This window comes from Variovorax sp. GW460-12-1-14-LB1 (assembly GCF_059423605.1).
Window position 1 is genome coordinate 57,272 of record NZ_JBWKYF010000010.1, and the last position, 55,509, is coordinate 112,780.

52 protein-coding genes (2 of these 52 only partly in view) are annotated in these 55,509 nt (G+C 70.2%); 25 read left to right on the forward strand and 27 right to left on the reverse strand.

Annotated elements, in window-relative coordinates; genetic code table 11:
• On the reverse strand, positions 1-708 hold the 5' portion of the coding sequence (locus AC07Y4_RS07590; protein WP_487847203.1) for a DODA-type extradiol aromatic ring-opening family dioxygenase. It extends 120 nt beyond the left edge of the window; 708 of the gene's 828 nt are visible here — the first part of the coding sequence; its start codon is at positions 706-708; its stop codon lies beyond the left edge, outside the window.
• A gap of 100 nt (positions 709-808) precedes the next feature.
• Here AC07Y4_RS07590 and AC07Y4_RS07595 point away from each other — a divergent pair, with 100 nt between their 5' ends.
• Together AC07Y4_RS07595 and AC07Y4_RS07600 are read left to right on the forward strand one after the other, a co-directional pair.
• Positions 809-1,744, forward strand: coding sequence for a LysR family transcriptional regulator (locus tag AC07Y4_RS07595; RefSeq protein WP_487847204.1), 936 nt, complete (start codon positions 809-811; stop codon positions 1,742-1,744).
• A 94-nt stretch (positions 1,745-1,838) separates the two neighbouring features.
• Complete coding sequence (locus AC07Y4_RS07600) at positions 1,839-3,695, forward strand: ABC transporter ATP-binding protein (RefSeq protein WP_487847205.1); 1,857 nt, start codon at positions 1,839-1,841, stop codon at positions 3,693-3,695.
• Positions 3,696-3,804: 109 nt separating this feature from the next.
• Here AC07Y4_RS07600 and AC07Y4_RS07605 read toward each other — a convergent pair whose 3' ends face one another.
• Entirely contained in the window at positions 3,805-4,233 is a 429-nt protein-coding gene (locus AC07Y4_RS07605) for a VOC family protein (protein WP_487847206.1), read from the reverse strand.
• An 85-nt stretch (positions 4,234-4,318) separates the two neighbouring features.
• Between AC07Y4_RS07605 and AC07Y4_RS07610 the strand changes: the two genes are divergently transcribed.
• Entirely contained in the window at positions 4,319-4,912 is a 594-nt protein-coding gene (locus AC07Y4_RS07610) for a TetR/AcrR family transcriptional regulator (protein WP_487847207.1), read from the forward strand.
• Here AC07Y4_RS07610 and tssF read toward each other — a convergent pair.
• Both tssF and tssE read right to left on the reverse strand, forming a co-directional pair.
• Positions 4,909-6,789: a type VI secretion system baseplate subunit TssF gene (tssF, locus tag AC07Y4_RS07615; protein ID WP_487847208.1), complete on the reverse strand. Its 1,881-nt coding sequence runs from the start codon at positions 6,787-6,789 to the stop codon at positions 4,909-4,911. The genes AC07Y4_RS07610 and tssF overlap by 4 nt on opposite strands.
• A gap of 58 nt (positions 6,790-6,847) precedes the next feature.
• Positions 6,848-7,438: a type VI secretion system baseplate subunit TssE gene (gene tssE / locus AC07Y4_RS07620; RefSeq protein ID WP_083258999.1), complete on the reverse strand. Its 591-nt coding sequence runs from the start codon at positions 7,436-7,438 to the stop codon at positions 6,848-6,850.
• Between tssE and AC07Y4_RS07625 the strand changes: the two genes are divergently transcribed.
• From AC07Y4_RS07625 to AC07Y4_RS07635, 3 genes are all read left to right on the forward strand, one after another.
• Positions 7,437-7,736: a hypothetical protein gene (locus AC07Y4_RS07625; RefSeq protein ID WP_487847209.1), complete on the forward strand. Its 300-nt coding sequence runs from the start codon at positions 7,437-7,439 to the stop codon at positions 7,734-7,736. The genes tssE and AC07Y4_RS07625 overlap by 2 nt on opposite strands.
• A 140-nt stretch (positions 7,737-7,876) precedes the next feature.
• Positions 7,877-9,265, forward strand: coding sequence for a DUF2868 domain-containing protein (locus AC07Y4_RS07630; protein WP_487847210.1), 1,389 nt, complete (start codon positions 7,877-7,879; stop codon positions 9,263-9,265).
• Positions 9,262-10,686 (forward strand): GTPase/DUF3482 domain-containing protein, encoded by a 1,425-nt coding sequence (locus AC07Y4_RS07635; protein ID WP_487847211.1) that lies wholly within the window; start codon positions 9,262-9,264, stop codon positions 10,684-10,686. The genes AC07Y4_RS07630 and AC07Y4_RS07635 overlap by 4 nt, the downstream gene beginning before the upstream one ends.
• Positions 10,687-10,695: 9 nt before the next feature.
• Here the strand turns inward: AC07Y4_RS07635 and AC07Y4_RS07640 are convergent, their stop codons facing one another.
• The gene (locus tag AC07Y4_RS07640) at positions 10,696-11,487 is read right to left on the reverse strand and encodes a crotonase/enoyl-CoA hydratase family protein (RefSeq protein ID WP_255221122.1); all 792 of its coding nucleotides are present in this window, start codon (positions 11,485-11,487) and stop codon (positions 10,696-10,698) included.
• A 140-nt stretch (positions 11,488-11,627) separates the two neighbouring features.
• Between AC07Y4_RS07640 and AC07Y4_RS07645 the strand changes: the two genes are divergently transcribed.
• A complete protein-coding gene (locus tag AC07Y4_RS07645; RefSeq protein ID WP_062475623.1) occupies positions 11,628-12,647 on the forward strand; it encodes an AraC family transcriptional regulator in 1,020 nt (339 codons plus the stop codon).
• On the opposite strand, the gene AC07Y4_RS07650 is transcribed toward AC07Y4_RS07645, so the two are convergent.
• A complete protein-coding gene (locus tag AC07Y4_RS07650; RefSeq protein WP_487847212.1) occupies positions 12,644-13,639 on the reverse strand; it encodes a sialic acid TRAP transporter substrate-binding protein SiaP in 996 nt (331 codons plus the stop codon). The genes AC07Y4_RS07645 and AC07Y4_RS07650 overlap by 4 nt on opposite strands.
• A gap of 205 nt (positions 13,640-13,844) precedes the next feature.
• Here AC07Y4_RS07650 and trhA point away from each other — a divergent pair, with 205 nt between their 5' ends.
• Positions 13,845-14,468 carry a PAQR family membrane homeostasis protein TrhA gene (gene trhA / locus AC07Y4_RS07655; RefSeq protein WP_070059305.1) on the forward strand — a complete coding sequence of 208 codons (624 nt, stop codon included), beginning with the start codon at positions 13,845-13,847 and terminating at the stop codon, positions 14,466-14,468.
• Between the two features lie 10 nt (positions 14,469-14,478).
• Here trhA and AC07Y4_RS07660 read toward each other — a convergent pair whose 3' ends face one another.
• The 5 genes from AC07Y4_RS07660 to bla form a co-directional block, all read right to left on the reverse strand.
• On the reverse strand, positions 14,479-15,474 hold the full coding sequence (locus AC07Y4_RS07660) for a tripartite tricarboxylate transporter substrate binding protein (protein ID WP_487847213.1): 996 nt from the start codon (positions 15,472-15,474) through the stop codon (positions 14,479-14,481).
• A gap of 34 nt (positions 15,475-15,508) precedes the next feature.
• On the reverse strand, positions 15,509-16,747 hold the full coding sequence (locus AC07Y4_RS07665) for an acyl-CoA dehydrogenase family protein (protein WP_487847214.1): 1,239 nt from the start codon (positions 16,745-16,747) through the stop codon (positions 15,509-15,511).
• Between the two features lie 20 nt (positions 16,748-16,767).
• Positions 16,768-18,339 carry an AMP-binding protein gene (locus AC07Y4_RS07670; RefSeq protein WP_487847215.1) on the reverse strand — a complete coding sequence of 524 codons (1,572 nt, stop codon included), beginning with the start codon at positions 18,337-18,339 and terminating at the stop codon, positions 16,768-16,770.
• Positions 18,340-18,480: 141 nt separating this feature from the next.
• Entirely contained in the window at positions 18,481-19,476 is a 996-nt protein-coding gene (locus AC07Y4_RS07675) for a LysR family transcriptional regulator (protein ID WP_487847216.1), read from the reverse strand.
• Positions 19,477-19,526: 50 nt separating this feature from the next.
• Complete coding sequence (gene bla / locus AC07Y4_RS07680) at positions 19,527-20,414, reverse strand: class A beta-lactamase (RefSeq protein WP_354347697.1); 888 nt, start codon at positions 20,412-20,414, stop codon at positions 19,527-19,529.
• Between the two features lie 175 nt (positions 20,415-20,589).
• Here bla and AC07Y4_RS07685 point away from each other — a divergent pair, with 175 nt between their 5' ends.
• Positions 20,590-20,940, forward strand: a complete 351-nt coding sequence (locus AC07Y4_RS07685; protein ID WP_139706362.1) for an ArsR/SmtB family transcription factor — start codon at positions 20,590-20,592, stop codon at positions 20,938-20,940.
• 40 nt (positions 20,941-20,980) lie between these two features.
• Positions 20,981-21,526, forward strand: coding sequence for an SRPBCC family protein (locus tag AC07Y4_RS07690; protein ID WP_095744932.1), 546 nt, complete (start codon positions 20,981-20,983; stop codon positions 21,524-21,526).
• Between the two features lie 6 nt (positions 21,527-21,532).
• Here AC07Y4_RS07690 and AC07Y4_RS07695 read toward each other — a convergent pair whose 3' ends face one another.
• The 4 genes from AC07Y4_RS07695 to AC07Y4_RS07710 form a co-directional block, all read right to left on the reverse strand.
• On the reverse strand, positions 21,533-22,156 hold the full coding sequence (locus tag AC07Y4_RS07695; RefSeq protein ID WP_487847217.1) for a hypothetical protein: 624 nt from the start codon (positions 22,154-22,156) through the stop codon (positions 21,533-21,535).
• 191 nt (positions 22,157-22,347) lie between these two features.
• Positions 22,348-24,156: an acyclic terpene utilization AtuA family protein gene (locus AC07Y4_RS07700; protein ID WP_487847218.1), complete on the reverse strand. Its 1,809-nt coding sequence runs from the start codon at positions 24,154-24,156 to the stop codon at positions 22,348-22,350.
• 8 nt (positions 24,157-24,164) lie between these two features.
• Positions 24,165-25,133, reverse strand: a complete 969-nt coding sequence (locus AC07Y4_RS07705; protein WP_487847219.1) for a Bug family tripartite tricarboxylate transporter substrate binding protein — start codon at positions 25,131-25,133, stop codon at positions 24,165-24,167.
• A gap of 53 nt (positions 25,134-25,186) precedes the next feature.
• Positions 25,187-26,341, reverse strand: coding sequence for a CaiB/BaiF CoA transferase family protein (locus AC07Y4_RS07710; RefSeq protein WP_487847220.1), 1,155 nt, complete (start codon positions 26,339-26,341; stop codon positions 25,187-25,189).
• Positions 26,342-26,485: 144 nt separating this feature from the next.
• Here AC07Y4_RS07710 and AC07Y4_RS07715 point away from each other — a divergent pair, with 144 nt between their 5' ends.
• From AC07Y4_RS07715 to AC07Y4_RS07765, 11 genes are all read left to right on the forward strand, one after another.
• Positions 26,486-27,388 (forward strand): LysR family transcriptional regulator, encoded by a 903-nt coding sequence (locus AC07Y4_RS07715; protein ID WP_487847221.1) that lies wholly within the window; start codon positions 26,486-26,488, stop codon positions 27,386-27,388.
• 33 nt (positions 27,389-27,421) lie between these two features.
• Complete coding sequence (locus tag AC07Y4_RS07720; protein ID WP_487847222.1) at positions 27,422-28,168, forward strand: glutamine amidotransferase; 747 nt, start codon at positions 27,422-27,424, stop codon at positions 28,166-28,168.
• 99 nt (positions 28,169-28,267) lie between these two features.
• On the forward strand, positions 28,268-28,906 hold the full coding sequence (locus AC07Y4_RS07725; protein ID WP_062475593.1) for a CDP-alcohol phosphatidyltransferase family protein: 639 nt from the start codon (positions 28,268-28,270) through the stop codon (positions 28,904-28,906).
• A gap of 40 nt (positions 28,907-28,946) precedes the next feature.
• Complete coding sequence (locus AC07Y4_RS07730; protein ID WP_095744927.1) at positions 28,947-29,528, forward strand: glutathione S-transferase family protein; 582 nt, start codon at positions 28,947-28,949, stop codon at positions 29,526-29,528.
• Between the two features lie 102 nt (positions 29,529-29,630).
• Positions 29,631-32,027: a penicillin acylase family protein gene (locus tag AC07Y4_RS07735; RefSeq protein ID WP_487847223.1), complete on the forward strand. Its 2,397-nt coding sequence runs from the start codon at positions 29,631-29,633 to the stop codon at positions 32,025-32,027.
• 3 nt (positions 32,028-32,030) lie between these two features.
• On the forward strand, positions 32,031-32,684 hold the full coding sequence (locus AC07Y4_RS07740) for a histidine phosphatase family protein (protein WP_487847224.1): 654 nt from the start codon (positions 32,031-32,033) through the stop codon (positions 32,682-32,684).
• Between the two features lie 50 nt (positions 32,685-32,734).
• Positions 32,735-33,697, forward strand: coding sequence for a DnaJ C-terminal domain-containing protein (locus AC07Y4_RS07745; RefSeq protein WP_487847225.1), 963 nt, complete (start codon positions 32,735-32,737; stop codon positions 33,695-33,697).
• A 2-nt stretch (positions 33,698-33,699) separates the two neighbouring features.
• On the forward strand, positions 33,700-34,020 hold the full coding sequence (locus AC07Y4_RS07750; protein WP_062481866.1) for a chaperone modulator CbpM: 321 nt from the start codon (positions 33,700-33,702) through the stop codon (positions 34,018-34,020).
• 194 nt (positions 34,021-34,214) lie between these two features.
• Positions 34,215-35,402, forward strand: coding sequence for a serine hydrolase domain-containing protein (locus tag AC07Y4_RS07755; RefSeq protein ID WP_487847226.1), 1,188 nt, complete (start codon positions 34,215-34,217; stop codon positions 35,400-35,402).
• A gap of 60 nt (positions 35,403-35,462) precedes the next feature.
• Positions 35,463-36,482, forward strand: a complete 1,020-nt coding sequence (locus tag AC07Y4_RS07760) for an AraC family transcriptional regulator (protein WP_487847227.1) — start codon at positions 35,463-35,465, stop codon at positions 36,480-36,482.
• Between the two features lie 181 nt (positions 36,483-36,663).
• Entirely contained in the window at positions 36,664-37,740 is a 1,077-nt protein-coding gene (locus tag AC07Y4_RS07765; RefSeq protein WP_487847228.1) for a M48 family metalloprotease, read from the forward strand.
• 24 nt (positions 37,741-37,764) lie between these two features.
• On the opposite strand, the gene AC07Y4_RS07770 is transcribed toward AC07Y4_RS07765, so the two are convergent.
• Positions 37,765-39,504: a dipeptidase gene (locus AC07Y4_RS07770; protein ID WP_487847229.1), complete on the reverse strand. Its 1,740-nt coding sequence runs from the start codon at positions 39,502-39,504 to the stop codon at positions 37,765-37,767.
• A 48-nt stretch (positions 39,505-39,552) separates the two neighbouring features.
• Between AC07Y4_RS07770 and AC07Y4_RS07775 the strand changes: the two genes are divergently transcribed.
• The gene (locus AC07Y4_RS07775; protein WP_487847230.1) at positions 39,553-40,137 is read left to right on the forward strand and encodes a DNA-3-methyladenine glycosylase I; all 585 of its coding nucleotides are present in this window, start codon (positions 39,553-39,555) and stop codon (positions 40,135-40,137) included.
• 91 nt (positions 40,138-40,228) lie between these two features.
• On the opposite strand, the gene AC07Y4_RS07780 is transcribed toward AC07Y4_RS07775, so the two are convergent.
• The 3 genes from AC07Y4_RS07780 to metE form a co-directional block, all read right to left on the reverse strand.
• Positions 40,229-40,573 carry a hypothetical protein gene (locus tag AC07Y4_RS07780; protein WP_062481853.1) on the reverse strand — a complete coding sequence of 115 codons (345 nt, stop codon included), beginning with the start codon at positions 40,571-40,573 and terminating at the stop codon, positions 40,229-40,231.
• Positions 40,574-40,770: 197 nt separating this feature from the next.
• Positions 40,771-41,625 carry a hypothetical protein gene (locus AC07Y4_RS07785; protein WP_487847231.1) on the reverse strand — a complete coding sequence of 285 codons (855 nt, stop codon included), beginning with the start codon at positions 41,623-41,625 and terminating at the stop codon, positions 40,771-40,773.
• A 37-nt stretch (positions 41,626-41,662) separates the two neighbouring features.
• On the reverse strand, positions 41,663-43,999 hold the full coding sequence (metE, locus tag AC07Y4_RS07790) for a 5-methyltetrahydropteroyltriglutamate--homocysteine S-methyltransferase (protein WP_487847232.1): 2,337 nt from the start codon (positions 43,997-43,999) through the stop codon (positions 41,663-41,665).
• 100 nt (positions 44,000-44,099) lie between these two features.
• Between metE and AC07Y4_RS07795 the strand changes: the two genes are divergently transcribed.
• Together AC07Y4_RS07795 and AC07Y4_RS07800 are read left to right on the forward strand one after the other, a co-directional pair.
• Positions 44,100-45,026: a LysR family transcriptional regulator gene (locus AC07Y4_RS07795; RefSeq protein ID WP_139706387.1), complete on the forward strand. Its 927-nt coding sequence runs from the start codon at positions 44,100-44,102 to the stop codon at positions 45,024-45,026.
• Between the two features lie 95 nt (positions 45,027-45,121).
• Positions 45,122-46,387 carry an MFS transporter gene (locus AC07Y4_RS07800; RefSeq protein ID WP_487847233.1) on the forward strand — a complete coding sequence of 422 codons (1,266 nt, stop codon included), beginning with the start codon at positions 45,122-45,124 and terminating at the stop codon, positions 46,385-46,387.
• On the opposite strand, the gene mmsB is transcribed toward AC07Y4_RS07800, so the two are convergent.
• From mmsB to AC07Y4_RS07825, 5 genes are read right to left on the reverse strand one after another with little or no spacing between them, the layout of a single operon-like run.
• Entirely contained in the window at positions 46,372-47,268 is an 897-nt protein-coding gene (gene mmsB / locus AC07Y4_RS07805) for a 3-hydroxyisobutyrate dehydrogenase (protein WP_487847234.1), read from the reverse strand. The genes AC07Y4_RS07800 and mmsB overlap by 16 nt on opposite strands.
• Before the next feature lie 40 nt (positions 47,269-47,308).
• A complete protein-coding gene (locus tag AC07Y4_RS07810; RefSeq protein ID WP_487847235.1) occupies positions 47,309-48,427 on the reverse strand; it encodes an enoyl-CoA hydratase/isomerase family protein in 1,119 nt (372 codons plus the stop codon).
• A 27-nt stretch (positions 48,428-48,454) separates the two neighbouring features.
• Positions 48,455-49,609 (reverse strand): acyl-CoA dehydrogenase family protein, encoded by a 1,155-nt coding sequence (locus AC07Y4_RS07815; protein WP_070059332.1) that lies wholly within the window; start codon positions 49,607-49,609, stop codon positions 48,455-48,457.
• Positions 49,606-50,004 (reverse strand): lysozyme inhibitor LprI family protein, encoded by a 399-nt coding sequence (locus AC07Y4_RS07820; protein ID WP_487847236.1) that lies wholly within the window; start codon positions 50,002-50,004, stop codon positions 49,606-49,608. Before AC07Y4_RS07820 ends, AC07Y4_RS07815 begins: the two co-directional genes overlap by 4 nt.
• A complete protein-coding gene (locus AC07Y4_RS07825) occupies positions 50,001-51,524 on the reverse strand; it encodes a CoA-acylating methylmalonate-semialdehyde dehydrogenase (RefSeq protein ID WP_070059334.1) in 1,524 nt (507 codons plus the stop codon). Before AC07Y4_RS07825 ends, AC07Y4_RS07820 begins: the two co-directional genes overlap by 4 nt.
• 152 nt (positions 51,525-51,676) lie before the next feature.
• Here AC07Y4_RS07825 and AC07Y4_RS07830 point away from each other — a divergent pair, with 152 nt between their 5' ends.
• Positions 51,677-52,585 (forward strand): LysR family transcriptional regulator, encoded by a 909-nt coding sequence (locus tag AC07Y4_RS07830; protein WP_487847237.1) that lies wholly within the window; start codon positions 51,677-51,679, stop codon positions 52,583-52,585.
• Positions 52,586-52,598: 13 nt separating this feature from the next.
• Here AC07Y4_RS07830 and AC07Y4_RS07835 read toward each other — a convergent pair whose 3' ends face one another.
• The 3 genes from AC07Y4_RS07835 to AC07Y4_RS07845 form a co-directional block, all read right to left on the reverse strand.
• Positions 52,599-53,666, reverse strand: a complete 1,068-nt coding sequence (locus AC07Y4_RS07835) for a DUF4241 domain-containing protein (RefSeq protein ID WP_487847238.1) — start codon at positions 53,664-53,666, stop codon at positions 52,599-52,601.
• Positions 53,667-53,678: 12 nt separating this feature from the next.
• Entirely contained in the window at positions 53,679-55,076 is a 1,398-nt protein-coding gene (locus tag AC07Y4_RS07840; RefSeq protein WP_487847239.1) for a CoA transferase, read from the reverse strand.
• Between the two features lie 105 nt (positions 55,077-55,181).
• Positions 55,182-55,509, reverse strand: partial view of a 3-oxoacid CoA-transferase subunit B gene (locus tag AC07Y4_RS07845; RefSeq protein WP_056573812.1) — the 3' portion only. It continues 311 nt past the right edge of the window; only the last 328 of its 639 coding nucleotides appear in the window; its start codon lies off the right edge, out of view; the stop codon is at positions 55,182-55,184.

The following is a 55,509-nucleotide window of genomic DNA, read 5'->3' on the forward strand; positions in this document are numbered from 1 at the left end:
GTGCTCCTCGCGCGGGTGCGCCATGCGCGCCGAAGGGGCCGAGGCCCAGTCCTGCAGGCGCTGCACGCGCGCTTGCGGCGTGGCCTGCACAGAGGTCTCGTCGAGCCAGTCGCCGAAGGCCTTCGACACGCCGTGCGCCTGCGGGCCGAAGTTGCGCAGGTTGTGATAGCTCAGGCCGCTGCCGACGATGAGCACGTTCTCGTCACGCAGCGGCGCGATCGCGCGGCCCAATGCCAGGTGCTCGGCCGGGTCGAGCCCGCGCCGCAGCGACAGCTGCACCACCGGCACCTCGGCGTTCGGGTACATCGCGGCCATCGGCGAGAACATGCCGTGGTCGTAGCCGCGCTCGGGGTCGATCTGCGCCGGCAGGCCGGCGGCGGCGATCAGCGATTGCACGCGCTGCGCGAGTTCGGGCGAACCGGGCGAGGCGTAGCGCACCTCGTAGGTGTGGGCCGGAAAGCCGCCGTAGTCGTAGATCATGGGCGGGCGCGGGTTGCCCTGCACCGTGAACACGGGCGACTCCCAGTGCGCCGAGACCATGAGGATGGCGGCCGGCGTGCGGCCGATCTGGCGCGGCATGTCGGCCAGCGAGGCGGCGAGCTGGTCGTAGGTGGCGCCCATCTCCTTCTTCATCCAGGGCCAGGGGCCGCCGCCGTGCGAGATGAAGTACGTGGGCAGGCGGGAAAGCGGGGTGTTGTCGTGGGTCAAGTCGATGCTCCTTGAAGGCGTTGGATCGACTGTAGACATTTCCTTTCAGGAAATCGACAGGCTACGATGCATCGAATCCTTTCTTCACAGGAAATCATCGATGGACCGCATGACTAGCCTGCGCGTGTTCCGCGAGGTCGTCGAGGCCGGCAGTTTCGTGGCCGCGGCAGAGCGCCTGGGCCTGTCGGCACCGATGGCCAGCAAGCACGTGGCACAGCTCGAGAAATCGCTGGGCGCGCGGCTGCTGCACCGCTCCAGCCGCCACCTGAGCCTGACCGAGGCCGGCACCGCCTGGTACGAGCAGAGCCGCCGCGCGCTCGACCTGCTCGACGCGGCCGAGGCCGCCATCGGCCAGACCAGCGACGCGCCGCGCGGCCAGCTCAAGGTGAGCGCGCCCGTGTGGTGCGCCACGCCGCGCTTTGCGCGCGTGCTGGCCGACTACCGTGCGGCGTACCCCGAGGTGCTGGTCGACATGCACCTGGAGAACCGCAAGGTCGATCTCGCGGCCGACGGCTACGACCTGGCCTTGCGCGCCACGCAGGAGCCCTCGCCCGCGCTCATCGCGCGGCCGCTGTGCCGCGTGCCCTTTCATCTTGCGGGCACGCCGGCCTACCTGAAGCGCCACGGCGCCCTGCCCGCGGTGCCGGCCGACCTCGCGAAACTGGGCGCGATCGTGCCCAGCTACGTGAACCTGGACAACCTCGCGCTCAAGGGGCCGGGCGGGCGCATGTTCCCGCTGCGGCTCACGCCCGCGATGCGCTCGGACGACACCACGCTCACGCTGCACGCGGTGCGCGCCGACATGGGCATTGCGTACCTGCCCGTATGGCTCATCGACGACGACCTGGCGCAGGGCCGGCTGGTGCGGCTGCTGCCCGCGTTCGAGGCCACGCCGGTCACGCTGTTCGCCGTGTACACGAGCCGGCAGTACATGTCGCCCAAGCTGCGAACTTTCATCGACTTCCTGAGCGCGCGGCTGGGGGGCATGGAAACAAAGGCAGCACGCACCGACGACAGCAAGGTGCGCCGCAGCTGAAGGGAAGCTGAAGACAGCGGAACAGAACGCACCTTTTCGGGGCAAGGTCATGCATGCAGGGCTACATTCGAAGGCTCTGCTGGAGACCGATTCCTTGTTCCGCTTTTTCGAAAAACTCCTTCCCCCGTATCCCGCCGCCGAACCGACGCTGCCGCCCCAGGGCTTCTTTGCCTTCCTGTGGGCCTGCACGCACGGCGTGCGCGGCAAGATCGCCGCGATGGCGGTGCTCACGGCGGTGATGTCGACCTTCGAGGCCGCGCTGTTCGCGATCCTCGGGCGCATCGTCGACTGGCTCGGCGGCCAGGTGCCGTCCAAGCTGTGGGCCGAGCGCGGCGACACGCTGCTGTGGCTGGCCGCGTTCCTGGTGATCAGCATCGGCGTGGTGGCGCTGCAGACCATCGTGAAGCACCAGACGCTGGCGGTGAACCTGCCGATGCGCCTGCGCTGGAACTTCCACCGCCTGATGCTGGGCCAGAGCATGGCCTTCTACCAGGACGAGTTCGCGGGCCGCATCACGGCCAAGGTGATGCAGACCGCGCTGGCCGTGCGCGAGACCGTGTTCGTGCTGGCCGACGTGCTGGTGGCCATGGGCGTGTACGTGGCCACCATGATCATCCTGGTGGGCGTGCTCGACGCGCAGCTGGTGTGGCCCTTCATCATCTGGCTGGCGCTGTACATCGCCTCGCTGGTGTACTTCGTGCCGCGCCTGGGCAAGGTCGGCAAGGCGCAGGCCGACGCGCGCGCGCTCATGACCGGGCGCGTGACCGACGCCTACACCAACATCGCGACCGTCAAGCTGTTCTCGCACACGCAGCGCGAAGCCGGCTTTGCGCGCGACGCGATGCGCGAGTTCATGAAGACGGGTTATGGCCAGATGCGGCTGGTGAGCGCCTTCGAGATCGTCAACCACACGCTGAGCATGGGCCTCACCGCCGGCATGGCGGGCATGGCGCTGTGGCTGTGGTCGCACGGCACGGTGGGCGTGGGCGCGGTGGCCGCCGCCACGGCGATGGCGCTGCGGCTGCAGGGCATGTCGCACTGGATCATGTGGGAGATGACCAGCCTGTTCGAGAACATCGGCACGGTGCAGGACGGCATGAAGACGCTGTCGCGCCCGCGCACGGTGCTCGACGCGCCCCATGCCACGGTGCTCGACGTGCCGCACGGCGAGGTGCGCTTCGAGCAGGCGAGCTTCCGCTACGGCGACGCGGGCCGCCGCGTGATCGACGACCTGAACCTCGTGGTCAGGCCCGGCGAGAAGATCGGCCTGGTCGGCCGTTCGGGCGCCGGCAAGTCGACGCTGGTGAACCTGCTGCTGCGCTTCCATGACCTGGAGAGCGGCCGCATCCTCATCGACGGACAGGACATCTCGAAGGTCACGCAGGATTCGCTGCGCATGCACATCGGCATGGTCACGCAGGACACCTCGCTCATGCACCGCTCGGTGGCCGACAACATCGCCTACGGCCGGCCCGACGCCACGCTGGCGCAGATCGAAGCCGCCGCCAGGCGTGCCGAGGCGCACGACTTCATCCAGACGCTGGGCGATGCGGGCGGACGGCGCGGCTACGAGGCGCACGTGGGCGAGCGCGGCGTGAAGCTGTCGGGCGGCCAGCGCCAGCGCGTCGCCATCGCGCGCGTGATGCTGAAAGATGCACCGATCCTTTTGCTCGACGAAGCCACGAGCGCGCTCGACTCCGAGGTCGAGGCCGCGATCCAGCAGAGCCTGTACACGCTGATGGAAGGCAAGACCGTGATCGCCATCGCGCACCGGCTCTCGACCATCGCCGCGATGGACCGGCTCATCGTGCTCGACGAAGGCCGCGTGGTCGAAGAAGGTGACCACCGCACGCTGATGGCCCAGGGCGGCCTGTATGCGCGGCTGTGGGCGCACCAGAGCGGCGGCTTCCTGGGCGACGGGCTCGAAGAAGACGAAGCCCTGCGCGCCTGATAAGGCTCCTTCGTGAAACACCGCGGAACCGGCTTTGCCGGGCCGCAGGTGTTGCCCCCGGAAGGGGGTTGGCGCAGCGACACGAAGTGCGCGAAGCCTGGGGGAGAGCCTAGCTTGGCGACGTGCCGGCCTCGTACAGCGCGACGTACTCACCCGACGGCGGGATCGGCTTGATGATGTCGATCAGCACGCCGTTCGGGTCGCGCGTGATGAAGTGGCGCTGGCCGAAAGCCTCGTCGCGCAGCGACAGCAGGATCGGCAGGCCCGCCGCCTTCAGGCGCTCGTGCACCGCGTCGGGGTCTTCCACCTCGAAGTTCAGCAGCAACCCGCCCGCCACCTGCCCGCGCGCTTCGGCGGGAATGGTCTTGTGCGTGCCGTCAAGCACGGCGAGGTTCACCGACGCATCGTCCGCCAGCTGCAGGTGCACGTACCAGTCGATCGTGAACAGCGACGCGAACCCGAAATGCGCCTGGTAGAAGGCCGCGGTGCCGGCCACGTCGTTGGTCATGATCACCGGGTAATAGCTCGTCACTTTCATGGGGTGGCTCCTTCATGGATTAAACATACAAACTGCATGTAAGTTAAATATTAATCCACAAACAGACTGCATGTAAATTAGGGTCATGGCCAAAACCCCGGCACGCACCAACCGCGAACGCACCGAAACCACCCGCCTCGCGCTGACCGAGGCGGCCCGCACGCTCTTCGTCAACAAGGGCTACGGCGACACCTCCACGCCCGAGATCGCCATGGCCGCCGGCATCACGCGCGGCGCGCTGTACCACCACTTCAACGACAAGCGCGACCTGTTCCGCCAGGTGTTGCTGCTCGAGGCGCAGGCGGTCGCGGCCGACATCGATGCCGCCACGCCCGACGAGCTCGGCCCGCGCGAGGCCCTGCTCGTGGGCAGCGAGGCCTACCTGAAGGCGATGACGGTGCCGGGTCGCACCCGGCTGCTGCTGATCGACGGGCCCGCCGTGCTGGGCCTGGCGGAAATGATGTCGATGGACGACGCCACGTCGGCGAACTCGTTGCGCCAGGGGCTGGCGCGCGCCGGCATGGGCCGCGGCGAGGTGTCGCTCGACGCCCTCGCCCGCCTGCTGTCGGCCGCCTTCGACCGCGCGGCGCTGGAGATCGATGCCGGCGGCGATGCCGCCAAGGTGCGGGCCGCCATGCTGTGGCTGCTGGAGCAGGCGCTCCCGCCCAAGAGGAACTAGACCGCGCCTCGACCGCCCATGCGCACGGGCCACTTGGCGACGGTGCCGCGCTGCATCGATTCGAGCGTGGTCTGCGTGAACACGTTGATGCTCACGTGCCGCGCGAGGTAGTGCTCCAGCACCAGTCCCAGCAGGTACGGGCTCGTGCCCGAGAAGCCTTCTTCATCGACGCTCAGCGTGCATTGCACGCCGCGCCCGTAGATCAGCGGCCCCGCGCCCGGCAGGCGCCGTGTCACGGGTTCGATGCGCGAGCCGACGAGGCAATCGATCTGCCGGCGCAGCACGTCGTTGTCGGCCGTGACGAACAGCCGCAGCATGTCGCGCAGCGCCTGCGCGCCCTCGCGGTGCGGCATGTCGGCCAGCGGCAGGTGGTTGAAGCCCAGTTGGCGAATCAGCCGCCACGCGATCTCGCGCTGCGCGAACGGCGACTTGGGCGTGCTCGGCGCACGGATGAGGCCCACGGCCGACACCGGGATCGAATCGGCCACCGCGAGGTCGGCCTGCCCGTTGCGCGGCACGAGGCACGGCAGGTCGCGGTTGGTGAGCATCGCCTTCACCGACAGGTAGCGCAGGCTCTCGGGGTACGGCGCCTCCTGCTGGTCGACCAGCGACAGGAACACCTCGGTGCCGATGTAGGGCGTGCGCGTGCCGTACTTGCGCGCCGTTTCGGACACCAGCCGCGGTTCGCGCCGCACCGAGAAGTAGCGGCCGTGGTTGCCTTCGTCTTCGTTGAGCGTCTGGTAGAGCGGGCGGAAGTCGATCTCGGCCGTGGTGCGCGCCTGCTGGCCGGCGATGCGCTGCACCGAATACACCTCGAAGTCCATTGGCCGCGAGCGGTCGGGCACGAGGTGGAACTCGGTCTGCGCGCTGTCGAGTTCGATGCGGTCGGTGCGCCGCTCGAACAGGTTGACCACCGGCGTGCTGAACAGCGCGAATTGCGCCGCATCGACCAGTGCACCCAGCGCACCGGGCGGCTTGCTCAGCAGCACGACGATCTCGACCTCCTTGCCGGGAATGCGCGCCAGCCCCGGCGCGAGCTGCGTGAGCGTGAAGAAGTAGAAGCGCTCGGGGCACGCAAAGTATTCGTGCAGCAGGTTGTGGCCGTGGAAGGTGTTCCACGCCAGCGGCAGCAGGCCTTCGCCCGGCGCCAGCCCTTCGTGCACCAGCGCGCCTTCGGTCACGACGTGCGGGCGGTCCATCAGCTGGCCGGGCTCGCCGACGAAGGTCGCGACCGCCGAGGTGTGCAGCAGCTCGAACAGGTGCGACGCCACCTGCTCGTTGCCGCGCAGGTAGATCGGCAACCGGTCGATCCCCGACAGTGCCGAGAACCCCATCTCGCCCACGATGCGCAGCCGCAGGCGCAGCGCGCCCGTCACCTGCACATGCGGCGGCACGTAGCGCTCCAGCGCCGGGATGTCGGGCGGCGCGCCGGTGAGCCGCGCCTCGGCGATCTCGAAGGGCCACAGCGTCACGTCCTGGCTGGAGCGGAACTCGCACGGCGTCTGCTCGCCCGCCGGCACGCGCGCATGGAAGGCCGTGCCGCGCGGCACCACGAAGCCGCGCGTGAAGTCGCCCTCCTTCACGCTGGGGTGCAGCTGCGCCACGGCCATCGACGGCGTGGGGCTCAGGTAGTTGGGGTACAGCACCTCGAGCAGGCGCTGCGTGAAGCGCGGAAATTCGGCATCGAGCTTGATCTGCATGCGCGCCGACATGAAGCTGAACGACTCGATGAGCCGCTCCACGTACGGGTCGGCCACCTCGATGCCGTGCATGCCCAGGCGGCGCGCGATCTTGGGGTGCGAGGCGGCGAACTCGCTCGCCGCCTCGCGCATGTAGACGAGTTCCCGGTTGTAGTACTCGAGGAGTTGCGGGTCCATGACGATGAGCCTTCCCTGGCGTGGTTGAAGTAAAGGAGAAATGAAAGACAGACAGGCTTCAGTCCGCCGCGCCGACGATGCGCATGCGGTTGGTCTCGAGATCGACCGCGCTTTGCACCGTGAACGCCAGCGGGTACGGCTTCAGGTGAATGAGCGCGCGGATCTCGAACAGCAGCACGTTGTAGGCCTCGGCCGCGCCGTCTTCCTTCATGAGCGGCACCACCTGCACGCTGTCGGGAATCAGGCGGGGCTCGTAGTCGCGGATGGCGCGGCGGATGATGCGTTCGATGTCCGCCCACTTGCGCTCCGACAGGTAACTGCCGGCCAGCGGCGGCACGCCGTAGTTGACGGTGGAAGACGCTGCGTCGGCATGGCGCGTGCGATCGATCAGGTCTTCGGCGTTGGTGGTGTTGAACAGCAGGGCCAGGTCGCGCTGGATGATCTCGCGCATCCGGGCCGGCGTGGCCGTGTACTCGGACGGCAGCTCGGCGCTGCGGCCGGGCGCCTCGTCGCGCAGGCGGTCGAACAGCGTGGGCAGCAGCTGCGCGTTGACGCGCGGCGCGGCGGGTGCATCGGGCCCGCGGGGCGCGCGGGCGCCGGGGTGCGCGGGGTGGGAACCTGTGAACGGGGATTGCTCGGTGAGCCGCATGACCTGGCCTTTTCTGGAAGGGGCAGAGTCTTGCGTGGATGCCCGCCGCTCATTGCAAACAATGGTCACACAGCAGGCCTGGCTCGAATGCGGACGCCCGCGCCGGGCATTTGTCGTCGCATCCGCGCTTCGCGAGTCCTACAGCACGCACCGCCCCCCGCCGACACCCGCACGCCGGCGGGCGCCCGATGCTGGGTCATCGCCAACCACAAGGAGCCTTCGCGTGAATTCCATCATCTACATCGTCGGCCTGGTCGTGGTCGTCGTCGCCGTGCTGTCGTTCTTCGGCCTGCGCTGAAACCGCAAGCGCAGCGCCACGGGGCCGTTCGCGGCCCCGTTTCTCTTGGGCAGGCCTTCTGCATGCGCCGGGCATAATTTGCGCGCCCCGCCGCCGCTTTGCTGCGCCGGGGCGTCATTGGCGAAGAAGAAGGGACCCTGTTGATCACCACCACCGCGCTGCGCGCACCTGCTTTTCCGGATGCGGTGATCACCGAGGCGGTCCGATGGACCGAACAGAACGGCCCGCTCGACGACGCGTCGGCCCTTCGCACCGCGGCCTCGCGCGCAGCCGACGGCCCCACCCGCATCGTTGAACGCGCCCGCCAGCTCGGCGAGCGCATGGGCCTGCAGGCCGAACTCGCGCGCGGCCGCCAATGGGCGCCGTGGGTGCTGCTGGCGCTGGTGGCGCTGGTCGTGATCGCGGGGCTGGGCCTGGCCGGTCAGGTGGTCGGCGGCAGCGACCGCCACATCAACGTGATCGTCGCGCTCGTCAGCTTGCTGGGCCTGCATGCGCTCACGCTGCTCTTGTGGCTGGCCGGCCTGTGGCTGCCGTCGGGCACCTTCGGCACGGCTTCGCTGGGCTGGCTGTGGCTGTCGCTCACGGCGCGCGTGGCGGGCGGCCAGCGCGGCCAGGCGCCGCAGCTGGTGCGCGCGGCCACAGGGCTGCTCACGCGTGCGCGCCTGCTGCCCTGGGCCTTCGGGCTCGTGAGCCACGGCATCTGGGCGCTGTCGTTCGCCGTGGTGCTGGCGGCGATGCTGTTCGCCCTCGCCTTTCGCAGCTACACGCTGAGCTGGGAAACCACCATCCTCGAACCCGACTTCTTCGTGCGCGTGGTGCAGGCGCTGGGCTGGCTGCCGGCGCAGTTCGGATTTCCCGTGCCCGATGCGGCCACCGTGCAATCGGCCACCCCCGTCGCTGCGGCCCAGCGCACCTGGGCGCTGTGGCTCACCGGCTGCATCGCGGTGTACGGCCTGCTGCCGCGCCTGGCGCTGGTGCTGCTGAGCGCCGCCGTCTGCCGCCAGCGTCGCCCCGCCTTGCAGCCCGACTGGCAGGCGCCCTACTACCGCAAGCTGCTGGCCCGCTTCGCCGCGCTGGCGCCACCCGCCATCGTCGATGCCGACCCGGGCCGTGCGCACCCCGCCGCACCCACGGGCCTGCCGGCCTCCGAGCAGCACGACGGCCTGTTCGTCGTCGGCTTCGAACTGCCGCCCGACCTGCCCTGGCCGCCCGCCGGCCTGCCGGCATCGGCAGTCCGCATCGACGGCAGCGCGCCGGCGCGCCGCGCCCTGCTCGACCAGCTCGCGCAGCTCCACCCGCGCACCGTGCTGCTGGTCTGCCACGCGGCCTCGAGCCCCGACCGCGGCACCGAGCGCTTCCTGCGCGAGGTGCTGGCGCATTGCGGCGAATGCCGCCTCTGGCTGGCCGACGCGCCCAACGCCGCCGCCACGCAGCGCTGGCGCGACTGGCTGCGCGACGCAGGGCTGGCCCACGTGGTCGCGAGCGACCGGCTCGATGCCGTCTTCACGGAAGGCACCGCCACCGCATGACCTCCCCGACCCCGATCCGCATTGCCGTCGTCGGCCACACCAACGCAGGCAAGACCTCGCTGCTGCGCACGCTCACGCGGCGCGTGAACTTCGGCGAGGTGTCGCAGCGCCCGGGCACCACACGCCATGTCGAGTCGGTCGATCTCGAGGTGAACGGCCAGCCGGCCGTGCGCTTCCTCGACACGCCGGGCCTGGAAGACGCGGTCGCGCTGCGCGAGCACCTGGCCGGCCTCGACGCCGCCCAGCAGGCCACGCCGCCCGAGCGCATCCGCCGCTTCCTGCAGGGCCCCGAGGCGCAGGGCGTGTTCGAGCAGGAGGCCAAGGTGCTGCGCGCGATGCTCGACATCGACGCCGCCTTTCTCGTGATCGACGTGCGCGAGCCGGTGCTGCCCAAGTTCCGCGACGAGATCGAGCTCCTGAACTCCTGCGCGCGTCCGGTGCTGCCGGTGCTCAACTTCGTGCGCGACGCCGCCAGCCGCGAGCCGGCCTGGAAAGAACTGCTCTCGGCCTACGGCCTGCACGTGCAGGTGCGCTTCGATGCGGCGGCGCCGTTCGTGGGCGCCGAGCACGACCTCTACAACGACCTGGCCACCCTGCTGCGCGACCGCCGCGACGCGCTGCGCGGCGTGGTCGACGCGCTCGACGCCGAGGCCGACGCGCGCCGCCAGTCGGCCTGCACGCGCATCGCGGACCTGCTGGTCGATGCCGCGGCCATCCGCCGCACCGTGCCGGCCGCCGAGTTCGCCGACGCCACGCGCCGCCAGGCGCTGGTCGCCGGCGTACAGAAGGACGTGTTCGACAAGGCCCAGCGCTGCACCGACGACCTGCTCACGCTCTACGGCTTTCGCCAGGGCGACGCCGACGAAGCGCCGCTGCCGATCATCGAAGGCCGCTGGACGCTCGACTTCTTCAACCCCGAGGCGATGAAGGACGCGGGCCTGCGCCTGGGCAAGGGCGCGGTCATCGGCGCCGCCGTAGGCGTGGTGGCCGACCTCGCGGTGGCCGGGCTGTCGCTGGGCGCGGGCGCGGCGCTGGGCGGCGCCATCGGCGGTGCGGTGTCGCAGGGCTGGGGGCCGCTCGGGCGCAAGCTGGCCAACAAGCTGCGCGACATGCACGAGCTCACGGTGGAAGACAGCGTGCTGTTCACGCTCGCGGCATGGCAACTGCAGCTCGCGCAGGCGCTGGAGCGGCGCGGCCATGCGGCCGTGGAGCGCATCCGGGCCGAAGCGCCTTCGGCGGACGAGGACGACACGCTGATGCGTGCAGCCGCCGGTGCCGTGCGCGCCGTGCAGCCCGCGCGCAGCCATCCCGAGTGGGAATCGACCGGCGCCCTCACGCGCAGCTTCTGGCGCCCCGCGCCGCAGCGCGAGGCGCTGGCGGGCACGCTGTCGAGCGAACTGCGGCGCGCCTTCGACGCCTGAAGCCGGGCTTCAACCCGCCACTTGCTCGGGCGTGACCTTGGCCAGCGACTTGTCGACGAACGCCCCCAGCCGCGTCTGCACTTCCCCGCCGGTCTGCACCACCGCCGCCATCAGCGACTCGGCGAACATGCCGTCGGTGGCCGACATGTCGGCGATGCGGCTGATCGAAGTGACCATCGCGTAGTTCGACAGCGCCGCGTTCTTCGCCACGCGCTTGGCCAGCACCATCGCGGCGCGCAGGCTCTCGCCGGGCGCGGCGATCTCGTGCGCCAGGCCCAGCGTCTTGCCAGCGCGGGCGTCGAGCACGCGGCCGGTGAGCATCATCTCGACCATGCGGCCCGGCGTGATGATGCGTGCCACGCGCACCGTCGCGCCGCCGCCGGTGAAGATGCCCTTCTGCCCCTCGGGCAGCGCGAAGTAGGTCGACGGGTCGGCCACGCGCACGTGCGTGGCCGCCGCCAGCTCCAGCCCGCCGCCGACCACCGCGCCGTGCAGCGCCGCGACCACCGGGATGCCGCCGTACTGGATCTTGTCGAAGGTGCTGTGCCAGCGCTGGCACACGCGCATGAAGTCGACCGCGGTGCGTTCCTTGTCGTGGTGCTCCTTGAGGTCGAGCCCGGCACAGAAATGCGGCCCCGCGCCGGTCAGCACCACGGCCTTGGCCTCGCGCGGCAGCGCACTGAACACGGCGTCCAGCGCGGCCAGCGTGGCCTCGTCGATGGCGTTGCGCTTGGCGGGACGGTTCAGGGTCACGACGGCGACCTCTTCGTCCATGTGCAGGGTGACGTTCCGTTCGATCACGGCAGGGCTCCTTGGGTTGTTGCGGGTTCCGCCACCGGAATGGGGCGCTTCAGGGCTACGATAGCCCTGCGCGCCGCGCCATTGCTTGCAGATCGCGCCCATTCATTTGCAGATTCCGCCAACCGTCGTTTGAACCCGTCATGCCGCCAGAGCGCGCCACCGTTGCCGTCAGCTTCCTGCAGCACCTGCTGAGCGGCGCGCGCCGCCAGCTCAGCCCGCGCGACATCGACCTGCTGGCCGCGCAGGCCGGCCTCTCGCCGCAGCTGCTGCGCCAGGACGGCGCGCGCGTCACGCGCGAGCAGTTCGTTCGCATGTACGAGTGCGTGTCGCTCTTCATGGGCGACGAGATGCTGGGGCTGTGGTCGCGCCCGATCCGCGCGGGCGCGCTCAAGTACCTCGGGCTCAGCCTGCTCGATGCGCCCTCGCTCATGGTCGCCATGTACCGCTTCACGCGCTTCTGGAACCTGCTGCTGGACGACCACCGCCTGCGCATGACGCGCGCCCACGGCGTGGCCACGATCGCCATCGCGCCGCACCCGGAAGCCGCCGCGCGCCCCACCACGCCCTTCGGCCATGCGCTGATGGTCAAGCTGATCCACGGCGTGGCCTCGTGGCTCATGGGGCGGCAGCTGCCGGTGCTGGGCGTCGGCTTTGCGTTCCCGCGCCCGGCGCGCTTCGACGAGTACGCGAACCTGTTCCCCGGCCCGCTGCAGTTCGAGCAAGACACATCTTCGGTGCGCTTTGCCGAACCGGTGCTGCGCCAGACCTTCCAGCGCACGCGCGCCGAGCTGCTCGACTTCGTGCGCCGCGCGCCCGACGACTGGATCTTCGTCACCTTCGACCACGACACCACCAGCGCCACGGTGCGCGAGTTCGTCGCCGCGCACCTTGCATCCGATGCCACGCTGGGCGCGGCGGCGCGCGCGGTGCACATGTCGGAGCGCGCGCTCTCGCGTCAGCTTGCGGCCGAGGGCACGAGCTTTCGTGCGTTGAAGGAAGAGGTGCGCCGCGACCTCGCGATCCAGCGCCTCGTGAAGACGCGCGAACCCATCGATCGCATCGCGGCCTCGGTCGGCTTTGACAACACGCCGGCCTTTCATCGTGCGTTTCGCACGTGGACCGGCAGCACGCCGCGCGGCTACCGACAGCGCGCTGGTTAGTTGGCCGCGCCTGCCAGCGCCTGCAACTTGGCGAAGTCGCCCGGCCGCGCGCCCATCTGCTCAGGCGTCGAACGCTTGGCCACGCGCTCCAGCAGCGGCAGGCGGTTGACTGGCTGCACCGTCATGCCCTTGCCGCGCAGGAACTGTTCGTCTTCGAGCTCGCTGGCGATCACGCCGACGTTGGTCCACTTGGCCGTGTCGGCCAGCGTCTTCTCCACCATCGCCTGCTGCGGCGGCGTGAGGCGGGCCCAGGCCGCCTTGCCGATGACGATGCCCAGCGTGTCGTAGATGTGGCCCGTGAGCTGCACGTACTTCTGCACTTCGTACAGCTGCTTGGCGCGCACCGTGCCCAGCGGATGCTCCTGCGCCTCGACCTCGTTCTTCTTGAGCGCGCCGTACAGGCTGTTGAACGGCAGCGACACGGGCTTGGCGTCGAGCGCGGTGGCAAAGAGCTGGTAGGCCGCGGCGTCGGGCACGTACAGGCGCAGGTCGCGAAAGTCCTCGGGGCGTTGCAGCGGCTTGCCCGAAGTCACCTGCCGCGCGCCGTAGTAGACCGACGCGACCATGCGGTTGCCGCTGCGCTCGTTGTAGCCCTTCATCAGGTCCGCGAGCAGCGGGCTCGCGAGGTACTTGCGCACGTGGTCCAGGTCCTTGAAGGCGAAGGGGTAGCTGCCCAGGCCCAGCGGCGGATAGCCCTCGGCCAGCGTGGCCTGGCCGACGTAGGCGATCTGCATGGAATCGTTGGCGAGCATCAGCGCGTAGTCGCGCTCCTGCCCCAGCTTCGAGGCGGGCACCACCTCGATCCTGATCTTGCCCTCGGACTGCTCGGCGATCTTGCGCGCCGCCAGCTCGGCCTGCTGGTGAAAGATGCTCGCGGGCTCGTAGATGTGGCCCCACTTGAACTGCTGCACTTGCGCACAAGCGACAGCGGCGCTCCCCATGGCGACGCACAGGACAGCAGCCCGGCGCCACGACATCAAACGTTTTTTCATCGGCAGTCCCTCACGGTGAGAAGGCCCGCCGGCGCGGGTGCGCCAAAGCACGCGGCGGGTGTCGGGAACGCATCCCGGCCGCTGAATGTAAACATTTGCAACCAAAATCCAGACAGGGTTTGCCCGGTCACGGGGCAGTCATGGCCCTTCCCTAGCATCCGCGTGCGCCCGACGCGCCCACTTCCTCACCGCACCTCAGCACCTCATGTACCCCGGCGAACGACTCAACGGCTACAGCCACCTGTTCGGCCTGCTGCTCGCACTGCCGGCGGCCGCGCTGCTGCTCGCCAAGACGCTGCCCACGGGCGACCCGGCGCGCATCGCGGGTGGGCTGGTGTTCTCGCTCTCGGCGGTGGCGCTGTACGCGGCCTCCACGCTCTTTCACAGCACGCGCGGCCGCAGCAAGCGCCTGTGGGAGCGCGCCGACCACTGCGCGATCTTTTTGCTCATCGCGGGCACCTACACGCCCTTCGCGCTCGTCACGCTGCAAGGCCCCTGGGGCTGGCTGCTGCTCGCGGCGATCTGGAGCGCCGCGTGCTTCGGCATCTGGCGCGAGCTGAAACCCGCGGCGGCCGACGCGGCGAAGAAGCCTTCGTTGCCGCTGTACATCGGCATGGGCTGGCTCGGCGTGCTGGCCGCCGCGCCGCTGGCGGCCAAGCTGCACGCCACGGGCCTGGCCTGGCTGGTCGCGGGCGGCGTGCTCTACACGGTGGGCACGGTGTTCTATCGCAACCGGCGGGGGTTGCGCCACGCGCACGGCGCCTGGCACCTGTTCGTGCTGGCCGGCACCACGAGCCACTACGTGGCCGTGGGGTGGTTCGTGCTCTGAAGCCTGCGTCTTACAGCGGCTGCAGCTTCGCGGTCTTCATCATCCGCTCGGTCAGTTCCATCTCGCTCGCGAAGCCCTGCACGTAGGCCTCGGTCGTCGACGGGCTCACCTCGCTGCCCAGCTCGGTCAGCGCAGCGATCACCGACGGCTGCTTCAGCGCCTGTCCGAACACCTCGTAGATGCGCGCCGCAATGGCATCGGGCGTGCCCGCCGGCACCGAGACGCCGCCCCACGACGTGAGCTCGACGCCGCGCAGCCCCAGCTCGGCCAGCGTCGGCACCTGCGGCAGGGCCGCGTTGCGCTTGGTGCCGGCCACGCCCAGGGCGCGCAGCTTGCCGCCCTGCACGTGCGGCAGCGCCACCGAGAAGATCGGCATGCCGAAGTTCACCTGGTTGCCCAGCACCGCATTGACGATTTCCGACGCGCCCTTGTACGGCACGTGCGTGGCCTGCACGCCCGCCGCCTGCAGGAACAGCTCCACGCCCAGGTGCGAGGGTGTGCCGACGCCGCCCGAGGCGTAGTCGAGCTTGCCGGGGTTGGCGCGCGCACGCGCCACCAGCTCCTGCAGGGTCTGGATGCCCGAGCCCGCATTCACCACCAGCAGCACGTCGGAGGTGGTCAGCCGCATGATGTGGCGGAAGTCCTTGAGCGCGTCGTAGCCCGGGTTCTGCTGCATGCGCATGTTGGCGGCCATGGGCGCGCTCGAGTAGATCCAGGTGTAGCCGTCGGGCGCGGCGCGCGCGACCTGGCGCGCGCCGATGTTGCCGGCCGCACCGCCCCGGTTCTCGATGACGACCGGCTGCCCCAGCAAGGGGCCAAGCGCTTCCGCGAGGATGCGCGCGCCGTTGTCCGGGCCGGTGCCCGCGAGGTACGGCACGACCCACTTGACCGGGCGGGTCGGCCGCCAGGGGGCAGCGGTTGCACCGGCCGCGCGCGCGATGGCCGGCAGCAGCGCCGAGGCCGCGATCGCGCCGCACAGCGCGCGGCGATTGGCATTGATAGTCATGGTTTGTCTTGTCTCCTGATTGTCTGGTTCGGCCTCAGGCCGCATCGCCGATCAGCTCTCGCGCGATGATGTTCTTCTGGATCTCGCTCGTGCCCGTGAGCACGCGGTACATGCGCAGCATGCGGAACAGGAACTCCACGCGCCGCCCCTGCACGATGCCTTCGCCGCCGTGGATCTGCACCGCCGCGTCGGCCACGCGGAACGCGGCCTCCGAGCAGAACAGCTTGGCCATCGAGGCCTCGGCGCGCGGGTCGCCGCCGGCGTCGATCTGCCGTGCGGTCGACAGCATCAGCGCACGCGCCGCGCACAGCTGCGTCGCCATGTCGGCCAGCGAATGCTGGATCGCCTGGAACTGCGCGATGGCGCGGCCGAACTGGCGGCGCGTGCGCGCGTAGTCGCGCGCGTCCTTCAGCGCCACGGTCGCCAGCCCCACCATGCCCGGGCAGTGCAGCAGCCGGTTGACCGTGATGCGCCCCAGCGCCAGCGCCAGCCCCTTGCCGGGTTCGCCGATGAGGTTCGCGGCCGGCACGCGGCAATCGGTGAGCACGATGTCGCCCGTGGTCGACTGGCCCGCCATGGTCTTGTAGCCCGCCTGCACCTGGACGCCCGGTTGCGTCAGGTCGACGAAGAACGCCGTCACCTCGCGGCGCGCCGGATCGTCCGAGGTGGACGCCATGAGCACCGCGAGATCGGCAAAGGGCGAGCCCGAGATGAAGCGCTTGCGCCCGTTGAGCACATACACGTCGCCCTCGCGCCGCGCCTGCGTCTGCACCGCGCCGGCATCGGAGCCGGCCTCGGCCTCGGTGAGCGCGAAGCAGATCGCCTTCTCGGCCTGCGCCACGGGACGGATGAACTGCGCCATCTGCTCCGGTGTCGCGAACTTGGCCAATGCGCCGACGCGCGGCGGCCCGCTGAGTTCGCCGAACACATGCGGCGCGAGCGGCGAGCCGCTGGCGTAGATCGATTCCTTCACCAGCACATGGTCGAGCAGCGACAGGCCCAGGCCGCCCATCGCCGGTGGCAGCGTCATGCCGTAGAAGCCCATCGCGTGCGAACGGCGCCAGACGTGGCGCAGCGTCTCCCTGTCGGGCCCGTGCTCGTGGTCGATGCCCTTCTCGCGCACCAGGTCGGCCAGTTCGCCGTTCAGGAAGTCGCCGATGCGGGCGATCAGCTCGGCCGCGCGCGGCGAGCCCTCGAAGGGACCGTCGAACAGCGGCGCGCGGATGGCCGAAGCCTCGGTGGGTGCTGCGGAAGGGGTCAGCGTGGTGTCCATGTCGTTCTCTTCGCTCTTGTTCAGTTGACGCGCCGCGCGTGGCCGGCCCAGTACGGCGTCTGGATCGCCTTGCGCGCGACCTTGCCGTTGGCGTTCTTCAGCAGCGACTCGACGAACTCGATGCGGCGCGGCCGCTTGAAGCCCGCCAGCCGCGCGGCGCAGAAGTCGTCGAGCCCGGCCGTGTCGGGCGAGACGCCCGGCTTCAGCACGATGTGCGCGGCCACCGCTTCGCCCCACTTGTCGTCGGGCACGCTGAACACGCAGGCCTCGGCCACCGCCGCGTGCTGGTACAGCACGGCCTCGACCTCCGAGGGGTACACGTTGAAGCCGCCGCTGATGACCATGTCCTTCTTGCGGTCGACGATGTAGATGTAGCCCTCGTCATCGGCGCGCGCGAGGTCGCCCGTGTGGTAACGGCCATCTTTCAGCACCTCGGCCGTGAGTTCGGGCGCGCGCCAGTAGCCGGCGAAGATGTCCTCGCCGCTCACCACGATCTCGCCCACCTCGCCGGGTGCGACCGGCTGGCCTTCGTCGTCGACGATCTCCACCAGCGACTCCAGGAAGGGCCGGCCGCACGAGGCCAGCCGCTCGGGCATGGCGGCGCGTGCGAACAGGTGGTCTTCCACCGAGAGGCCGCACACGCCCGAGGTGGTCTCGCCCGCGCCATAGCCCTGCGACAGCACGGGGCCGAACACGTCCATCGCCTGCATGATCCGCGCGGGCGCCATCGGCGCGGCGCCGTAGCCCAGGCGCTGCAGGTCGGGCAGCGGCCGGTAGCGGCCCTGCAGCTCGGCCAGCAGCATGTTGATCATGGTGGGCACCATGAAGGTGTGGGTCACGCGCTCCTTCTTCATGTCGTCCAGGAAGCGCGCGGGCTCGAAGCCGGTGAACAGGCGGATGGTCGCGCCGCTGCACAGCGCCGGCACGATCTGCATGCCCGAGGCGTGCGTGATCGGCCCCACCAGCCCCAGCAGGTCGCCGGGGCGCAGGCCTTCGCTGCGCGAGAGGAACTTGCGCAGCTGGGCCAGCCGGTTGCCGAAGGTCTGCATCGCAGCCTTGAGCACGCCGCTGGAGCCCGAGGTGTAGTGCAGCACCGCCAGCTCGTCGGCGCGCACGCGCTCGCAGGTGAAGGCGTCGCTCGCGAGTGCCAGCTGGCCTTCGTAGGAGGCAGGCGTGCCTTCGGCCGCGTCGAGCAGCAGCAGCTTCGGGGCCGCGCCCTTCAGGAGCGGCAGGAAGGTCTCGGCGCGCGCGGCGGTGGTGACGATCAGCGCGGCGTCGCTGTTCTCGATGACCTCGGCCACCTCGACCGGCGCGAGCCGCGCGTTCATCGGCGCCTTCACCAGCGCGGCCTTGTAGCAGGCCAGCTCCAGCTCGACGATCTCGACGCAGTTGGGCAGGTACACGCCCACGCGGTCGCCGCGCTGCAGGCCGAGGCCGCGCAGGGCATTGGCCAGGCGGTTGGCGCGCCGGTCGAGCTGTTCGTAGGTGCAGGCGCGCTGCGGGCTGGTCACGGCGATCTGCCGGGCATGCAGGCGGGCGGCACGGGATGCGAGTTCGCCGACGTTGGCGACCTCGGGCGAAAGTGAGGGCAAGTTGTCTCCTTGAGGCCGGTGCCTGTGCACCGTGGGGAGAACTTTCGCAAACAACGCCGTCGCACAACAAATACCGATTGCTGATGCGCAGCCATCACAAAAGATGATGGCCCCGGCGCACGGCACCGCCGTGCGCGATGGCTATGGCTTGCCGTCGCCCAGGAACTGCGCGTCCCAGCGGCCCGAGGCGATCATCGATCGCGCCTCGTCGGCCAGCGCTTGCCTCACGACCTGCGTGGCCGCGTCGGGCACCTTGCCGGCCGGCGTGGCCAGGTGGTAGGTGCGCGCCAGCTCGGGCTCGACGATGCGTGCGATCAACCAGTTCGGCTGATCGCCCGGCCCGTCCGCGAGCGCGCAGGCGGGCGTGACCGTGAAGCCCGCGCCCGCCAGGTAGAGCGAGCGCAGCACGCGCGCCGAGTCGTGCTCATGCACCACGTTGAGTTCCACGCCCACCGCCTCGGCCGCCGCCTCGACGCGCTGGCGGATGCTGAAGCGGCGCGACTGCAGCACCAGCGGCAGGTTCGCCGCGCGCGCGAAAGGCACCGTGGGACGCGCGGGCGCACCCTTCTTCCCGCGCCCGCCCTTCGCACTTTTTCCGAGCAGTGCCGCCACCTCGCCCTTCGCATCGAAGCCGCAGAGGAACATGCCTTCGCGCACGAAGGGGCGCACGTCCAGCCCTTCGACGCTCGGGGTGTCGACCAGCAGGCCGATGTCGGCGCGGCGATCGACCATGGCCTTGCGCACCATCAGGCTCAGGTCGTCGATCACGAACACGCGGATGCGCGGATGCGACTGCTTCAGCCGCGCCAGCACCGGCCCGAGCAGCAGCGAGGCCAGCAGGAACGGCACGGCCACCGTGACCGAGCCCTCGGGCCCGTCGGGCGCGCGCTGCAGCCGTTCGCGCATGGCGGCGGCATCCGACAGCAGGCGCCGCGCGTCCTGGTACAGCTGCAGCCCCGCGGCCGTGGGCGTGACGCCCACGTGCGAGCGGTCGAACAGCTGCGTACCGAGTTCGGCCTCGAGCTTCTTGATCTGCGCGGTCAGCGCGGGCTGCGCCACGTACAGCGACGCGGCCGCGCGCGACAGGCTGCCGGCTTCGAGCACCGCGATGAAATAGCGAAGAGACCTCAGGTCCATGGGGCGGGCAGGAGAAAGATGGGGCCGCCCATTGTGGCCCCGTCGCTGACTCAGCCTGCCAGGGCCTTGACGGCGATGCGCGTGGCCGAGGCGACCACATCGTTGCGGCCCTTCGCGTCCTTGTCGGGGAAGGTCAGGTAGACCGACAACACCAGCGGCGCGCCCGACGGCGGCCACAGCACGCCGACGTCGTTGGTGGAGCCGTACGAACCCGCGCCGGTCTTGTCGCCCACACGCCAGCCTTTGGGCACGCCGGCCAGGAAGCGCTCGGTGCTGGTGGTGTTGCCGAGCAGCCATTCGCGCATCTGCTCGCGCTGCGGCGCGCCGAGCGCATCACCCAGCGCCAGCCGCTGCACGGTGTCGGACATGGCCGCGGGCGTGGTCGTGTCGCGCGGATCGCCGGGGATGGCGGTGTTCAGCTCGGGCTCGGTGCGGTCGAGGCGGAAGGTCGTGTCGCCGATGCGCCGCGCAAAGGCCGTGACGGCGGCCGGCCCGCCCAGCACCTTCAGCAGCAGGTTGGCGGCGGCGTTGTCGCTGTACTGCATGGTGGCGGCGCACATCTCGTTCACGGTCATGCCGGTGGCGAGGTGCTTCTCGGCGACCGGCGAGTGCGACACCAGGTCGCCCTTGCCGACGCTGATGCGGCGCCCGAGCAGGCTGGCGTCGGTCGTGCTGCGTTCGAGCACGGCCGCGGCAAGCACCAGCTTGAAGGTGCTGCACAGCGGAAAGCGCTCATGCGCGCGGTGCTGCAGGCGCGCGCCGCTGCCGGTGTGGAAGCCCGACACGCCCAGGCGCCCGCCGCAGGCGCGCTCGAGTTCGGCGAGCTGCGTTTCGGCGTCCGACTGCGCGCCCTTCTTCGGCCATGCGCTGCAGGCGCCGGCGAGCGGGGTCACGGCGGCGGCGAGCAACAGGGTGCGGCGCTGGATCAGAGGGTTCATGTGCGTGTGTCTTTCTTTTCGCGAGTGGATGGAATGAAAGGCATCGTAGGAGCGCCGCTGCCGCGCTTCCAGCGCCCGGAGCGCGCACGGCGTCCCGGGTGTATCAGGTGTAACGCCATTTCATCATTCAACCTTCGGGTTGAATTTTCTTCGGGACCGATTTATATTCAACTTCATGGTTGAACTTGAAATCGAAGACGAACGGCTCGACGCCGTGTTCCACGCCCTGGCCGACAGCACGCGACGCACCATGCTGCAGCTGCTCGCGCAGGGCGAATGCAGCGTGGGCGAGCTGGGCGCGCCGTTTCGCATGTCTTTCGCGGGCGCCTCCAAGCACGTCAAGACGCTGGAGCGCGCGGGGCTGGTGTCGCGCACCGTGCAGGGCCGCGCGCACGTGTGCCGGCTGGAACCGGCGGCGCTCGCCACGGCCGATGCCTGGCTGCGGGCGTACGAAGTCTTCTGGAACCACCGCCTGGACGCGCTGGCGGATGCGCTGCGGCGCGATGCCGGCGACAGCCGCGTGTGAACGCCTTCTCTCTCTTCACCTACCCAAGGAGCACCGCCCCATGACCACGACCTTGAAGCACAGCCTGGGCACGCAGACCGAGCCCGGCACCCTGCGCATCGAGCGCACCCTGCCCGGCCCCATCGACCGCGTGTGGACCTACCTCGTCGACCCGGAAAAGCGCCGCAGCTGGCTGGCCGGCGGCACCATGGCGCAGGCGCCGGGCGCGGTGTTCGAGCTGCGCTTCCAGCACACCGAGCTGTCGGGCGAGGTCGCGCCCGAGCGCTTCGCGGCCTACCGCGAGACCCACGTGCAGCACTCGCGCGTGCTGCGCATCGAGCCGCCGACCCTGCTGGTCATCAGCTGGGGCAGCGAGCGCGAGGACGCGTCCGAGGTCAGCTTCGAACTGTCGCCGCAGGGTGCGCAAGCGACGCACCTGGTGCTCACGCACCGCCGCCTGCCCGACCGCAAGGAAACGCTGAGCGTGGCCAGCGGCTGGCACGCGCATCTGGGCGTGCTCGACGAGGTGCTGCACGGGCGCGCACCGCAAGGCTTCTGGACGCAGCTGGAGGCTGCCGAGGCAGCCTACGCGACGCACATCCGCTGAAGGGAGTCAGGCCCGGCGGGCGGGCTGCGAAGGCGCGCGGCAGGGCTGCACGCGGACGGCGCGGCTGATCACCTGCCGCTGCTCGCGCGCGCCCTTGAGCAGGCGCTCGGCCGCGACCCTGCCGTGGGGCACCGGCGCGCCCTCGCCCATTTCCGACACGGCCACGAACACCGTCTGCCCGCCTTCGAGCACGGCCTGCGTCTTCGGTTGCGACTTGCCCGCGTACAGCGGCGCATCGTCGATGTAGGCCTCCAGCGAGTGCGCACCCGGCGCCACGCACAGGCGCGTGAAGCCGTTGGGCATCAACGCGGCATGGAACTCGCCGTCGACATACACATGCGCCGCGCCCGTGCTGGGCGTGGACGTGGCGCGGCGGAAGAACACGACCTGCGCCAGCTCGGGCACCACCGCGGGCGCGGGCCGGTACACGGCCCCCTTGCGCGCGGTCGTGGCCGACACCGCGACGGGCACGGCCATGTTCATCGGCTCGGAAGGCGGCGGCATCGGCGGCAGCGGCACGTACGACGTGACCGCGACGGGGCCACAGCCCGCGACCAGCGTGGAGGCGGCAAGCACCCAGCGGCCCGCGCGCAGGCGGGGATGGAAGGAAAGGAATCTGGACAAGGACATGGCGTGCTTCGAGCGCCTTCAAGAAAAAAGGCGGCCATCTGACGAAGAGAAGGAAGAGCGGACCGGCCGGAAAACGGCCAGCGCTCAGGGAACGAAGCACTCTAGGAAAAACCGTCGCGGCAGGCCATCGGACGAATCCGAAAGCGATGCGCGATGGTGTGGGCCCGCGCTGAAAACGCGGGCGCGTCGGCTCAGGCCGCGCGCAGCCGGCGGGCCGCGATGCGCACCGGCATCGACAACAGGATCTGCGCCATGCTCTTGCCCAGCGGGTCGGTGCGCAGCGAGGCCATGCCGCCGCCGCCCAGCGCTGCTTCGCAGACGAAGTTGAAGGCGCCGATGCCAGGCAGCTCGTAACGCGTCACCTCGCCCTCGACCAGGTGCGCCATGTAGGCGCGCACGGCCTGCGCGCTGAGTTGCTCGCGCAGCACCGGCAGGTAGTGCGGTTCGCGCGCGAGGATGCCGATGTTCGAGACGTCGCCCTTGTCGCCGCTGCGGCCATAGGCCAGGCGGATCAGCGGCACTTCGAGCCATTCGTCGTCCGCGTCCGGGTCGGTGGCGTCCGCCTGCGGCGCCACCTCATCGGCCATGGCGACCTCCGCTGCCTGCGCCCTCACCGCCACGGGCCACGACTCGCCCGCCATCTCGACCACGGGCGTGAACAGCGCCTTGTCCACGAGCAGCGGAAACTGCCGGATCGACAACGCCACCGACGGCCGCCCGCCGCCCAGGCCGGTGGTGCCGGGCGCCCACGAGGTGCCGGCCGCCGAGATCTCGCGCGCGAAGAGTTCGAGCGGTGCCTTGTCCGCGTGCGTGACGGCCACGCGCAGCACCGCCTGGCGCGGCGGCTGGGCGGTGGCGTGCGGGCCGTAGCACTGCTCGGCGCCCAGCACGTCGATGTGGGTGGCCGAGAAGTCGGCCCAGCCGCGCTGCGCGAACAGGTCGCGCGTGCGGCGCAGCATCGCCTCGCCGCTGCGCTGCGCCTTGGCGGCGGCGTCGAAGCCGACGATCAGCAGTTCGGCGTTGCAGCGGTAGCCCGCGGCATAGGTCGCCGTGACCTTGTAGCGACCCGAGGGCGCACGTCCTTTCGCGCCCGAGACGCGCACCCGGTCCGCGCCCACGGCCTCGATCTGCGCGGTGCGAAAGTCGCAGGTCACGTCGGGCAGCAGGTAGGCCGCGGGGTCGCCGATCTCGTACAGCAGCTGTTCGCCCACGGTGGCCCGGCTCACCAGCCCGCCGGTGCCGGGCGGCTTGCCGACGACGAAGCTGCCGTCGGCCGCGCATTCGACCACCGGGTAGCCGATGTGGGCCCAGTCGGGCACCTGCTCCCAGTCGGTGTGCAGGCCGCCGGTGGCCTGCGCGCCGCATTCGATGATGTGGCCGGCCAGGCTGCCGCCCGCGAGGCGGTCCCAGTCGTCGTCCGCCCAGCCGAATTCGTGCATCAGCGCGCCGAGCGTGACGGCGCTGTCGACGCAGCGGCCGGTGATGACGATCTGCGCGCCGGCGTCGAGCGCTCGCGCGATCGGCACGGCGCCCAGGTAGGCGTTCGCGCTCACGAGGCGCTCGGGCAGCGGCGAGCCCGTGCCCATGTGGCCGATGCCCTGCGCACGCAGCGCCTCGGCATGCGGCAGCGCGTCGTCGCCGGTGACCACGGCGATGCGCGGCGCGAGCCCCATGCCGGCCGCCAGTTGCGTGAGCGCGGCGGCGCAGGCGCGCGGGTTCACGCCGCCGGCGTTGGCGATCACGCGGATGCCCTGGCGCATCACGTCGGGCAGCACGGCGGCCATGGCGGTGGTGACGAAGTCGGTGGCGTAGCCGGCGTCGGGGTTCTTCAGCTTCGCGCCGGCCAGCAGCGACATCGTGAGTTCGGCGAGGTAGTCGAACACGAGGTAGTCGATGCCGCCGTGCGCCACGAGCTGCGGTGCGCCGGTGCTGCTGTCGCCCCAGAAGCCCGAGGCGCCGCCGATGCGCACGGTCTTCTGCTGCGTGTGGGGCGTGTTCATCGCGCGGCTCATTCGGGCTCGATGCCGGCGGCGCGGATCACGCGGCCCCACTTCTGCGACTCGGCGGCCTGGAACTTCGCGAGCGCCTCGGGCGTGCCGGTGGCGGCCTCGCCGCTGGAGATGGCCTGGTAGGCGACGATGGCCGGCGAGGCCGACACCTTCACCAGCATCTCGTTGAGCTTGCGCGTGACGGCCGCGGGCGCGCCCGGCGGCAGGTAGACCGCCGTCCAGTACGACATGTCGTAGCCCTTCACGCCCGCCTCGGCCACGGTCGGCAGCGCGGGCACGGCGGCCAGGCGCTTGTCGCCGCTCACGGCCAGCGCGCGCAGCTTGCCGCTCTTGACGTGCGGCAGCGCCGTGGGCGCGTCGGCGAACATGAAGTCGACCTGCCCGCCCAGCAGGTCGGTGATGGCCATCGGGTTGCTCTTGTAGGGCACGTTCACCATGTCGATGCCCGCCATCTGCTTGAGCAGCTCGCTCGCCACGCGGCTGGACGAGCTGCCGCTGCCGAAGTTGAGCTTGCCCGGCGACTTCTTCGCCGCCGCCACGAGGTCGGCCACCGACTTGATCGGCGAATCGGCCCCCACCAGCAGCAGCATGTGGCCCTTGGACAGCAGCGCGACGGGCGTGAAGTCCTTCACCGGGTCGTAGGGCAGCTTCTTGTACAGGTGCTCGTTGGCGGCGTGCGTGGTGTTGGTGGTCATCAGCAACGTGTAGCCGTCGGGCGCGGCCTTGGCGACGTACTGCGCGGCCAGGAAGCCACTGGCGCCCGCGCGGTTCTCCACGATCACCGGCACCTTGTACTCGGTGGTCAGGGCCTGCGCGATGCTGCGCGCCTGCTGATCGGTGCCGCTGCCGGCCGCGAAGGGTACGACGACGGTGAGGGGCTTGGCGGGGTAGTCCTGCGCGTGGGCAGGTGCCGCCGCCGCGACCGCGAAGGCCAGGACCGCGCCGAGGCGGAAGATGGAAGTGCGCATGGGTGATGTCTCCGGTGGGATGTAGTTCTTGAAACGGGAAAGGATGCGGTCGCTCAAATGCTGTCGCGCGGCGGCACCGGCGGCGCACCGAGCGCCGCGTTGTGCTCGCCCAGCCGGGGTGCGACCGCGCGGTGCGCGGGTCGCACGCCATCGATGGACATCGGCAGCGCCGTGAGGCGGAAGTCCTCGCCCGGCACGGGCTGCAGCATGCCCAGCGCCTCGACCTGCGGATGCGCGACGGCCTCGGGCACGGTGTGTACCGGCGCGCAAGGCACGCCGGCGGCGGTGAAGCGCGCCATCCAGTCGGCGCGGGTGCGTGCGCGCAGCAGCGGGCCGATCTCGTCGAACAACGCCGCCTTGTGCTGCAACCGCTGGCGGTTGCCGGCAAAGCGCGCGTCGGTAGTCCAGTCGTCGCGCCCGAGTTCGTGCGCGAACTTGGCGAAGAGCCGGTCGTTGCCGCAGCAGATCAGGAGCGGCGCATCGGCGGTGTCGAAAGACTCGTAAGGCACGAAGCCCGGATGGCCCGAGCGGTGGCGCTCGGGCAGCCGGCCTTCGTTGACGTAGGCGTCGGCCTTCTGGCCGGTCCAGACCAGCGCGGTCTCCAGCAGCGAGGTGCTGACCACGCCGCCCCGCCCCGTGAGGTGGCGCCGCTGCAGCAGCGCCAGCGCGCCGATCACGGCCCACATGCCGGTGCCCTGGTCGCAGACCGAGGCGCCGGTGCGCATCGGCGGATCGTCGGGCCCGCCGTTGATGCTCGACAGCCCGCTGAAGGCCTGGATCAGCGGCTCGTAGCCCGGCTGCATGCGCAGCGGACCGGTGTGGCCGAAGGCCGAGATCTCGCAGTAGATGAGCCGCGGATGGCGCGCACACAGCGACGGGCCGTCGATGCCCATCGACTGCGTGACGCCCGGGCGCAGGTTGTGGATGAGGATGTCGGCGCCGGCCGCCAGGGTCTCGAAGGCGGCCATGCCCTCTTCGCTCTTCAGGTCGATGGCGACCGAGCGCTTGCCGCGGTTGAAGACGTGGAAGTTGAGCGCGTCGCCGTGGCGAAACGCCGGGCCCATGTGGCGCGCGTCGTCGCCGCCCTCGACGCGCTCGAGCTTCACGACGTCGGCGCCGAGGTCGGCCAGGATCGCGCCCGCGAAGGGCCCCGCCAGCACCTGTCCGAGCTCGAGCACCCGGATGCCTTCCAGAATTTTGGTGTCCATGTCACGGGGGCGCGTGGGCCCCTTGTCTCCGTGTATCGAATGCGCCAGTCTCGGCGTCGCGCATTGATCTGTGAAGAACAATATTCCTATATCTGTGATAACTTGGATGGATCAATCCACAGCCACCCCGAGGGAGCCGCGTCCGTGCGAGTCGACATCACGCTGCAGCAGCTCGAGGCCTTCGTCGAAGTCGCGAAGACCACCAACTTCCGCGCCGCCGCGCAGGCGCTGCATGTGTCGCAGCCGGCGCTGAGCCGCACGGTGCGCATCGTCGAAGACCTGGTGGGCGCGCGCCTGTTCGACCGCGACACGCGGCACGTCGAGCTCACGCCGGCGGGGCGCGAACTGCTGCCGATCGCGCTGCGCATCCTGGAGAACTTCAACAGCTCGTTCAGCGAGCTGTCGCAGTTCCTCGAAGGCCGCAGCGGCCACCTGACCATTGCGGCGCTGCCCTCGACCGGCGTGGCGCTGCTGCCCGGCGCCATTGCCGAGTTCCGCCAGCAGCATCCGCAGGTGCAGTTCTCGCTGATCGAAGGACCGGCCGATGCGGTGCGCGCCGCAGTGGACGAAGGCCGCGCCGACTTCGGCCTCAGCGTGCGCCCCGGCACGCACGAACCCCTGCTGTACCGCCACCTGCGCGACGACCCCTTCGTGCTGCTGTGCCGGCGTGACGACCCGCTGGCCGCGCGGGCCTCGGTGTCGTGGTCGGTGTTCGCGACGCGCCCCTTCATTGCGAGCAGCTTCCAGAGCAGCATCCGGCCGATCACCGACGCCGCCTTCCTGCAGCGCGGCCTGCAGGTGCAGCCCGCGCTCGAATACCCGAGCGTGGCCGTGGCGGGCGCGCTGGTGGCGGCCGGGCTGGGGCTCACCGCCCTGCCCCGGCTCGCGCTGCAGCTGTCGCAGAACGACGAGCTGGCCACCGTGCCGCTGCAGCGTCCGCTGATGTCACGGCCCATCGGGCTGGTCACGCGCGCGGGGCGCTCGCCCTCGCCCGTGGGCCGCGCCTTCATGGACCTGCTGCACCGTCGGGAATCGTCCCGCAGCTGACCGGCGCGCGGCGGCTGCGGCATGATCGACGCCATGCACAGCACGCCCCCGTATCCCCTGGTCATCGTCAAGGTCGGTGACACCCATGACGCGCTGCGCGAAGGCCGCGGCGACTTCGAGCACTGGATCGCCGACGGCCTCGGCACGCAGACCCTGCCCCTGGTGGTGGTCGACCCGCGCCGCGGCGACACGTTGCCCGCGCCCGGCCAGGTCGCGGGCGTGGTCGTCACCGGCTCGCACGCGATGGTGTCGCACCGCGAGCCCTGGAGCGAAACCACCGCCGCCTGGCTCGCCGAACTGGTCGCGCGCGACACGCCCGTGCTCGGCATCTGCTACGGCCACCAGCTGCTGGCGCACGCGCTCGGCGGCGAGGCCGGCCACCACCCGCAAGGCCCGGAGGTCGGCACGGTCACCGTCACGCTCGACGCGGCCGCCACCGGCGACGCGCTGCTGGGCGACCTGCCCGCGCAGTTCCCGGCGCAGGCGATCCACTGGCAGAGCGCGCTGCGCCTGCCCGAGGGCGCGGTGAAGCTGGCCTACAGCGCGCACGAGCCGGTCCACGCCTTCCGCGTGGGCGCGCAAGCCTGGGGCCTGCAGTTCCACCCCGAGTTCGACGCCCGGACCATGGGCGGCTACATCGACCTGCTGGCCCGCGACCTCGCCGCGGACGGGCTCGACGCCGCGGCGCTGCGCGAAGGCGTGCGCCCCACCGACGCGGCGGCGGGCCTGCTCGGGCGCTTCGCACGGATCGTCGAGGCCAAGGCGCAGCCAGCCGCCTGAGCGCGCCGACGGGGCGCCGACGGGGCGTCGGCGCGCGACTACAAAAAGCGGGCCCCGCTTGGGTTAAGGTGCGGTTCCTTTCGCAGCTTTCCCCGCCTCATGACCACGCCTTCGTCCCCGCCGGCCCGCAAGCACTTCTCGATGATCCGCGGCTTTCACCTGGCCGATGTGTTCACGCTCGGCAACGCGGCCTGCGGCGTCGGGGCGGTTTTCTTCGCGATGGCCTTCATGCGCAGCCAGTCGCTCGCCCACTTCTACTGGGCCGCGGCGCTCGCCCCGGCCGCCTTCATCTTCGACGTGCTCGACGGCCGCATCGCGCGCTGGCGCCAGACCCAGTCGGCGCTCGGGCGCGAACTCGACTCGCTGGCCGACGTGATCTCGTTCGGCGTGCTGCCCGCCGCGCTCGGCTTCGCCGCCGGCCTGGACGGCGGCTGGGACTGCGCGGTGCTGATCTATTTCGTGGGCTGCGGCGTGAGCCGGCTCGCGCGCTACAACGTGACGGCCGAGGCGCTCTCGGCCGGCGCCGACAAGGTGAAGTACTTCGAAGGCACGCCGATCCCGACGAGCGTGGTGCTGGTGGGCGTGCTGGCCTACGCGGCCTCGAAGGGCGCCCTCGGCGCCAACGTGTGGGGCGGCGCCTGGACGCTCGGCCCCTGGCAGCTGCACCCGCTGGTGCTGCTGTTCGCGCTCTCGGGCACGCTGATGATCAGCAAGACCCTGCGCATTCCCAAGTTCTGACAACCCGCCCATCTCACCCACCTGACAAAGGGGACCCCGCATGGCGATGAAGCTGTATTTCGACCCGCGCAGCCGTGCGCAGGTCGCCAAGTGGATGCTCGACGAGGCCGAGGTCGACTACGAGATCGTGCCCACCCTCATCCGGGAGGGCGCCCACAAGCGCCCCGAGTTCCTGAAGATCAACCCGGCCGGCAAGCTGCCCGCGCTGGTCGACGGCCGCACCCGCATCTTCGAGAACGCGGCCATCTGCATGTACATCGCCGAGAAGTACCCCGGCAAGCGCCTGGCGCCGGCGGTGGGCACGCCCGAGCGCGGGCGCTACCTGTCGCTCATGGTCTATTCGACCGCGCAGCTCGAGCCCTCGATGGGCGACAGCCTGCTGAAGATCAAGAGCAACAACAGCGCGCGCGGCTGGACCGATTTCGAGCAGGCCAAGGACGCCGTCGAACGCGAACTCGGCGACGGCCCCTACCTGTTCGGCGCCCAGTTCACGGCCGCCGACGTGATGATCGGCTCGATGCTCATCTGGCACCGCGCCTTCGGCGGGCGCACCAACCGCCCGAAGCTCGACGCCTACATCCACAGGCTGCAGGCACGGCCAAAAGGCATGAAGTTCGGTTGAAGCAAGCGGCAAGGCGTGCCGCGCTGGCGACAGTACGCGGCGGAGGTTCATCCTCTAATCGGTCCCTCTTTTTCGACCCTTTCCCCACCTCACGCCCGCCCCATGACTTCGAACACCTCGCGCTCCCGGTTCTCGTTGACGGCCCTCTCCCTGGGCCTGGTCGCCCTGCTCGGGGCCTGTGCCAGCACGCCGCCGCCCGGCAGCCGCAGCGTGAGCATCGAGCGCACCACCTTCGGCATCGCGCACATCACGGCGCCCGACTACGAAGGCCTGGCCTACGGCACCGCCTACGCGCACGCGCAGGACAACGTCTGCCAGACCGCCGAGCACCTGCTGACGCTGCGCGGCGACCGCGCGCAGTTCCTCGGGGCGCAGAACACCGGAGACTTCGGTCTGGGCCGCATGCCCAACGCACAGATCGACCTGTTCGTGCGCTACCACATGGACGACGCGGCGCTGGCCCGCGCGGCAGCCACCACCAACGACGAGGTGAAGGCCGCGCTGCGCGGCTACGTGGCGGGCTACAACCGCTACCTGCAGGATGCGGGCCCCAATGGCCTGCCCGAGGCCTGCCGCGGCAAGCCCTGGGTGCGCCCGATGACGGCCGCCGATCTGGCGCGCGCCACTGAGCAATCGATGATCCAGGGCGGCCTGGGCGCGCTGGCCGGCGCCGTGCTGGCCGCCGTGCCGCCGGCCCCGGGCGCCAAGACCGGCGCGGCGCCGGTCGCGCTCGAGCAGGCGGTGGCCGAGATCGGCCGCCACAGCTTCAACGCCAACCCCGAGGGCGGCGAGCTGGGCTCCAACGGCTGGGCCTTCGGGCGCAAGGCCACGCCCGACGGCAAGGGCCTGCTGCTGGGCAACCCGCATTTCCCCTGGAACGGCACCAACCGCTTCTGGCAGATGCACCTGACCATTCCCGGCCAGCTCGACGTGATGGGTGCCACCGGCGGCCTGAGCCCGGTGGTGTCGATCGGCTTCAACAAGGACGTGGCCTGGACCCACACCGTGTCGACCGGCAAGCGCTTCACGCTGTACGAACTCAAGCTCGACCCCAACGACCCGACCGTGTACTGGGTCGACGGCCAGCCGAAGAAGATGGTCGCGCGCACCGTCGCACTGCCAGCCGCCGCCACGGCCGGTGGGGCGCCCGTGCAGCACACCTTCTACGCCACCGACTGGGGCCCCGTGGTCTCGCTGCCACGTGCCGGCCTGGGCTGGACCGCCCAGAAGGCCTATGCGATCCGCGACGCCAACACGCTCAACGTGCGCTCGGCCGAGAGCTGGATGAAGATGGGCCGGGCCCGCAACGTCGCCGAGCTGCGCGCCGCCATGGGCAACCAGGGCATCCCGTGGATCAACACCCTGGCGGCCGACCGCGAAGGCAACGCGATGTACGCCGACCTGTCGGTGGTGCCCGACGTGTCGGCCGAGATGCTCAAGGCCTGCGCGCCCTCGCCGGCCGCCGCCGCGCTGCTCAACGCCGCCGGCCTGCCCGTGCTGGACGGCTCGCGCAGCGCCTGCGCCTGGCACCGCGACCCCGGCGCCGCCGCGCCGGGCATCATCGCGCCGGCCCGCATGCCCGTCGTCGTCACGCCGGACTGGGTGCAGAACAGCAACGACAGCTTCTGGCTCAGCAACCCGCGCGTGCCGCCGATGGCCGGCGTGTCGCCGCTGGTCGGCCCCGTCGGCGTGCCGCAGCGGCTGCGCACGCGCAGCGGCATCATGGAAATCGAAGGCCGCCTGGCCGGCACCGACGGCCTGCCGGGCAACCGCATGGGCGCGGCCGAGCTGCGCAGCGTGATCTTCCGCGACAGGAACCTCGCCGGCATGCTGGTGATGGACGACCTGAAGGCCGCGTGCACCGCCACCGGCACCGCGCTGAGCGCCGACCAGGCCCTGGGCTGCCGCGTGCTCTCCGCCTGGGACCGCACCAGCAACGCCGAGTCGAAGGGCGCGGCGCTGTTCCGCGAGTTCTGGCGCAAGGCCAAGGACCTGCCGAAGGTCTGGCGCGTGCCCTTCGACCCGGCGCAGCCCGTAACCACGCCCACCGGCCTGGACATGGCCACGCCCGCCACGCGCGAGGCGGTGTTCAAGGCGCTGGGCGATGCGGTCGGCACCGTGCGCACCGCGGGCTTCGCGGCCGACGTGGCGCTGGGCGTGCCGCAGTCGCGCACCGTGCGCGGCCAGAAGATCGCGCTGCCCGGCGGCGACGAGTTCGAAGGCGTGCTCAACAAGCTCGAATCGCAGGGCCAGCCGCTGATCGACCCGAAGGGCTACGCCATCAACTACGGCAGCAGCTACATGCAGGTCGTGACCTTCGACGCGCGCGGCCCCGTGGCGCAAGGCCTGCTCACCTACGGCCAGAGCAGCGACCCGGCCTCGCCCCGCGCCTACGACCAACTGCCGCTGTTCGCGGCCAAGCAGTGGCATCCGCTGCCCTTCCACCCGGCCGACGTGCAGGCGCAGCGCGAAGGCAAGCCGCTGCAGCTGGCGTACTGAACCATGTCCTCGACCACCGTTCCTTTTCCCGCCCACGCCGCCACAGGCATCGACCTGCTGAACCGCCTGGCCGCCGAGCAGCCGCTCGCCCCGGCCTGCGACCACTTCTACTTCCTGCGCCACGGCCAGACCGGGCGCAACGCGCTGCGCGTCTTCCAGGCGCCCGACGAGCCCCTGAGCGCGCTCGGCGAGCAGCAGGCGGTGCAGGCGGCCGGGCTGCTGGCCGGCGAGCCGATCGGCGCCATCGTGTGCAGCGACGCGCGCCGCGCCTTCGACACCGCCCACACCGTGGCGCGCGCCCTGGGCCTCGTGCCCAGCGCGCACGAGAACCTGCGCGAGCGCAACTTCGGCGCGCTCATCGGCACCTCGTCCGCCAACATCGACTGGGCCTGCGAGCCCGAGGGCGGCGAGACGCTGGCGCAGTTCGTCGACCGCAAGCGCCAGGCGCTGGCCGCCGCGCTCGCCGCGCAGCCCGCGCCGGTGCTGGTGGTGGCGCACGGCGGCACGCTCTACGCGCTGGCCGCGCTGCTGGGCGTGGCGGTCGATGCGAGCATCTTCGGCAACGCACAACCCTTGCGATTCACACGTGCCGGCCCCACATGGGCCGTGACGCCGCTGCAACAGCGGCAAGTCGACGGCGGAGCAGCCCTGGCCTGACCTGGCTCCCGGTTGATCTGTACGCCGTCCTGAAAGGAATCACCACCACCATGGAATTCAAGGACTACTACAGCGCACTGGGCGTCGAACGCACCGCGTCCGACGACGAGGTGCGCAAGGCCTATCGCAAGCTCGCCCGCAAGTACCACCCCGACGTCAGCAAGGAGCCCGACGCCGAGCAGCGCATGCGCGACATCAACGAGGCCAAGGACGTGCTCGGCGACAAGGACAAGCGCGCCGCCTACGACGCGCTGGCCGACCGTGTCGCGCGCGGCGGCCGCCCCGACGGCAGCTTCGAGCCGCCGCCCGGCTGGGACACCGGCTACGAGTTTCACCGCGGCCCGCGCCAGGGCCCGGCCGACCACGCCGACTTCAGCGAATTCTTCTCCTCGATGTTCGGCGACGCCGAGCGCCGTGGTGCCACGCGCCAGAACTACCGCGCGCGCGGCGAAGACCACCATGCGGCCATCGAGATCACGCTCGAAGACGCGCTGAACGGCGCCGAACGCGAGCTCACGCTGCGCGCCCAGTCGCTCGACGCGCAGGGCCGCCCGCAGTGGGAGAACCGCACGCTCAGCGTGAAGATCCCGCCCGGCGTGCACCCCGGCCAGTTCATCCGCCTCGCGGGCCAGGGCATGCCCGGCCACGGCGGCGAGCCGGCCGGCGACCTGTACCTCGAGGTGCGCATCGCGCCGCACAAGCTGTACCGCGTGGAAGAGCGCGACCTGTACATGACGCTGCCCGTCACCCCCGCCGAAGCCGCGCTGGGCGCGCAGGTGCAGGTGCCCACGCCCACCGGCGGCGTGGTCGAGGTCACCGTGCCGCCCAACGCGCGCGGCGGCATGAAGCTGCGGCTCAAGGGTCGCGGCTTCGCGGGCAAGACGCCCGGCGACCTGTACCTGCTGCTCGAGATTGCACTGCCGCCCGCCGACAGCGAGGCCGCGCGCAACGCCTACGCGCAACTCGCGCAGGCGACCTCCTCGTTCAACCCCCGCCAGCACCTGGGAGTCTGAGCATGGCGAACTTTTCTTCCGTGACCACCACCACGGCCATCGGCGTCTCGCACCCGCTGGCCGCGAACGAACTGGCGCACGCCTGCGGCGCCGACACCGCCTGGGTCGTGCAACTGGTCGAAGTGGGCATCGTGCAGGTCACCACGACCGACGCACCGCCCGAGCGCTGGGAGTTCTCCAGCACCGACCTGCAGCACGCCCTCGAAGCGCGCCGGCTCGAACGCGACTTCGGCGTGAACCTGGACGCCGCCGCGCTGATCCTCGACCTGCAGCACGAGGTGCGGCGGCTGAAGGCAGTGCTGCAGGCGCACGGCGTGGGCTGAATCACGCCACGCGCGCGTCGCGGGTCACGCGCGTGCAATGACTGCCAGATCCGCACAGCCGCCCGCTATTTGCGAACAGGATCGGTGAGCCCTCGGCCCTAGATTGCCGCTGCCTGCGGAATTTCGCATGGCAGGCCGGCGCGCAGGCAACCCTTCACACACGCCCGGCCTCCTCACACAGGAGACAAGAAGGCATGACCTCGCACAGGCTGAAGACCGCGCTCGACGCAACGCTGCACCAGACCGTTCACCGCCACGGCGGCGCCCCCGGCGTCGTCGCGATGGCGACCGACCGCACGGGCAATTTCTACGAAGGCGCCGCCGGCACGCGCGAACTCGGGCTCGACCGGCCGATGGCCACCGACAGCGTGTTCGCCATCTTCTCGACCACCAAGGCGATCACGGGCACCTGCGTGATGCAGCTGGTCGAGGAAGGCAAGATTTCGCACACCGACCCGGCCGGCGCCTACGTGCCCGAGATCGACGAACTGCAGGTGCTCGACGGCTTCGACGCCGACGGCCGGCCGCGCACACGCGCGCCGCGCCGGCGCATCACGGTCAACGACCTGATGCTGCACACCTCGGGCCTGGGCTACGAGTTCTTCAGCGAAGACGACCTGAAGTACCGCGCCGCACTGAACATTCCCACGGTGGTGTCGGGCAGCTTCGAATCGATTCGCACCGTGCTGCTGCACGAGCCGGGCGCGGCCTGGACCTACGGCGCCAACATCGACTGGCTGGGCCGCATCGTCGAACGGCAGCGCGGCAAGCGCCTGGGTGAGGTGATGAAGGAGCGCGTCTTCGAGCCGCTGGGCATGCAGGACATCGGCTTCGGCATGTCCGAGTCGATGAAGGCGCGCCGCGTCACCATCCACGACCGCGCAGCCGACGGCCGGCTCACGCCGCTGCCCGAGCTGGTGCTGCCCGAGCCGCCGCCGATGGACATGGGCGGCCACGGCCTGTACGCCACCGTGGGCGAGTACATGAAGTTCATCCGAATGGTGCTGAACGACGGCGCCGGGCCGCACGGCCGCGTGTTGAAGGCCGACACGGTGCAGCGCATGGCGCAGGACGGCCTGGCCGCCATGGACCTGTCGGTGGGCGGCTGGCGCACGTCGGTGCCCGCGCTGAGCAACACGGGCGAGTTCCTGCCCGGCACCGACAAGGGCTGGGCCTACACCTTCATGACCAACCGCGAGCGCGCGCCCACGGGCCGCCCGGCCAACTCGCTGATGTGGGCGGGCCTGGCCAACAGCTTCTTCTGGATCGACCGCGAGAACGGCATCGGCGGCTACTGGGCAACGCAGATCCTGCCGTTCCAGGACTGCGCGAGCTACCCGGGCTTCGTGGCTTTCGAGACCGCGGTTTACCATCACCGCTGAACCGTTGAGCGGTGCGCGCCCCCGGGCGTGCACCTTCTTCTTCCTGAACCGAGGTGCGCGATGGATGCGATCCGCAACGTGCTGGTCACCGACGCCCGCGGGCAGCCGAGCGAGCGCCACCGCCTGGTGGCCTCGCACGACTGGGACGACATCCGGCGCTGGTCGGACCGCATCTACATGCCCTACCGCGTCACGCCCATCGGGCGGGCGCGCACGCCCGATTCGGTGCTCGACGCCACGCGCATCGGGCACTTCACGCTGAGCCGCTTCCACTACGGCATTCCGGTGAACATCAAGGACTTCTCGCCCGACAGCGGCGTCGGCATGGTGCTGACGACCGTGCGCGGCGCGGGCCGCCATTGGTCCGAAGCCAACGCCTATGCCGACACCGGCGTGGGCGACGCCTTCGTGGTCGACACCTCGCGCACGCACTATTGGGTGGACTTCGATGCCAACCACCTGCAGGTGAACCTCAGCTTCTCGCACGACGCGCTGGCCGCGCTGCATGCGCGCTGGTTCGGCGCGCCCGCCGACGAGCGGCTGTGGACGCGCAAGTTCAAGTTCGGCGGCGCCCAGTCGAGCTGGATCGCGCTGCTGTCGTACGCGTGCCGCTGCGTCACCGAGCTGCCCGAGGCGGTCGACACCGGCCCGCTGGGGCGGCACCTCGAAGAGATGATCGGCGTGCACGTGCTGACCCAGTGGCGCGAGCAGCTGGAGCACCCGGCCGAGGCGGTGCAGCACCGCATGGCGCCGCGGCATGTGCTGGCGGCCGAACGCCACATCCGCGAACACGCCCAGCACGCGCCCACGCTCGGCGAACTGGCGAGCGTGGCGGGTGTCAGCGTGCGGACGCTGAACAGCGCCTTTCGCGAATACCGCCAGGCCACCCCGATGCGCGCGCTGCGCGAGCAGCGCCTGCAGGGCGTGCGCGCCGAACTGCTGATGGCCGACGCCGGCGCGACGGTGCGCTCGGTGGCGCAGGCGTGGGGCTACGCCAACTTCGGCCTGTTCGCCGCGGCCTACCAGCAGCGCTTCGGCGAGCTGCCCTCGGCCACGCTGCGTTCACGCAAGACGGGCTGAGCCTTCATCTGATCTTCAGCTTGGAGCGCGCTCGCGCTCCCACAATGCCAAGCGGGCGCGGCACCTCGCCTTGCCTGGAACGCCCGGTCGCCATCGCCACCGGGCAACTCCCCTTCCCTCGATGGCATCTGGCATCGCGTCTGCGCCTGGATGCGACCGATGCCGAGCACCTCTTGAGCGAATGAACAACCCTCGCCCGTCCTTCTTCCCGGCCTGCGCGTCGATCGCGGCCACCTTTGTCCTCACGGCCTGCGCCGCCTCCATCCGGCCGGCCAGCGACGACCCCGACGTCGTGCAGGAGCAGGCCCTGCAGCACTCGCTGTCGCTGAACCACCGCATGACGCTGCAGCGCCGGCTCGACGACGTGGCGATCCCGCTCCTGGAGCACAGCGCGCCGTTCTGCGGCGGCGACGTGCGAGCCAGCCTGGGCGCGCACATCGCCAGCCTGTGGAGCTTCGAGAAGGAAGAACGCGCGGCGGCGAAGCAGACCCTCCACCTGGACGACCGGCTGACCGTGCTGTGGACGCTCGACCGGAAGCAGGCGCCGGCCACGCCGCTGCGCGCCGGGGACGTGCTGCTGTCCGTCGGCGGCAAGCCGCTGCCCGCCGGCAAGAAAGGGATCGATCGGCTCAACGACGTGCTGATCGACGCGGCACGCGCCAAGCCCGCCCGGCGCGAGGGCTGGCTGGAGGCCGTGGTGCAGCGCGAGGGCCAGTCGACGGCGCTGCGCCTGCCCTACACCACGGCGTGCAACTACACCGCCGTCACGCGCATGAAGAACGAGGTCCATGCGGAGAACGATGGGCACGAGATCGTCGTCAACTCGGCGCTGATGCGCTTCTTTCCCGACAACCGCGACCTCGCGATCGTGCTGGGGCACGAGCTGGCCAACGGCGTGCTGTCGCATGGCGGCAAGACCCGCGCGGTGGGCATCGCGGCCGGCATCGTGGATGGCGCGCTGGGCGGCACCGGGCTGGCGCAAGAGGCGCTGTCGTCGCCGTTCTCGCAGCAGTTCGACGCCGAGGCCGACTACCTCGGCCTCTACATGGTGGCCGCGGCGGGCTACGACATCGACGGCGTCGAACGGATCTGGCGCGAGCTCGGGGTGCACACGGCCGGCGCGAAGAAGAAGGGCTTCATGAGCACCCCGCCGAGCTCCGCCAAACGCTTCGTCGCGATGCGGCGCACCATCGCGGAAATCCAGGCCAAGACGAAGAACGGGGCACCGCTGGTGCCCCTGGCGACATCGAAGTCCTGACGCGCCGCGCGTGGGCGCGGGCCGCTACTGCATCTGCTGCAGGTTGCCGATGCGCACCAGCATCTCGGTGAACATCTGCATGTCGGCGTCGAGGTCGGGCACTTCCTTGTATTCCTTGGCGTTGTGCGCCGTGTACTTCTTGCCGGGCATCGCGGGGCCGAAGTTGATGGCGTTGGGCATCAGCTTGGCCGTGGTGCTGCCGGCGGTGGGCACGGGCTTGGCCTCCAGGCCGGTGGTGTCGCCGAAGATGTTGAGCAGGGTCGAGAGCCATGCGCCCTTCGGGTCGCGCGCCATCCAGTTGCCCTGGTCGTAGGCCAGCTCGAGCTTCACCTGGCTGGCCGTGGCCCAGCCGTTGACCTTGGCCGCCACCTGCGCCTTCAGTTCGTCGGGCGTGCGGCCGCGCGGCATGCGCACGTTGGCCGTCACCTCGAGGCGGCCGTCGGCGCCCATGCGCACCAGCGTGGGCGACATCGTGAGCGGGCCCATGAAGTCGTCCTGGTAGCCCAGCCCCATCTTCTCGCCGAGGTAGCCGGTGCCGTAGAGCGCATCGATGTACTGCACGGCGCGCAGGTAGGGGTTGGCGGCCAGCGGCACGCCGGACTCCTTCAGGAACAGCGCCAGGCGCGGCACGGGGTTCACGCCCTCTTCGGGTCGCGAGCCGTGGGCCGAGGTGCCCGTGACTTTCAGCTCGACAGCCTCGGCGCCGCGCGCGATGTCGATCGCGAACTTGCCGCCCTGGCTTTCGTACTTGCGCACGAAGGCGGCCTTGGCGGCCTCGAGCTTCGCGGCCACGGCCGCGAGGTCGCCGCCCTTGAGCGTGGCGGTCGCGGTCTGCGGAATGGCGTTGGCCGAAGCGGCGCCGCTCATCGCGGTGATGGCCGTCGCGGCGGGGTCGGCCGCTTCCGCAGGGAAGAACACCTTGAGCGCGCCCGAGCCCTTCTCGGCCACGACCGCGGGGTACTTGCTGTCGAGCACGATGTTGTAGGCCGGCAGCGGCGTCTTGTCGCGGTAGTACTGCATCGCGTCGCCGCCGGTTTCCTCGGTGGTCTCGATCATCAGGCGCACGCCGCGCTCCACCGGCAGGCCGCTGTCCTTCACGGCCTTCATGGCGTAGAGCACCGCGGCGATGGAGCCCTTGTCGTCGATGGTGCCGCGCCCGTAGAGGAAGTCGCCCACGCGCGTCATCGCGAAGGGGTCCAGGCGCGTGCCGTCGTCGAGCACCCATTCGGACAGCACGGCCGGCACCACGTCGGCGTGCGTGAGGATGCCGAACTCCTCGCTGCCGCGGCCCTTGAGGCTCACCTCGAAGATGCGGCCGTCGACGTTGCGGTAGCCCAGCCCGAAGTCCTTCGCCATCTTCTCGACCAACTGGCCGAACGCGACCATCGGCGGGCTCTCGTGCGGCGGCACCTGCACGTTGCGCACGGTGGGCAAGGCCACCATGGTGCCGATGCTGGCAATCACGGCCTGCTGGTTCTGCAGCCGGTTGTACAGGCCGAGCAGGCGCGCGATGTTGACGAGGTCGTCGCCCGCCAGCGCCTTGCCGCCGGTGTAGGCCGCCACGCTGGGCTGCAGCGCGGGCTGGGCCTGCGCGGCCTGGGCCAGGAAGGCCCTGAAATCGGGCGCCGTGCGGCCGCCCTTCCAGGCGGCGGCGAGCTGGTCGAGCGCGGGCTTCTTGAGGGTCTCGGCACCGGCCGGGACAGCGACGGCGAGCGCCGCGAGGGCCAGCGAAAGCGCCGACAATGAAAAACGAGACTGCTGCATCAGGGTCACCCCCTCATTCCGAAAACATTCCCCGACGATAGCCGAGCCATGCCTCACGACGACAGCCTTTCCTCACTCCCGCGATGCGCCTGGGCCCGCACCGATCCGCTGCTGGCCAGCTACCACGACGCCGAATGGGGCGTGCCCGAACGCGACAGCCGCGCGCTGTGGGAAAAGCTGATGCTCGACGGCTTCCAGGCCGGCCTGTCGTGGCTCACCATCCTGCGCAAGCGCGACGCCTTCCGCGCGGCCTTCGAGGGCTTCGTGCCCGAGACCGTGGCGCGCTTCACGCCGGCCGACGTCGAACGCCTCATGCAGGACGCGGGCATCGTGCGCTCGCGCGCCAAGATCGAGGCCGCCATCGGCAACGCGAAGGCCTACCTCGCGATGCAGGCGGCGGGCGAAGATTTTTCCGATTTCGTCTGGGGCCTGGCGGGCGGCCAGCCGGTCGTCAACACGACGGGCACGGTGCCCACGCAGACGCCGCTGTCCGAAACGATGTCCAAGGCGCTGAAGCAGCGCGGCTTCAAGTTCGTCGGGCCGGTGATCGTCTATGCCTGGATGCAGGCCACGGGCATCGTCGACGACCACGCGCCCGACTGCCATTGCCACCGAGACCATCACCGCGCCTGAACAGGCATGAAAAAACCGGACGGTGCTATTGCACGGTCCGGTTCTTTCGGGTGGTGGTCTTGCTAACCGAGGCGGCTTGCGCCGCCGTCGATCACAGGCCAGCCTGGCGCGTGAAGCTGCGTGCCTGCGAGGGGATCACGCTGCCGGCAAAGGATTCGCGGCGCAGGTTCTGGCCGGGAGCGTGGGCAGCTGCCACGGCTTCGGCGCGGACCGAAGCGCGGTCCACCGACGAGGCCAGCACGGGGGCCACGCTGGCCGACACGGCGTCGCTGTATTCGTTGCCGGCACGGGCGGCGGCCACGGCTTGCGGTGCCACGTCGGCACGGCTGTAGCCGGAGGTCACGGCGTGAACGCCTTCGTAGGTCTCTGCGTGGGCGGCGCCAGCGGCGGCGAGCAGGGAGAGAGCGGCGGCGGCGAGGATGTTCGAGGTCTTCATTTCAATTCCTTCTTGATCGGGCTTTGGATGCCCTGAAGTGTGCGCCAAATTCCTAGGGTAAACCCCAGTCAATCTGAATCGCAGTGTTCACGAAATTGAAACAATCACGGGGAACTTTCCGACATGCGGGGTTCGCGTGAAACTTTTTCGTACAAATGCCCCAGAGTTTGCAAACTTTGGCGCGCTTTCGTCAAGTCTCAGGGCCGCCCCCAGCTGCGCACCAGCGTGCGGATCGCGACCGCGCCACTGCCCTTGACCTCGGCACGGTAGCTGCCCAGCAGCGCCTCGCGCTCGGCGGCGGCCTGCGGTTCGTTGCGCCAGGCGAGCAAGGCGGCCACGTCGGCGTCGGGCAGCGCCAGCAGCAGCGCCTGCGTGACCAGCTTTTCGAACTCGCGCGCCACGGTCATCAGGTTGCGCGGTCGCGGCGAGGTGACGCCGCGCGACCACAGCGAATCGAGCGCGGTGTCGAGCGTGCGGTCGGGCAGCGAACTGAACTGCCCGGCATTGCCGCGCGCCAGCTGCTTGACCACCGCACTCATGAGCAGCTGGCTCGAGAAATCGATCTCGCGCGCCTCGGCCACCGTCATGCGCGCCAGCAGTTCGACGCGCGCCGGATCGGCCGGCCGCGCGTGCTGTTGATGGAAGAAGGTCACCTTGCCGGGCTCATCCATCGCGGCGTAGTCGGCACGCAGCTTCGCCAGCCGCGCCACGGCTTCCAGCACCGGAGGCGTCGGCGCAGCGGCGCCCTGCCCGGCCGCCGCCACGTCCTGCCGGATCGCTGCCACCGAGGCGTTCACGTCGAAGGCGCGACCGGCCGCCACGTCGAGCGACTGCAAAGCCTTGTCGGCAATGGCGAGGTCGGGCGGCTCCAGCAGCTCGCGCGCGCCGCGCGACACAGCGCCGGGGCCGTAGGCGTTCTGATAGCGCGCCTGCACGCCCTCGAACTGGAGCAAGGCCTGCGCGCGGTCCTGCGTCCACCCCGTCAAGGGGGCAAGGAGCAACGACAGCAACAAGAGGCAACGGGGCGACGACAGGCGGGACAGCAAGGACATCCCGCATTATTGGCACGCCGCGATCCCGCGCCCTTCCTCAGGCCTGCGCCAGCTCCTCGCGCAGCAGCTTCGCAGCCGCCACCATGTTCGACAGCGCCGCCTCGGTCTCGGGCCAGCCGCGGGTCTTGAGGCCGCAGTCGGGGTTGATCCAGAGGTTCTCGCCCGGCACCACCTGCGCGGCCTTGCGCATGAGGCGCACCATCTCGTCGACCGAGGGCACGCGTGGCGAGTGGATGTCGTACACGCCGGGGCCGATCTCGTTCGGGTAGCGAAAGCCGCCCTCGCCGCCGAAGCCGCGCAGCAGCTCCATGTCCGAGCGGCTGGTCTCGATGGTGATCACGTCGGCGTCCATCGCGGCGATCTCCGGCAGGATGTCGTTGAACTCCGAATAGCACATGTGGGTGTGGATCTGCGTCTGGTCGCGCACGCCCGAGGCGCTGATCCGGAAGGCGCGCGTGGCCGCCTTCAGGTAGGCCGGCCAGCCCGTGCGGCGCAGCGGCAGGCCTTCGCGGATGGCGGGCTCGTCGATCTGGATGATGCCGATGCCCGCGCCCTCGAGGTCGTTCACCTCGTCGCGGATCGCCCACGCGATCTGCTCGCAGGTGGTGGCGCGCGGCTGGTCGTCGCGCACGAAGGACCACTGCAGGATGGTCACGGGGCCGGTCAGCATGCCCTTCATCGGCAGCGTCGTGAGGCTCTGCGCGTAGGCGGTCCATTCGACCGTCATCGGCGCCGGGCGCGCCACGTCGCCGAAGATCACCGGCGGCTTCACGCAGCGCGAGCCGTACGACTGCACCCAGCCGTTGGCCGTGAAGGCGAAGCCGTCGAGCTGTTCGCCGAAGTACTCGACCATGTCGTTGCGCTCGGCCTCACCGTGCACCAGCACATCGATGCCCAGGGCTTCCTGCTTGCGCACGGCCAGTGCGATCTCGGCGCGCATCTTCTCGCGGTAGCCGGGGGCATCGAGCTCGCCGCGCTTGAAGGCGGCGCGGGCCGCGCGGATCTCGGCGGTCTGCGGGAACGAGCCGATGGTGGTGGTCGGCAGCGCGGGCAGCGCGAAGCGCGTGCGCTGCAGCTGCTGGCGCTGCGGGAAAGCGGACACGCGGCGGTCGTCGCCGGCCACGCTGCGTGCCAGGCGCAGCGCCACGTCGGCACGGTGCACGCGCGGGCTGGCGCGGCGCGCGGCCACGGCGGCACGGGCGGCCGTGAGATCGGCGGCCACCGAGGCTTCGTCGCCATCGACAGCCGCACGCAGCACGCGCAGCTCATCGAGCTTCTCGATGGCGAAGGCGAGCCACGATTTCAGTTCGGTGTCGAGCTTCGTCTCGGCCGCGAGGCTGAACGGCACATGCAGCAGCGAGCACGACGGCGCGATCCACAGCTCGCCTTGGTGCTTCTCCGCCACCGGCCTGAGCTTGCCCAGCGCCACATCGACATCGGTGCGCCAGATGTTGCGGCCGTCGACCACGCCGACCGACAGCACCTTGTGCGCAGGCAGCCAGTCGGCTACGCCGGTCAGCTCCTGCGGCGCGCGCACGGCATCGACGTGCAGGCCGGCCACGGGCAGCTGGCAGGCCAGGCGCAGGTTCTCGGACAGCGGCGAGAAGTAGCTCGCCAACAGCAGCTTCGGCGCATTGCGCGCGATCTGCCAGTACACGCGTTCGAAGGCGTTGCGCCAGGCCTCGGGCAGGTCGAGGCCCAGGATCGGCTCATCGATCTGCACCCATTCCACGCCCTGCTGCTTGAGCCTACCGAGCACCTGCTCGTACACGGGCAGCAGCGATTCGAGCAGCGAGAAGCGGTCGAAGCCCGCCGCCTTTTCCTTGCCCAGGTACAGGAAGCTCAGCGGCCCGAGCAGCACGGCCTTGACCTCGTGGCCGGCCTGCTGCGCCTGCGCGACCTCGTCGAACAGGCGCGTCGATGCGAGCCTGAACTGCGTGGCCGCATCGAACTCGGGCACGAGGTAGTGGTAGTTGGTGTCGAACCACTTGGTCATCTCGAGCGCAAAGGTGCCTTCGGCGCCGTGGGTGCAGCTGTCGTCGTGCACATGGCCCGCTTCGTCTTCCACGCCGCGCGCCATCTTGAAGTAGCGCGACAGCTCGGGCTCGTCGCCGCTGAAACCGAAGCGCGCCGGCTCGCAGCCCAGCAGCTGGATGTGGTTGGCCACGTGGTCGTAGAAGGCGAAGTCGCCCACGGTCACGAAGTCGAGCCCCGCGTCGCGCTGCGCCTGCCAGTGGCGCGCGCGCAGCGCCTCGCCGACGGCTTCGAGCGCGGCATGGCCGGTTTCGCCGCGCCAGTGCTTCTCGAGGGCGAACTTGAGTTCCCGGTGGGCGCCCATGCGCGGAAAGCCGAGGATGTGGGTACGGGTGGTCATTGCAGGTAATCCGGTCGCTGGTCTTGGAAACCGGTGATGGTCGGCGTTTGGCGCATATGATTCAAACGAAACCTTTTGCCCGTTCGCTTGAATCATTTTCATGATGCAGTCCATCCTCGAGATCCGCCACCTGCGCACGCTGGCCGCGTTGCGCGACACCGGCAGCCTGGTGCGCGCGGCGCAGCTGCTCAACCTCACGCAGTCGGCGCTGTCGCACCAGATCAAGCTGCTCGAAGAGCGCTACGGCGCGCAGCTGTTCGAGCGCAAGTCGGTGCCGCCGCAGTTCAGCACCACGGGGCTGCGGCTGCTGCAGCTGGCCGACACCGCGCTGCCGCTCGTCGAAGAGGCCGAGCGCGACGTGGCGCGGCTGGCGCTGGGGCGCAGCGGGCAGCTGCGCATCGTGGTCGAGTGCCACACCTGCTTCGACTGGCTGATGCCCGCGATGGACGCCTTTCGCCAGCGCTGGCCCGAGATCGAGCTGGACATCGTCTCGGGCTTCCACCCCGACCCGATCGCGCTCGTGATGCAGAACCGCGCCGAGGTGGCGATCGTCTCCGAGCAGGACCCCGATGAAACGGTCGACTACCACGCGCTGTTCCGCTTCGAGATCGTCGCGCTGCTGGCCAACGACCATGCGCTGACGGCCAAGGCGCACCTCACGGCCCGGCACTTCGCCGACCAGACGCTCATCACCTACCCCGTGCCCGACGAGATGCTCGACATCGTGCGCCAGGTGCTGGCGCCCGCCGGCGTCGAGCCCGCGCACCGGCGCACCACCGAGCTCACGGTGGCGATGCTGCAGCTGGTGGCCAGCGGGCGCGGCGTGGCCACGCTGCCGCTGTGGGCGGTGCAGAATTACCTCGACCGCGGCTACGTCACGGCGCGCCGCGTGGGCGCCCGGGGCCTGACGGGGCGGCTGTACATGGCCTGCACGCAGGCCACGTCGGCGCGGCCCTGGCTCGACGACTTCGTGCGCGTCACGCGCGAGAGCTGCTTCAAGAGCCTGCCGGGGATCGAGTTGCTGTGAACCCTGTAAGCCCGATGGCGGGAGGATCACGTCCGAATCCGGCCAGTGCGTGGTGGTGCACGGCCTGAAGATCGACCACCACCACGGATCGCCCCATGACCTCTCCGAAGACACTCGACACCCCTGCCATTCCACGCCCCCGCTTCTTCCACGGCTGGCTCGTGGTCGCCGGCGCCTTCGCCGTGATGTTCGTGGGCTTCGGCTGCGCCTACACCTTCAGCGCCTTCCTCGATGCGCTGCAGCGCGACTTCGGCGCCTCGCGCGGCGAGGTGTCGCTGGTGTTCTCGCTCGCGGGCTTCCTGTACTTCGGGCTCGGCGTGTTCAGCGGCCCGCTGGCCGACCGCTGGGGCGCGCGGCGGCTGGCGGTCGCGGGCATGGTGCTGGTCGGCCTCGGGCTGGTGCTCGCGGGGCAGGCGCGCAGCCTGACGCAGATCTTCTGGGCCTACGGGCTTGGTGTCGGCCTCGGCGTGGGCGCCTCGTACGTGCCGGTGTTGGGCGCGGTGCAGCGCTGGTTCGTGCGCCAGCGCGGCTTCGCTTCCGGGCTCGCCGTGAGCGGCATCGGCGTGGGCACGCTGGCCATGCCGCCGCTGGCCTCGTGGTTCATCGACACGCTGGGCTGGCGCGACGCCTACCTGGCGCTCGGCGTGCTCGCGGCCGTGGTGGGCGTGGGCATGGCACTGCTGGTGGAGAACGACCCGCGCGCACGCGGCCTCGGGCCTGATGGCGATCCGCCGCAGGCGCAGGCCGCCACCGCGCTGCCGCCCGGCGCCTCGGTGCGCGAGGCCGTGGGCTCCGGCCGTTTCGCGGGGCTGTACGCGGCCTGCCTGATCAGTTCGTTCGGTTTGTTCGTGCCCTTCGTGCACCTGCTGCCCTACGCGCTTGACCACGGCGTGGCCGCGTCGTCGGCGGTGCTGCTGCTCGGCGCGATCGGCGTGGGCAGCACGGCGGGCCGCTTCTTCCTGGGCGGGCTGGCCGACCGCATGGGCCGGGACCATGCGCTGCCGCTGATGTCGGCGGGCATGGCGTTGTCGCTGGTGGTGTGGGCCGTGTCGGGCGGGTTCTGGGGGCTGGCCCTGTTCGCCTTCGCCTACGGCGTGTTCTACGGCGGCTTCGTGGCGCTGCTGCCCGCGCTGGTGATGGACTGGTTCGGCGGGCGCCACATCGGCGCGATCATCGGCATCCTGTACACCAGCGTGGCCATCGGCACGCTGATCGGGCCGAGCGCCGCGGGCTTCGCCTTCGACCTCACGCGCAGCTACCTGCTGCCGATCCTCGTGGCGATCGGCGCCAACCTCGTGGCGGCCGGCCTGCTGCTCGCGATGGCGCGGCGCGGCCGGCGCGCCGTTCAGCCGGCCTTCTGAACCAGCTTCAGCACGCTCGAGAAATCGAGTGCGCCGTGGCCCGCGAGGCTGTGCGCCGCGTACAGGCTGCGCGCCAGGCCGCCCAGCGGCGTGGCCGCGCGCACGGCGGTGGCGTTCTCCTGCGCCAGGCCCAGGTCCTTGAGCATCAGGTCGGTGCCGAAGCCGCCGGCGTAGTTCTTCGAGGCCGGCGCCGCTTCCATCACGCCGGGCACGGGGTTGTACTTCTCGAGCGCCCAGTTGCCGCCCGAGCTGCGGCGCATGATTTCGGACAGCACCTTCGGGTCGAGCCCGTTGGCCACGCCCAGCGCGAGCGCTTCCGAGGTGCCGATCATCAAGATGCCGAGCAGCATGTTGTTGCAGATCTTGGCGGTCTGGCCCGCACCGGCCGCGCCGGCGTGGAAGATGTTGGCGCCCATCTTCTCGAGCACCGGGCGCGCGCGCTCCAGGTCCTTGGTCTCGCCGCCGACCATGAAGGTCAGCGTGCCGGCAATGGCGCCGCCGGTGCCGCCCGACACGGGCGCATCGATCATCGCGACGCCCTTGGCGGCAGCGGCCTCGGCCACCTTGCGCGAGGTGGCGGCGGCGATGGTGCTGCTGTCGATCACGAGCGTGCCGGCCTGGATGCTCTCAAGCAGGCCGGGCTTGCCAGCGCCGCCAAGGAACAGGCCCTCGACGTGCGCGCTGGCGGGCAGCATGCTGATGACCACCTCGGCGCCGGCCACGGTCTCGGCCGCCGACTTGGCGATGGGCAGGCCTTCGGCAGCGAACTTCTTGCAGGCTTCGGCCGAGAGGTCGAAGGCGCTGAGCGTGTGGCCTGCCTTGTGCAGGTTCAGGGCCATCGGGCCGCCCATGTTGCCCAGGCCGATGAATGCGATCTTCATGTGTCTTGTCTCCGTTGTTCTGTGCAGGGAATGGGGCCGGTCAGGTCAGCGATGCCAGCTCCGCCGGCATCTCGCCGCGCGGACGCAGGTGGTCTTCGACGAAGGCCGGCGTGATCTCTTCGAGCGTGGCGGGGTTCCAGCGCGGGTTGCGGTCCTTGTCGACCAGCACGGCGCGGATGCCTTCGGCGAAATCCTTGTTCGCGCAAAAGCCCAGCGAAGCCCAGTACTCGAGGCGGAACACCTCGGCCAGCGACATGCGCGGCACGCGCTGCCAGAGCTCGAAGCTCAGCGCGATGGAGCTCGGCGCGCCCTTGGTGAAGGTCTTCGATGCGGTCTGCAGCCAGGCGTCGTCGCTTTGCACCTCGCGCAGGCGCTTGGCGATGTCGAGCAGGTCGTCGCCGGCCATCAGCGCGTTGATGGTGTCGTAGTGCTCGCGCACCTTCGACGCGGGCATCTCGGCGCCCTCGCCCGCCTGGGCCAGGATGCGCGACAGCGTGGCACGGTCGGCCTTGGCGTCGCCGCCGGCCCACTGCGTGGACGCGATGGCCTCGATCACCGCGCCCTTGCGCTCCTGCGGCACCAGCACGTCGGCCAGGCCGCAGAAGATGGTGTCGTGCGCGTTGATGTTGGCGGCCGTGAGCGCCAGGAACAGGCCCGTGCGGCCCGGCGTGCGGCGCAGGAACCAGCTGCCGCCCACGTCGGGGTACAGGCCGATGTTGATCTCGGGCATGGCGATGCGGCTTTGCAGCGTCATCACGCGGTGCGAGGCGCCCGCCAGCAGGCCCACGCCGCCGCCCATCACGATGCCGTGGCCCCAGCACAGGAAGGGCTTGGGGAAGGTGTGGATCAGGTGGTCGAGTTCGTACTCTTCGCGGAAGAAGTCTTCGGCGTAGGTGTTGCGCGCGGGGCCGCAGTCGAGCAGCGTCTGGTACAGCTGGCGCAGGTCGCCGCCGGCGCAGAAGGCCTTCTCGCCCGCCGCGTCGAGCAGCACGCCGACGATGCCGGCGTCGGCCGCCCATTCGCGCAGCTTGGGCGTGAGCAGGCGCACCATGTCCACGGACAGCGCGTTGAGCGAAGCCGGCGCATTGAGCGTGGCCACGGCAAAACGCTGGCCGCCGGCGGTCTTGATTTCGTTGAAGAGAACTACGTTGTCGGTCATTGTTTTCAGGTCCTGGGTGCGGCGGGGTCAGCGGATGTCGCTGTCGCCTTCCAGCAATTTTCGCGCAACGATGACGCGCATGATTTCGTTGGTGCCTTCGAGGATCTGGTGCACGCGCGTGTCGCGCACCAGGCGCTCGAGCGGGAACTCGCTCAGGTAGCCGTAGCCGCCGTGCAGCTGCAGCGCGTCGTTGCAGACGTTGAAGCCCGCATCGGTCGCGAAGCGCTTGGCCATCGCGCAATAGGTGCTCGCGTCCGCATGGCCCGCGTCGAGCTTGCTGGCGGCCAGCCGCACCATCTGCCGCGCGGCGACCAGCTCGGTCGCCATGTCGGCCAGCTTGAACTGCAGCGCCTGGAAGCTCGCGATCGGCTTGCCGAACTGCTGGCGCTCGTGCAGGTAACGGCGCGCCGCGTCGAGCGCGCCCTGCGCCGCGCCCACCGAGCAGGTCGCGATGTTGATGCGCCCGCCATCCAGGCCCTTCATGGCGATGCGAAAGCCCTCGCCTTCCTTGCCCAGCAGGTTCTGCGCGGGCACGCGCACGTTGTCGAAGTTGATGGTGCGCGTGGGCTGGCTGTTCCAGCCCATCTTGTGCTCCTTCTTGCCGTAGCTCACGCCCGGCGCGTCGGCCGGCACCGCGAAGGCCGAGATGCCGCTGGCGCCCGCACCGCCCGTGCGTGCCATGAGCACCAGCACGTCGGTCGAGCCGGCGCCGGAGATGAAGGCCTTGTTGCCGTTGATCACGTATTCGGCACCCTGCAGCTCGGCGCGCGTCTTGAGCGAGCCTGCGTCGGAGCCCGCGCCGGGTTCGGTCAGGCAGTACGACGCCAGCTTGCGCCCGCTCGTGAGGTCTTCGCCCCACTGCTGCGCCACCGCGTCGGTCGCCCAGGTGCCGAGCATCCACGTCGCCATGTTGTGGATCGTGATGAAGGCCGTGGTCGACGGGTCGACCGCGGCCATTTCCTCGAACACCAGCGCCGAGTCGAGCCGCGGCAGGCCGAGGCCGCCGATGCGCTCGGGTGCGTACAGGCCGCAAAAGCCCAGTTCGCCGGCCTTGGCGATGGCTTCGCGCGGAAAGACCGCCTCGGCGTCCCACTGCGCGGCGTGCGGTGCGAACTCGGCCTGCGCGAAATCGCGCGCGGTCTGTGCAAAGGCGTTCTGTTCTTCGGACAGTTCAAAATTCATGATTGACGACCCTTCCAGAGGTCCAGTTCGGCGGTGCGTTTGCGGGTCGATTTTTCCAGGCACGCATTGAACACCAGCGGCCAGATCGAGCCGCCTTCGTTCGCCTTCGCGGCCCGCTTGCACCCGGGGTCGCGGCCCTTGAGCCAGGTCCGCTGCTCGGTGCGCAGCGCGACGCGCATCTGCGGCGAGAGCGTCTTCATCACCTCGCCGTAGCGGATGTTGAGCTCGGCGTCGGCTGCGCGGAAATCGCGCAGCGCGCAGTCGTTCATCTGCTGCTGGTTGCCGTTGGGATTGCAGTCGACCGGCTCGTCGGAGCCGGCCGCCTGCGCCCCGCCGGCCAGCAGGGCAAGCGCCGCCGCGGCGGCCCAGGCTGCGACGCGAAGCCCCTGCCTCACTTGAGGCTGATGGTGGTGTTGACGCCCTGGCTCACGGTGCTGTCGTCGAACCAGCGTGCCGTCACGGTCTTGGTCTGCGTGTAGAACATGATGACCTGCTTGCCGTACGGGCCCAGGTCGCCGAGCTTCGAAGCGCGCGAACCGGTGAACGAGAACATCGGAACCGGCACCGGGATCGGCACGTTGATGCCGACCTGGCCCACGTCGATGTCTTCCTGGAAACGGCGCGCCGCGGCACCCGACTGCGTGAAGATCGCCGTGCCGTTGCCGTTCGGGTTGCTGTTGATCAGGTCGATGGCCTCGTCGATGGTCTCGGCGTCGGCGATGCACAGCACGGGGCCGAACACTTCCTGTTCGTAGATCGTCATGCCGGGCTTCACGCCGGTGAAGATCGTCGGGCCGACGAAGTTGCCCTTCTCGTAGCCGGGCACGGTCGGCTTGCGGCCGTCGAGCACCAGCTTGGCGCCGTCGGCTTCGCCGCGTTCGATGAGGCTGTTCACGCGGTCGTAGGCGGCGCACGAGACCAGCGGGCCCACGTCCACGCCCTTTTCAGTGCCCGCGCCGATCTTCAGCGTCTTGGCCTTCTCGATGAGCTCGGGCACCCAGTTGCGTGCCTCGCCCACCAGCACCGCGACCGACACGGCCATGCAGCGCTGGCCCGCCGCGCCGAAGCTCGCGCCGGCCAGTGCGTTGAGCGTCTGCTCCTTGTTGGCGTCGGGCATCACGATGGCGTGGTTCTTCGCGCCCATCATGCATTGCGCGCGCTTGCCGGCCAGCGTGGCGCGGTTGTAGACGTGCGTGCCGACCTTGGTCGAGCCGACGAAGCTGATCGCCTTGATGTCCTTGTGGTCGCAGATGCCGTTGACGACCGCTTCGCCACCGTGCACCACGTTCAGCACGCCGGGCGGCACGCCGGCTTCGAGCGCCAGTTCGCACAGGCGCATCGTGACCATCGGGTCTTGTTCGGAGGGCTTGAGCACGAAGGTGTTGCCGGTGACGATGGCCATCGGGAACATCCACAGCGGGATCATGGCCGGGAAGTTGAACGGCGTGATGCCGGCGCACACGCCCAGCGGCTGCAGCAGCGTGTAGGTGTCGACGCCGTTGGCCACGTTGTTGGCCAGCTCGCCCAGTTGCAGGTTGCCGATGTTCGAGGCGTGCTCGACCACTTCGAGGCCGCGGAACACATCGCCCTCGGCGTCCGGCAGCGTCTTGCCCTGCTCGGCCGTGAGGATCGCGGCCAGCTCGCCCATGTTTTCGCGGATGAGCTGCTGCAGCTTCAGGAAGATGCGGGCGCGCGCGCCCAGGGGCGTCTTGCGCCAGGTCTTGAAGGCTTCCTTGGCGGAGGCCACGGCGGCGTCGAGTTCGGCTTGCGTGGCGAAGGGCACGCGGGCCAGCACCTGCTGCGTGGCCGGGTTGACGACGTCGCGCCATTCGGTGGTCTTCGATTCGACGAACTTGCCGCCGATGAGCAGCTTGACGGTGGCGACCTGGGTCGAGGGGGTGGTGGTGGCGTCCATGGGGGTTTGTCTCCTGTGAATACGGTGCCGGTATGAGCCGGTGCAGCCTGCATCCTAGCTTTGCAGATTTGCCATGACAATAGACAAATATGCGTCATCGCTTTGCAAAAATGCAAAGCACCGCACGCCACACCGCACGAGGCCGCACGCACATGGACTGGGACAACCTGCGCTACTTTCTCGAACTCGCCCGCTCGGGCACGCTGATGAGCGCGGCGCGCCGGCTGGAGGTCGACCACACCACTGTCGCGCGGCGCATCCAGGCGCTCGAAAAGGAGGTGGGCGCGCCCCTCTTTTCGCGCGAGGCCGGCGGCCACCGGCTCACCGAGGCAGGCCGCCGGCTGCAGCCCCAGGTCGAGGCGATGGAGAGCGCGTTCCAGGCCGTGGAGAGCACCGCGCCGGCCTCGCAGGAAGGCTTGTCGGGGCTGGTGCGCATCGGTGCCACCGAGGGCTTCGGCACCGTGGTGCTGGCGCCGCAGCTGGCGCTGTTCGCGGTGCAGCACCCGAAGCTCACGATCGACCTGCTCGCGATGCCGCGGCTGGTGCACCTGTCGCGGCGCGAGGCCGACATCGTGATCTCGCTCGAGCGGCCGGCGCGCGGGCCGGTGGTGGTGACCAAGCTCACCGACTACACGCTGCGGCTTTACGCATCCAAGCAGTACCTGGCCGCGCACAAGCCCATCAAGACGCGCGAAGACCTGCGCGGCCACACCTTCATCAGCTACGTGGACGACCTGCTGTTCAGCAAGGAGCTGCAGTACCTGGACGAACTGCACCGCCCCGACAGCTTTGCGCTGCGCAGCACCAGCGTGCTGGCGCAGCACCGGGCGGTCGCGGCGGGTGCGGGGATCGCGGTGCTGCCGGCGTTCATCGCGCAGGACGACCGCGCGCTCAAGCCGGTGCTGCCAGATGCAGCGAACTTCACGCGGACCTTCTGGATGTCGATGCCGGCGGAAACGAAGCACCTGGCGCGCATGCAGACCGTGTGGGAGTTCCTGCGCGCGACGGCCACGGCGCAGCAGCAGGTGCTGTTGCCTGACAGCGCGGCGAACGCCGGGTGACCGGCTCGCGCGCTCAGGAAAACAGGCGCTTCAGGAACCCAGGCTTGGCCGCTGGTGCCGGCGCCGCCGCCTTTTCGAGCAGCTCGATCAGCCCGTCCACGCGCGGCTTCTTGAGCCGGCGCGCGTAGTCGAGGTAGCTCTCTTCCTCGTCCATGCGATAGAACTGGGGCGGCATCGGCAGTTGGCCTGGCACCGCCGCCAGCAGCACGCGCAGCGCGTCGAGCTGGTTCATGCGGATGGCGCTCATGATCGCGGTCTCGCCGAGCGAGGGGATGATCTCGTTGGGCTGCGCGAGCCCGCCGGCGAGCAGGGGCTGGATCGCCGCCGCATTGCCCTGGACCGCCGCCGCGCCCAGCGCCTCGAGCGCCGCCAGTTTCTCGGGCGAAAGGCTGGCCACATAGGCGTCGCTGCGCTTGTCGTCCTCGTCGCGCGCGTCGCCGCCCTGCATGACCATGAAGTCGGTCACGAGCGCCACGGGCTCGCCCGCGGCGTCGAGCGCCCAGAAGCTCGGGTAGCTGCCGTCACCCCAACCCGCGCTGAAGATCAGCACGTTGTTCGCGCTGCCCGCGCCCAGTGGGTAGTGGTCGGCGATGTCGGCCGAAGCCAGGTCGGCGCCGAGCACATCGTCGTAGTAGCTCACGTACTCGGGGTTGGTGGCGGATTCGCGCGCCTCGCGCTCGGCCATGGCCTTGGCGCCGTCGGCGTCCATGAAGCAGCCGACGCCGGCGTCGACCGGGTAGCCGTAGAACTCGTCGCTGCCGAGCTCGTCCTGCGACTGCCCTTCGAGCAGCGCGGCCTCCCAGCGCAGATCGTTCGCCTGCAGGCTGCCTCGCTCACGCAGCCACAGCACGGCCAGCGCATGGCGGCCGCCGCCTTGCAGCACCTCGACGGGGAATGCGCCGCGCCCGCTCACGCTGCGAACGAAAGGCTCGCGCTCGGGTTGCACCAGCGGATCGCAGGCCACGATGCGGCCGCTCGTGAGGTGCAGGTCTCCGCATGGCTGGCGCTGCAGATGCCGAGCGCGCAGCGCCTCGTCGTCAAGAAAAATGCTCTGGAGGTTGTCGATGTCTAGGTAAGCCATGCGCCCAGTTTCTCATCCCCCGGCAGCGGCAGGCCACACGGGCGGATGGCTGCCCGGCGGCATCGAAGGGCGCGGCCAGGCGGCCGGCGTGCGCGAGAGCTGCGCGCTGTGGCGCACCGCCGCCAGTTCGCCGAAGCCCGAGGCCGAGGTCTCGACGTAGGGCGCGACATCGGCCCGCGCAATCGACAAACCGCCATCCACGCGGCCCAGCCCGCGCAGCCACTGCCCCGTCTGCGCCAGCGACACCTGCACATGCCAGCTGCCGCCCTCCTGCTGCTGGCGCCACAGCGCCGCGGCGGCGCCCAGGGCGATCAGGTAGCCGCTGGCTTCGTCGAGGATCTGCATCGGCATCGGGCGCGGCTTGCCGTCCCCCGCGGCCTCGCCTTCCGCATGGTTGAAGCCCATGGCGGTCTGCACCAGCGAATCGAAGCCGCGCCGACCGGCCCACGGGCCCTGCGTGCCGTAGGCCGTGAGCGACACGCAGACGATGCCCGGCCGCTCGCGGGCCAGCGCCTCGGGGCCGAAGCCCAGCGCTGCGATGCCGCCGGGGCGGTAGCCCTGCACGAAGACATGCGCGTCGGCCACAAGGCCGCGCAGCACGGCGCGGCCTGCGTCGGTGCACAGGTCGACGTGGGCCGAGAGCTTGCCGCGGCTGGTGTCGGCGATGGATTCGATGTTCGGCAGGTTCGGTGAATTGACCAGCATCACGTCCGCGCCATAGGCCGCGAGCGCCCTGCCGCCGACCGGCCCCGCGAGGATGCGCGTGAGGTCGAGCACGCGCAGGCCTTCGAGCGGGCGCTGGTCGCCTTGCAGCGGCGGCAGCGCGCGCGGCGGTGCATCGCCGATGCGCTTGATGGTGAAGAGTGGTTGCGCCGCCACCGCCTGCCCCTGCGGCGAGGCGTCCCACTCATCGAAGCGGCGCAGCGCGGTAGCGACCAGGCCTTGCGCGGCGGCGGCCGATTCGAAATCGATCGCGCGCCAGCCGGCCATCGCGGCCTCGGCGTCGGCGCGCGTGGCGTTGGCCGTGTCCAGCTTCATCAGGCGCAGCGCGCCTTCGCGGTGGTGCTTGAAGTTGGCGTGGATGCGCACCCAGCCGTCGGCACAGCGGTACACGCCCGAGAAGGTGTCCCACAGATCGGGCACGCGGCCGTCGAGGCTGAACCAGCCCGTGCAGTCGAGCGCGGCGTGCAGCGTGTCGACCGCCACCTCTTGCCGCGCCACGCCGCGCCGGTGTCCCAGTTCGCAGGCCGCGAGCGCGGCGGCCGCGATGCTGGCCTGCGCCGCGAGGCCGACCGCGAAGGACGACGGCAGCACCGGGTCGGCGCCCGTGAGCCGCGCGAAGGCCAGCGCCTCGGCGGGCAGCCCCGCCAGTTGCCAGAGACCGGCCAGGACTTCTTCACTCGTTGCCATGCGTCGCCCCTTCAGGGAAGGAAAAAAGAAATGAAAAAGGCAGGGTCCGCTTGCGCGGCCCTGCCCTTGTTGCTGTCGTTGCGTTCGCGACCTTGTGCGGGTTGCTTACTGGATCAGCTTCGCACCGGTCTTGGCCTGCAGCGCGTCGAAGCTCACGCCCGGCGCCAGCTCGATCACCTTGAGGCCTTCGGGCACGACGTCCATCACGGCCAGGTCGGTGATGATGCGGTCGACCACGCCCACGCCGGTCAGCGGCAGCGAGCATTGCTCGAGGATCTTCAGGTCTTCGGTGCCGTCCTTCTTCTTGGCCACATGTTCCATCAGCACGATCACGCGCTTCACGCCGGCCACGAGGTCCATCGCGCCGCCCATGCCCTTGACCATCTTGCCGGGGATCATCCAGTTGGCGAGGTCGCCCTTGGCGCTGACCTGC

Excerpts from the sequence above, each read along its gene's own strand:
- AC07Y4_RS07595 (WP_487847204.1), top strand. The coding sequence starts at position 809 with ATGGACCGCATGACTAGCCTGCGCGTGTTCCGCGAGGTCGTCGAGGCC.
- AC07Y4_RS07605 (WP_487847206.1), bottom strand. The coding sequence starts at position 4,233 with ATGAAAGTGACGAGCTATTACCCGGTGATCATGACCAACGACGTGGCC.
- AC07Y4_RS07610 (WP_487847207.1), top strand. The coding sequence starts at position 4,319 with ATGGCCAAAACCCCGGCACGCACCAACCGCGAACGCACCGAAACCACC.
- tssF (WP_487847208.1), bottom strand. The coding sequence starts at position 6,789 with ATGGACCCGCAACTCCTCGAGTACTACAACCGGGAACTCGTCTACATG.
- AC07Y4_RS07625 (WP_487847209.1), top strand. The coding sequence starts at position 7,437 with ATGACCTGGCCTTTTCTGGAAGGGGCAGAGTCTTGCGTGGATGCCCGC.
- tssE (WP_083258999.1), bottom strand. The coding sequence starts at position 7,438 with ATGCGGCTCACCGAGCAATCCCCGTTCACAGGTTCCCACCCCGCGCAC.
- AC07Y4_RS07635 (WP_487847211.1), top strand. The coding sequence starts at position 9,262 with ATGACCTCCCCGACCCCGATCCGCATTGCCGTCGTCGGCCACACCAAC.
- AC07Y4_RS07645 (WP_062475623.1), top strand. The coding sequence starts at position 11,628 with ATGCCGCCAGAGCGCGCCACCGTTGCCGTCAGCTTCCTGCAGCACCTG.
- AC07Y4_RS07650 (WP_487847212.1), bottom strand. The coding sequence starts at position 13,639 with ATGAAAAAACGTTTGATGTCGTGGCGCCGGGCTGCTGTCCTGTGCGTC.
- trhA (WP_070059305.1), top strand. The coding sequence starts at position 13,845 with ATGTACCCCGGCGAACGACTCAACGGCTACAGCCACCTGTTCGGCCTG.
- AC07Y4_RS07660 (WP_487847213.1), bottom strand. The coding sequence starts at position 15,474 with ATGACTATCAATGCCAATCGCCGCGCGCTGTGCGGCGCGATCGCGGCC.
- AC07Y4_RS07665 (WP_487847214.1), bottom strand. The coding sequence starts at position 16,747 with ATGGACACCACGCTGACCCCTTCCGCAGCACCCACCGAGGCTTCGGCC.
- AC07Y4_RS07675 (WP_487847216.1), bottom strand. The coding sequence starts at position 19,476 with ATGGACCTGAGGTCTCTTCGCTATTTCATCGCGGTGCTCGAAGCCGGC.
- bla (WP_354347697.1), bottom strand. The coding sequence starts at position 20,414 with ATGAACCCTCTGATCCAGCGCCGCACCCTGTTGCTCGCCGCCGCCGTG.
- AC07Y4_RS07685 (WP_139706362.1), top strand. The coding sequence starts at position 20,590 with ATGGTTGAACTTGAAATCGAAGACGAACGGCTCGACGCCGTGTTCCAC.
- AC07Y4_RS07690 (WP_095744932.1), top strand. The coding sequence starts at position 20,981 with ATGACCACGACCTTGAAGCACAGCCTGGGCACGCAGACCGAGCCCGGC.
- AC07Y4_RS07695 (WP_487847217.1), bottom strand. The coding sequence starts at position 22,156 with ATGTCCTTGTCCAGATTCCTTTCCTTCCATCCCCGCCTGCGCGCGGGC.
- AC07Y4_RS07700 (WP_487847218.1), bottom strand. The coding sequence starts at position 24,156 with ATGAACACGCCCCACACGCAGCAGAAGACCGTGCGCATCGGCGGCGCC.
- AC07Y4_RS07705 (WP_487847219.1), bottom strand. The coding sequence starts at position 25,133 with ATGCGCACTTCCATCTTCCGCCTCGGCGCGGTCCTGGCCTTCGCGGTC.
- AC07Y4_RS07710 (WP_487847220.1), bottom strand. The coding sequence starts at position 26,341 with ATGGACACCAAAATTCTGGAAGGCATCCGGGTGCTCGAGCTCGGACAG.
- AC07Y4_RS07720 (WP_487847222.1), top strand. The coding sequence starts at position 27,422 with ATGCACAGCACGCCCCCGTATCCCCTGGTCATCGTCAAGGTCGGTGAC.
- AC07Y4_RS07725 (WP_062475593.1), top strand. The coding sequence starts at position 28,268 with ATGACCACGCCTTCGTCCCCGCCGGCCCGCAAGCACTTCTCGATGATC.
- AC07Y4_RS07730 (WP_095744927.1), top strand. The coding sequence starts at position 28,947 with ATGGCGATGAAGCTGTATTTCGACCCGCGCAGCCGTGCGCAGGTCGCC.
- AC07Y4_RS07735 (WP_487847223.1), top strand. The coding sequence starts at position 29,631 with ATGACTTCGAACACCTCGCGCTCCCGGTTCTCGTTGACGGCCCTCTCC.
- AC07Y4_RS07740 (WP_487847224.1), top strand. The coding sequence starts at position 32,031 with ATGTCCTCGACCACCGTTCCTTTTCCCGCCCACGCCGCCACAGGCATC.
- AC07Y4_RS07745 (WP_487847225.1), top strand. The coding sequence starts at position 32,735 with ATGGAATTCAAGGACTACTACAGCGCACTGGGCGTCGAACGCACCGCG.
- AC07Y4_RS07750 (WP_062481866.1), top strand. The coding sequence starts at position 33,700 with ATGGCGAACTTTTCTTCCGTGACCACCACCACGGCCATCGGCGTCTCG.
- AC07Y4_RS07755 (WP_487847226.1), top strand. The coding sequence starts at position 34,215 with ATGACCTCGCACAGGCTGAAGACCGCGCTCGACGCAACGCTGCACCAG.
- AC07Y4_RS07760 (WP_487847227.1), top strand. The coding sequence starts at position 35,463 with ATGGATGCGATCCGCAACGTGCTGGTCACCGACGCCCGCGGGCAGCCG.
- AC07Y4_RS07765 (WP_487847228.1), top strand. The coding sequence starts at position 36,664 with ATGAACAACCCTCGCCCGTCCTTCTTCCCGGCCTGCGCGTCGATCGCG.
- AC07Y4_RS07770 (WP_487847229.1), bottom strand. The coding sequence starts at position 39,504 with ATGCAGCAGTCTCGTTTTTCATTGTCGGCGCTTTCGCTGGCCCTCGCG.
- AC07Y4_RS07775 (WP_487847230.1), top strand. The coding sequence starts at position 39,553 with ATGCCTCACGACGACAGCCTTTCCTCACTCCCGCGATGCGCCTGGGCC.
- AC07Y4_RS07780 (WP_062481853.1), bottom strand. The coding sequence starts at position 40,573 with ATGAAGACCTCGAACATCCTCGCCGCCGCCGCTCTCTCCCTGCTCGCC.
- AC07Y4_RS07785 (WP_487847231.1), bottom strand. The coding sequence starts at position 41,625 with ATGTCCTTGCTGTCCCGCCTGTCGTCGCCCCGTTGCCTCTTGTTGCTG.
- metE (WP_487847232.1), bottom strand. The coding sequence starts at position 43,999 with ATGACCACCCGTACCCACATCCTCGGCTTTCCGCGCATGGGCGCCCAC.
- AC07Y4_RS07795 (WP_139706387.1), top strand. The coding sequence starts at position 44,100 with ATGATGCAGTCCATCCTCGAGATCCGCCACCTGCGCACGCTGGCCGCG.
- AC07Y4_RS07800 (WP_487847233.1), top strand. The coding sequence starts at position 45,122 with ATGACCTCTCCGAAGACACTCGACACCCCTGCCATTCCACGCCCCCGC.
- mmsB (WP_487847234.1), bottom strand. The coding sequence starts at position 47,268 with ATGAAGATCGCATTCATCGGCCTGGGCAACATGGGCGGCCCGATGGCC.
- AC07Y4_RS07810 (WP_487847235.1), bottom strand. The coding sequence starts at position 48,427 with ATGACCGACAACGTAGTTCTCTTCAACGAAATCAAGACCGCCGGCGGC.
- AC07Y4_RS07815 (WP_070059332.1), bottom strand. The coding sequence starts at position 49,609 with ATGAATTTTGAACTGTCCGAAGAACAGAACGCCTTTGCACAGACCGCG.
- AC07Y4_RS07825 (WP_070059334.1), bottom strand. The coding sequence starts at position 51,524 with ATGGACGCCACCACCACCCCCTCGACCCAGGTCGCCACCGTCAAGCTG.
- AC07Y4_RS07830 (WP_487847237.1), top strand. The coding sequence starts at position 51,677 with ATGGACTGGGACAACCTGCGCTACTTTCTCGAACTCGCCCGCTCGGGC.
- AC07Y4_RS07835 (WP_487847238.1), bottom strand. The coding sequence starts at position 53,666 with ATGGCTTACCTAGACATCGACAACCTCCAGAGCATTTTTCTTGACGAC.
- AC07Y4_RS07840 (WP_487847239.1), bottom strand. The coding sequence starts at position 55,076 with ATGGCAACGAGTGAAGAAGTCCTGGCCGGTCTCTGGCAACTGGCGGGG.